This window comes from Vibrio owensii CAIM 1854 = LMG 25443, assembly GCF_000817815.1.
Classification (GTDB): domain Bacteria; phylum Pseudomonadota; class Gammaproteobacteria; order Enterobacterales; family Vibrionaceae; genus Vibrio; species Vibrio owensii.
In genome coordinates this window covers 1-57,671 of record NZ_JPRD01000040.1, presented here as the reverse complement: position 1 = coordinate 57,671, position 57,671 = coordinate 1, and the positions used below count along the sequence as shown (strand labels likewise).

Annotated in this window: 61 protein-coding genes (1 of these 61 running past the window's edge); 26 read left to right on the top strand and 35 right to left on the bottom strand. The window is 45.8% G+C overall.

All coding sequences use genetic code 11. From position 1 onward, the window contains the following. The 8 genes from rseP to rpsB all read right to left on the bottom strand — a co-directional run. Positions 1-357 carry the 5' portion of a sigma E protease regulator RseP gene (gene rseP / locus H735_RS19685; RefSeq protein WP_020195495.1) on the bottom strand. Its footprint begins 1,002 nt before the window's first position, so 357 of the gene's 1,359 nt are visible here — the first part of the coding sequence; the start codon lies at positions 355-357; the stop codon falls past the left edge of the window. Next, positions 357-1,562, bottom strand: a complete 1,206-nt coding sequence (gene ispC, locus H735_RS19680) for a 1-deoxy-D-xylulose-5-phosphate reductoisomerase (RefSeq protein ID WP_020195494.1) — start codon at positions 1,560-1,562, stop codon at positions 357-359. The genes rseP and ispC overlap by 1 nt, the downstream gene beginning before the upstream one ends. A gap of 51 nt (positions 1,563-1,613) precedes the next feature. After that, positions 1,614-2,456, bottom strand: a complete 843-nt coding sequence (locus H735_RS19675) for a phosphatidate cytidylyltransferase (RefSeq protein ID WP_005436782.1) — start codon at positions 2,454-2,456, stop codon at positions 1,614-1,616. Positions 2,457-2,468: 12 nt separating this feature from the next. Further along, positions 2,469-3,224: an isoprenyl transferase gene (locus tag H735_RS19670; RefSeq protein ID WP_005436781.1), complete on the bottom strand. Its 756-nt coding sequence runs from the start codon at positions 3,222-3,224 to the stop codon at positions 2,469-2,471. Positions 3,225-3,320: 96 nt separating this feature from the next. Further along, on the bottom strand, positions 3,321-3,878 hold the full coding sequence (gene frr / locus H735_RS19665) for a ribosome recycling factor (RefSeq protein ID WP_005436779.1): 558 nt from the start codon (positions 3,876-3,878) through the stop codon (positions 3,321-3,323). Positions 3,879-3,976: 98 nt separating this feature from the next. Further along, the gene (pyrH, locus tag H735_RS19660) at positions 3,977-4,708 is read right to left on the bottom strand and encodes a UMP kinase (protein ID WP_005436777.1); all 732 of its coding nucleotides are present in this window, start codon (positions 4,706-4,708) and stop codon (positions 3,977-3,979) included. A 152-nt stretch (positions 4,709-4,860) separates the two neighbouring features. After that, on the bottom strand, positions 4,861-5,706 hold the full coding sequence (tsf, locus tag H735_RS19655; RefSeq protein WP_005436775.1) for a translation elongation factor Ts: 846 nt from the start codon (positions 5,704-5,706) through the stop codon (positions 4,861-4,863). 131 nt (positions 5,707-5,837) lie between these two features. Continuing rightward, positions 5,838-6,566 carry a 30S ribosomal protein S2 gene (gene rpsB, locus H735_RS19650; protein ID WP_005529366.1) on the bottom strand — a complete coding sequence of 243 codons (729 nt, stop codon included), beginning with the start codon at positions 6,564-6,566 and terminating at the stop codon, positions 5,838-5,840. Positions 6,567-6,962: 396 nt separating this feature from the next. On the opposite strand from rpsB, the gene map reads away from it, so the two are divergent. The 3 genes from map to H735_RS19635 all read left to right on the top strand — a co-directional run bounded on the left by map (position 6,963) and on the right by H735_RS19635 (position 11,102). After that, complete coding sequence (map, locus tag H735_RS19645; RefSeq protein ID WP_020195493.1) at positions 6,963-7,841, top strand: type I methionyl aminopeptidase; 879 nt, start codon at positions 6,963-6,965, stop codon at positions 7,839-7,841. Positions 7,842-7,941: 100 nt separating this feature from the next. Beyond that, positions 7,942-10,566, top strand: a complete 2,625-nt coding sequence (gene glnD, locus H735_RS19640; protein ID WP_020195492.1) for a bifunctional uridylyltransferase/uridylyl-removing protein GlnD — start codon at positions 7,942-7,944, stop codon at positions 10,564-10,566. A gap of 152 nt (positions 10,567-10,718) precedes the next feature. Continuing rightward, a complete protein-coding gene (locus H735_RS19635; protein WP_005436760.1) occupies positions 10,719-11,102 on the top strand; it encodes a DUF3461 family protein in 384 nt (127 codons plus the stop codon). A gap of 93 nt (positions 11,103-11,195) precedes the next feature. On the opposite strand, the gene truC is transcribed toward H735_RS19635, so the two are convergent. Together truC and H735_RS19625 are read right to left on the bottom strand one after the other, a co-directional pair. Beyond that, complete coding sequence (gene truC, locus H735_RS19630; RefSeq protein WP_009707425.1) at positions 11,196-11,963, bottom strand: tRNA pseudouridine(65) synthase TruC; 768 nt, start codon at positions 11,961-11,963, stop codon at positions 11,196-11,198. Between the two features lie 5 nt (positions 11,964-11,968). Continuing rightward, complete coding sequence (locus H735_RS19625; RefSeq protein ID WP_005436756.1) at positions 11,969-12,283, bottom strand: YqcC family protein; 315 nt, start codon at positions 12,281-12,283, stop codon at positions 11,969-11,971. Positions 12,284-12,359: 76 nt separating this feature from the next. Between H735_RS19625 and H735_RS19620 the strand changes: the two genes are divergently transcribed. Both H735_RS19620 and H735_RS30355 read left to right on the top strand, forming a co-directional pair. Next, on the top strand, positions 12,360-13,397 hold the full coding sequence (locus H735_RS19620; RefSeq protein WP_020195490.1) for a DUF3549 family protein: 1,038 nt from the start codon (positions 12,360-12,362) through the stop codon (positions 13,395-13,397). 13 nt (positions 13,398-13,410) lie between these two features. Continuing rightward, positions 13,411-13,710 (top strand): DUF3301 domain-containing protein, encoded by a 300-nt coding sequence (locus H735_RS30355; protein WP_009707427.1) that lies wholly within the window; start codon positions 13,411-13,413, stop codon positions 13,708-13,710. Here the strand turns inward: H735_RS30355 and H735_RS19615 are convergent. Then, positions 13,670-14,155 carry a GNAT family N-acetyltransferase gene (locus H735_RS19615; RefSeq protein ID WP_020195489.1) on the bottom strand — a complete coding sequence of 162 codons (486 nt, stop codon included), beginning with the start codon at positions 14,153-14,155 and terminating at the stop codon, positions 13,670-13,672. The two genes, H735_RS30355 and H735_RS19615, sit on opposite strands and share 41 nt — an antisense overlap. A 922-nt stretch (positions 14,156-15,077) precedes the next feature. On the opposite strand from H735_RS19615, the gene H735_RS19610 reads away from it, so the two are divergent. From H735_RS19610 to H735_RS19600, 3 genes are all read left to right on the top strand, one after another. Next, positions 15,078-15,371, top strand: coding sequence for a hypothetical protein (locus tag H735_RS19610; RefSeq protein WP_009707429.1), 294 nt, complete (start codon positions 15,078-15,080; stop codon positions 15,369-15,371). Next, positions 15,368-15,811, top strand: coding sequence for a YaiI/YqxD family protein (locus tag H735_RS19605; RefSeq protein ID WP_020195488.1), 444 nt, complete (start codon positions 15,368-15,370; stop codon positions 15,809-15,811). Before H735_RS19610 ends, H735_RS19605 begins: the two co-directional genes overlap by 4 nt. Before the next feature lie 94 nt (positions 15,812-15,905). Further along, positions 15,906-16,631: a MipA/OmpV family protein gene (locus H735_RS19600; protein ID WP_020195487.1), complete on the top strand. Its 726-nt coding sequence runs from the start codon at positions 15,906-15,908 to the stop codon at positions 16,629-16,631. 52 nt (positions 16,632-16,683) lie between these two features. Here H735_RS19600 and H735_RS19595 read toward each other — a convergent pair whose 3' ends face one another. The 3 genes from H735_RS19595 to H735_RS19590 form a co-directional block, all read right to left on the bottom strand. After that, a complete protein-coding gene (locus H735_RS19595; RefSeq protein WP_009707431.1) occupies positions 16,684-18,270 on the bottom strand; it encodes an AbgT family transporter in 1,587 nt (528 codons plus the stop codon). Positions 18,271-18,498: 228 nt separating this feature from the next. Then, entirely contained in the window at positions 18,499-18,624 is a 126-nt protein-coding gene (ykgO, locus tag H735_RS30345; RefSeq protein WP_009847431.1) for a type B 50S ribosomal protein L36, read from the bottom strand. Between the two features lie 3 nt (positions 18,625-18,627). Beyond that, positions 18,628-18,888 (bottom strand): type B 50S ribosomal protein L31, encoded by a 261-nt coding sequence (locus H735_RS19590; protein WP_009707432.1) that lies wholly within the window; start codon positions 18,886-18,888, stop codon positions 18,628-18,630. Between the two features lie 125 nt (positions 18,889-19,013). On the opposite strand from H735_RS19590, the gene tsaA reads away from it, so the two are divergent. The 5 genes from tsaA (at position 19,014) to H735_RS19565 (ending at position 22,889) form a co-directional block, all read left to right on the top strand. Next, a complete protein-coding gene (gene tsaA / locus H735_RS19585) occupies positions 19,014-19,709 on the top strand; it encodes a tRNA (N6-threonylcarbamoyladenosine(37)-N6)-methyltransferase TrmO (protein WP_020195486.1) in 696 nt (231 codons plus the stop codon). Positions 19,710-19,820: 111 nt separating this feature from the next. After that, positions 19,821-21,536 (top strand): proline--tRNA ligase, encoded by a 1,716-nt coding sequence (locus H735_RS19580; protein ID WP_005436740.1) that lies wholly within the window; start codon positions 19,821-19,823, stop codon positions 21,534-21,536. Positions 21,537-21,709: 173 nt separating this feature from the next. After that, complete coding sequence (locus H735_RS19575; protein WP_020195485.1) at positions 21,710-22,378, top strand: tellurite resistance TerB family protein; 669 nt, start codon at positions 21,710-21,712, stop codon at positions 22,376-22,378. Positions 22,379-22,491: 113 nt separating this feature from the next. Then, complete coding sequence (locus H735_RS19570; RefSeq protein ID WP_005529380.1) at positions 22,492-22,698, top strand: YaeP family protein; 207 nt, start codon at positions 22,492-22,494, stop codon at positions 22,696-22,698. Beyond that, complete coding sequence (locus H735_RS19565) at positions 22,698-22,889, top strand: DUF4250 domain-containing protein (protein ID WP_020195484.1); 192 nt, start codon at positions 22,698-22,700, stop codon at positions 22,887-22,889. The genes H735_RS19570 and H735_RS19565 overlap by 1 nt, the downstream gene beginning before the upstream one ends. A gap of 93 nt (positions 22,890-22,982) precedes the next feature. On the opposite strand, the gene H735_RS19560 is transcribed toward H735_RS19565, so the two are convergent. Continuing rightward, positions 22,983-24,347, bottom strand: a complete 1,365-nt coding sequence (locus tag H735_RS19560) for a sodium-dependent transporter (RefSeq protein WP_005436738.1) — start codon at positions 24,345-24,347, stop codon at positions 22,983-22,985. A gap of 370 nt (positions 24,348-24,717) precedes the next feature. Between H735_RS19560 and H735_RS19555 the strand changes: the two genes are divergently transcribed. Continuing rightward, positions 24,718-27,258 carry an Ig-like domain-containing protein gene (locus tag H735_RS19555; RefSeq protein WP_020195483.1) on the top strand — a complete coding sequence of 847 codons (2,541 nt, stop codon included), beginning with the start codon at positions 24,718-24,720 and terminating at the stop codon, positions 27,256-27,258. Between the two features lie 77 nt (positions 27,259-27,335). Here H735_RS19555 and H735_RS19550 read toward each other — a convergent pair whose 3' ends face one another. Then, positions 27,336-28,079 carry a YggN family protein gene (locus H735_RS19550; protein ID WP_020195482.1) on the bottom strand — a complete coding sequence of 248 codons (744 nt, stop codon included), beginning with the start codon at positions 28,077-28,079 and terminating at the stop codon, positions 27,336-27,338. Positions 28,080-28,138: 59 nt separating this feature from the next. Beyond that, positions 28,139-28,618: a GreA/GreB family elongation factor gene (locus H735_RS19545; RefSeq protein WP_020195481.1), complete on the bottom strand. Its 480-nt coding sequence runs from the start codon at positions 28,616-28,618 to the stop codon at positions 28,139-28,141. A 76-nt stretch (positions 28,619-28,694) separates the two neighbouring features. Between H735_RS19545 and H735_RS19540 the strand changes: the two genes are divergently transcribed. After that, on the top strand, positions 28,695-30,620 hold the full coding sequence (locus tag H735_RS19540) for a RecQ family ATP-dependent DNA helicase (protein WP_020195480.1): 1,926 nt from the start codon (positions 28,695-28,697) through the stop codon (positions 30,618-30,620). On the opposite strand, the gene dinB is transcribed toward H735_RS19540, so the two are convergent. Further along, positions 30,617-31,681: a DNA polymerase IV gene (gene dinB, locus H735_RS19535; protein WP_005436657.1), complete on the bottom strand. Its 1,065-nt coding sequence runs from the start codon at positions 31,679-31,681 to the stop codon at positions 30,617-30,619. The genes H735_RS19540 and dinB overlap by 4 nt on opposite strands. Positions 31,682-31,853: 172 nt before the next feature. Between dinB and H735_RS19530 the strand changes: the two genes are divergently transcribed. Then, positions 31,854-33,068: a diguanylate cyclase gene (locus H735_RS19530; RefSeq protein WP_020195478.1), complete on the top strand. Its 1,215-nt coding sequence runs from the start codon at positions 31,854-31,856 to the stop codon at positions 33,066-33,068. Between the two features lie 72 nt (positions 33,069-33,140). Here H735_RS19530 and nqrM read toward each other — a convergent pair whose 3' ends face one another. From nqrM to bolA, 9 genes are all read right to left on the bottom strand, one after another. After that, on the bottom strand, positions 33,141-33,374 hold the full coding sequence (gene nqrM / locus H735_RS19525) for a (Na+)-NQR maturation NqrM (RefSeq protein ID WP_005436655.1): 234 nt from the start codon (positions 33,372-33,374) through the stop codon (positions 33,141-33,143). 22 nt (positions 33,375-33,396) lie between these two features. Continuing rightward, positions 33,397-34,401, bottom strand: a complete 1,005-nt coding sequence (locus tag H735_RS19520; protein WP_005436654.1) for an FAD:protein FMN transferase — start codon at positions 34,399-34,401, stop codon at positions 33,397-33,399. 155 nt (positions 34,402-34,556) lie between these two features. Beyond that, positions 34,557-35,780, bottom strand: coding sequence for an NADH:ubiquinone reductase (Na(+)-transporting) subunit F (gene nqrF, locus H735_RS19515; RefSeq protein WP_009707442.1), 1,224 nt, complete (start codon positions 35,778-35,780; stop codon positions 34,557-34,559). A 33-nt stretch (positions 35,781-35,813) separates the two neighbouring features. Then, on the bottom strand, positions 35,814-36,410 hold the full coding sequence (gene nqrE, locus H735_RS19510; protein ID WP_005436652.1) for an NADH:ubiquinone reductase (Na(+)-transporting) subunit E: 597 nt from the start codon (positions 36,408-36,410) through the stop codon (positions 35,814-35,816). 7 nt (positions 36,411-36,417) lie between these two features. After that, the gene (locus H735_RS19505; RefSeq protein WP_005436651.1) at positions 36,418-37,050 is read right to left on the bottom strand and encodes an NADH:ubiquinone reductase (Na(+)-transporting) subunit D; all 633 of its coding nucleotides are present in this window, start codon (positions 37,048-37,050) and stop codon (positions 36,418-36,420) included. Further along, positions 37,050-37,835 (bottom strand): Na(+)-translocating NADH-quinone reductase subunit C, encoded by a 786-nt coding sequence (locus H735_RS19500; protein ID WP_009707443.1) that lies wholly within the window; start codon positions 37,833-37,835, stop codon positions 37,050-37,052. The genes H735_RS19505 and H735_RS19500 overlap by 1 nt, the downstream gene beginning before the upstream one ends. After that, the gene (locus H735_RS19495) at positions 37,825-39,066 is read right to left on the bottom strand and encodes an NADH:ubiquinone reductase (Na(+)-transporting) subunit B (RefSeq protein ID WP_005436648.1); all 1,242 of its coding nucleotides are present in this window, start codon (positions 39,064-39,066) and stop codon (positions 37,825-37,827) included. The genes H735_RS19500 and H735_RS19495 overlap by 11 nt, the downstream gene beginning before the upstream one ends. A 3-nt stretch (positions 39,067-39,069) precedes the next feature. Further along, positions 39,070-40,410 (bottom strand): Na(+)-translocating NADH-quinone reductase subunit A, encoded by a 1,341-nt coding sequence (locus tag H735_RS19490; protein ID WP_032803016.1) that lies wholly within the window; start codon positions 40,408-40,410, stop codon positions 39,070-39,072. Between the two features lie 472 nt (positions 40,411-40,882). Further along, positions 40,883-41,191, bottom strand: a complete 309-nt coding sequence (bolA, locus tag H735_RS19485; RefSeq protein ID WP_005436644.1) for a transcriptional regulator BolA — start codon at positions 41,189-41,191, stop codon at positions 40,883-40,885. 206 nt (positions 41,192-41,397) lie between these two features. Between bolA and H735_RS19480 the strand changes: the two genes are divergently transcribed. The 4 genes from H735_RS19480 (at position 41,398) to H735_RS19465 (ending at position 45,136) form a co-directional block, all read left to right on the top strand. After that, positions 41,398-42,555 carry a methyltransferase gene (locus H735_RS19480; RefSeq protein WP_020195477.1) on the top strand — a complete coding sequence of 386 codons (1,158 nt, stop codon included), beginning with the start codon at positions 41,398-41,400 and terminating at the stop codon, positions 42,553-42,555. A gap of 39 nt (positions 42,556-42,594) precedes the next feature. After that, a complete protein-coding gene (locus H735_RS19475) occupies positions 42,595-43,167 on the top strand; it encodes a YajG family lipoprotein (RefSeq protein ID WP_005436640.1) in 573 nt (190 codons plus the stop codon). Further along, positions 43,167-43,712: a peptidylprolyl isomerase gene (locus H735_RS19470; protein WP_020195476.1), complete on the top strand. Its 546-nt coding sequence runs from the start codon at positions 43,167-43,169 to the stop codon at positions 43,710-43,712. The genes H735_RS19475 and H735_RS19470 overlap by 1 nt, the downstream gene beginning before the upstream one ends. A 71-nt stretch (positions 43,713-43,783) precedes the next feature. Further along, the gene (locus tag H735_RS19465) at positions 43,784-45,136 is read left to right on the top strand and encodes an AmpG family muropeptide MFS transporter (RefSeq protein WP_020195475.1); all 1,353 of its coding nucleotides are present in this window, start codon (positions 43,784-43,786) and stop codon (positions 45,134-45,136) included. Between the two features lie 56 nt (positions 45,137-45,192). On the opposite strand, the gene H735_RS19460 is transcribed toward H735_RS19465, so the two are convergent. From H735_RS19460 to H735_RS19445, 4 genes are read right to left on the bottom strand one after another with little or no spacing between them, the layout of a single operon-like run. Continuing rightward, complete coding sequence (locus H735_RS19460; protein ID WP_020195474.1) at positions 45,193-45,852, bottom strand: ChrR family anti-sigma-E factor; 660 nt, start codon at positions 45,850-45,852, stop codon at positions 45,193-45,195. Next, positions 45,849-46,433, bottom strand: a complete 585-nt coding sequence (locus H735_RS19455) for an RNA polymerase sigma factor (RefSeq protein ID WP_005529413.1) — start codon at positions 46,431-46,433, stop codon at positions 45,849-45,851. The genes H735_RS19460 and H735_RS19455 overlap by 4 nt, the downstream gene beginning before the upstream one ends. Before the next feature lie 46 nt (positions 46,434-46,479). Beyond that, on the bottom strand, positions 46,480-47,838 hold the full coding sequence (locus H735_RS19450; RefSeq protein ID WP_020195472.1) for a DUF4397 domain-containing protein: 1,359 nt from the start codon (positions 47,836-47,838) through the stop codon (positions 46,480-46,482). Then, a complete protein-coding gene (locus H735_RS19445; protein ID WP_020195471.1) occupies positions 47,835-48,431 on the bottom strand; it encodes an LON peptidase substrate-binding domain-containing protein in 597 nt (198 codons plus the stop codon). The genes H735_RS19450 and H735_RS19445 overlap by 4 nt, the downstream gene beginning before the upstream one ends. Positions 48,432-48,754: 323 nt before the next feature. Here H735_RS19445 and H735_RS19440 point away from each other — a divergent pair, with 323 nt between their 5' ends. The 4 genes from H735_RS19440 (at position 48,755) to csdA (ending at position 52,381) form a co-directional block, all read left to right on the top strand. Next, complete coding sequence (locus H735_RS19440; RefSeq protein ID WP_012128732.1) at positions 48,755-49,576, top strand: nucleoside-specific channel-forming Tsx family protein; 822 nt, start codon at positions 48,755-48,757, stop codon at positions 49,574-49,576. 107 nt (positions 49,577-49,683) lie between these two features. Beyond that, positions 49,684-50,574 carry a 2-dehydropantoate 2-reductase gene (panE, locus tag H735_RS19435; protein ID WP_020195470.1) on the top strand — a complete coding sequence of 297 codons (891 nt, stop codon included), beginning with the start codon at positions 49,684-49,686 and terminating at the stop codon, positions 50,572-50,574. Next, a complete protein-coding gene (locus H735_RS19430; protein ID WP_005436618.1) occupies positions 50,571-51,170 on the top strand; it encodes a DJ-1 family glyoxalase III in 600 nt (199 codons plus the stop codon). The genes panE and H735_RS19430 overlap by 4 nt, the downstream gene beginning before the upstream one ends. Beyond that, on the top strand, positions 51,170-52,381 hold the full coding sequence (csdA, locus tag H735_RS19425) for a cysteine desulfurase CsdA (protein WP_020195469.1): 1,212 nt from the start codon (positions 51,170-51,172) through the stop codon (positions 52,379-52,381). Before H735_RS19430 ends, csdA begins: the two co-directional genes overlap by 1 nt. A gap of 102 nt (positions 52,382-52,483) precedes the next feature. Here csdA and csdE read toward each other — a convergent pair whose 3' ends face one another. The 4 genes from csdE to H735_RS19405 form a co-directional block, all read right to left on the bottom strand. Next, entirely contained in the window at positions 52,484-52,912 is a 429-nt protein-coding gene (gene csdE, locus H735_RS19420; RefSeq protein WP_020195468.1) for a cysteine desulfurase sulfur acceptor subunit CsdE, read from the bottom strand. 20 nt (positions 52,913-52,932) lie between these two features. Beyond that, the gene (tcdA, locus tag H735_RS19415) at positions 52,933-53,742 is read right to left on the bottom strand and encodes a tRNA cyclic N6-threonylcarbamoyladenosine(37) synthase TcdA (RefSeq protein ID WP_005427322.1); all 810 of its coding nucleotides are present in this window, start codon (positions 53,740-53,742) and stop codon (positions 52,933-52,935) included. 102 nt (positions 53,743-53,844) lie between these two features. Next, entirely contained in the window at positions 53,845-54,957 is a 1,113-nt protein-coding gene (gene mltA, locus H735_RS19410) for a murein transglycosylase A (protein ID WP_020195467.1), read from the bottom strand. Positions 54,958-55,239: 282 nt separating this feature from the next. Beyond that, positions 55,240-55,695, bottom strand: coding sequence for a DUF2850 domain-containing protein (locus H735_RS19405; protein ID WP_005436607.1), 456 nt, complete (start codon positions 55,693-55,695; stop codon positions 55,240-55,242). A gap of 164 nt (positions 55,696-55,859) precedes the next feature. Here H735_RS19405 and argA point away from each other — a divergent pair, with 164 nt between their 5' ends. Then, positions 55,860-57,197, top strand: a complete 1,338-nt coding sequence (gene argA / locus H735_RS19400; protein WP_020195465.1) for an amino-acid N-acetyltransferase — start codon at positions 55,860-55,862, stop codon at positions 57,195-57,197. Positions 57,198-57,450: 253 nt separating this feature from the next. Further along, a complete protein-coding gene (locus H735_RS19395; protein WP_009707458.1) occupies positions 57,451-57,636 on the top strand; it encodes a hypothetical protein in 186 nt (61 codons plus the stop codon). Positions 57,637-57,671: the final 35 nt, after the last annotated feature.

Below are 57,671 nucleotides of genomic sequence, written 5' to 3'. Positions count from 1 at the left end.
AACCAACCAGTAGGCAACAATAGCAAACAGGAAATTAAAGATAGGACCCGCTGCCACAATCGACGTACGTTTCCACAGTGGCTTTTGGTCAAACGCCAAATGCTTTTCGTGCTCAGGCACTTCGTCAACACGGCTGTCCACCATCTTGACGTAACCACCTAGCGGAATCATCGAGATGCTGTACTCAGTTCCGTCTTTGCCTACTTTGCTCCAAATAGACTTACCGAAACCGATAGAAAACTTTTCAACTTTTACACCGCAACGACGCGCAACCCAAAAGTGACCATACTCGTGCACGGCCACCAAGATGCCCAGTGCAACGATAAAAGAAACCAAATTCCACAAAATACCAGTCATTAGCTACGCTCGCGTAAAAATTCTAAGGCGATAGTTCGTGACATTCTATCTAGCTCTATCAAGCTTTCCAAGCTATTCACATTCTCACTTTTATGGCTTGCAGTGATTTTGTTCAAAACTGATTCATTGATGCGAGCGATATCAGTGAAACCAAGACGGTTATTCAAGAAAGCATCAACAGCGACTTCGTTTGCTGCATTCAGAGCGGTTGTAGCATGTTGACCTTCGTAACAAGCATCAATCGCTAGCTTCAAACAAGGGTAGCGTGCAAAATCGGGTTGAAGGAACGTCAACTCACCCACTTGAGTAAAATCGAGTGGTTTCACACCAGCATTCACACGAGATGGGTAAGACATGGTCAGTGCAATCGGCGTTGCCATATCGGGTTCACCCATTTGTGCTAAAACGGAACCGTCTCGGTATTGCACCATTGAGTGAATCACCGACTGAGGGTGAATGATCACTTTCAGCTGTTCGCGAGCCGCATTAAACAGCCATTTTGCTTCAATGTACTCAAGACCTTTGTTCATCATGGTTGCAGAATCAACCGAGATCTTAGGTCCCATCGACCAGTTAGGATGAGCGATTGCCTGTGCAGGAGTAACACTCTCAAGATCAGCGATATCTGTGTAGCGGAATGGACCACCAGAACCAGTAAGCAGGATAGATGAAATGCCGTGCTCTTCTAGGTTACAGCGACCTAGGTTGGTTTGAACTTCTTGAGGTAAACACTGGAAGATCGCGTTGTGTTCGCTGTCTACTGGAAGTAGCTCCGCGCCGTGCTCTTCAACTGCATCGATAAACAGTTGCCCAGACATCACCAGTGCTTCTTTGTTAGCAAGGAGAACACGCTTGCCAGCTTTTACCGCTGCCATGGTTGGAAGCAGACCTGCCGCACCAACGATAGCCGCCATCACGCTGTCGACTTCTTCTAGGGCAGACACATGGCAAAGCGCATCAACACCACCCAACACTTCTGTACGAGGAGACACTGAAGCCAACTCTGACTTAAGCGCCACAGCCGCCGCTTTATCCGCCATTACAGCGTATTTAGGTTGCCATTTACGGCAAAGTGCGACCATCTTTTCAACGTTCGTGCTTGCCGCCAATGCGACGATAGAAAACAGCTCAGGGTTTTGTTCAACCACTTTAAGTGTGCTTGCACCGATTGAGCCTGTTGCACCAAGAATCGTTAACTTTTGCATGATGTAAGACCGTTAGAAAAACTCAGGAGCGACGACGCCGCTCCCGATAAATTAGAATACGTAGTAAAGAAGAGCAAATACTGGGAATGCAGCCGTTAGGCTATCAATACGGTCGAGAATGCCGCCGTGCCCTGGAATGATGTTACTGCTGTCTTTGATGCCAGAAACACGTTTGAACATGCTTTCTACTAGATCACCAAGAACAGAAATCACAACTGTAATCAGTGTGATGATTACCATGTGAATTGGGCTGGTAAATTGAATGTCAAACCAACCTGCGAACAACCATCCAACAATTAATGCTGCAATGATGCCGCCAATCAAACCTTCGATAGTCTTGTTTGGACTAACATGTGGCGCCATTTTACGTTTACCCATGCTTTTACCAGCAAAGTAAGCGCCACTGTCTGCAGCCCATACCAAGAAGCAAACGTACAGCACAAGTTTTGCGCCGTGGTATGGATCTACTGAAATATCAGAAGCTCTAAGGATGATCACACTCCAAAGGAAAGGGATCAAAGTTAGAAAACCAAACACATGACGCAGTGCTTTACTGTTTTGCCACAGATTGGTGGTTTTAGGGTAAGTAATGGCCATCCCACTTGCGATAATCCACCATGCAAAACCGAGCGCTAACACTGTGTAGTGTGGAGTTGCTAGTTGGTTAAGGCTTGCCGCATCTGGCGAGATGAATAGAAAACTGAGTCCGGTTACGACAACGGCTGGTACTAGCGCAGCGATGCGTGAATTGCTTTCTGTAAACTGGGTCCACTCCCAAAAACCTAATAGCGTAATCGCAGTCAAAGCGATAATGAAGCCGATTAGGGGTAATTTAAAAATACCTAAAATTACAAGGGGAGCTAAAATTAGTGCTGTTATTATTCTCTGTTTCAAACTAACTAGTCCTTATTGAGCAGCCATCAATGCCTTTACTTGCTCGCCAGTACAACCAAAGCGACGCTCTCGGTTAATAAACCAAGTCACAGCCTCTACTAAGCTGTCTTCATCAAACTCTGGCCAGTACTCCGGAGTAAAGTACATTTCAGCATACGCCATTTGCCACAGCATAAAGTTACTGATGCGACACTCACCACTTGTACGGATCAAAAGATCCACTTCAGGGAGATCTGCCATCGTTAAATGCTGGGTAATTAACTGCTCATTGATATCCTCTACACGGATTTCACCGTTACGCGCTTTTAACGCCAACGTTTTTGCCGCCTCTGTGATGTCCCATTTACCGCCATAGTTAGCCGCAATGTTAATCACCATGCCCGTATTGCCAGCGGTGAGTGCTTCTGCTTCGATGATTTTGCCTTGCAGTCGCTCACTAAAGCGGCTGGTGTCACCAATAACGCGCAAACGCAGATTGTTTTTATGCAGCTTTTTCACTTCGCTAGAAAGCACGGAAATGAACAGCTCCATCAGGAGACCCACTTCTTCCTCCGGACGACGCCAGTTTTCACTACTGAAAGCGAACAACGTCATGGCTTTAATACCGAGTTTAGAAGCAGCAGCGACGGTCTTACGAACGGCATTAACGCCTTTTTTATGACCGAATACGCGAGGTTTTCCTTTGGACTTAGCCCAACGACCATTACCGTCCATAATGATGGCAATATGTTTAGGGAGGGAATCAGAGAAGGCTTGAGAATTTTGCATAGGGAGTTAATTGAGTTCCATCAGTTGGATAGATTAACACAAAAAAACGCTGCACTGTGAGCACAGCGTTTTCCAACAGTGATGTAGGTGGGAGTATTAAACTTCCATCAACTCTTTTTCTTTAGCAGCAAGAACTTCGTCGATCTTCTTAACTGCTACGTCAGTCAGTTTTTGAATTTCGTCTTGTGCTTTACGATCTTCGTCTTCAGAGATTTCTTTATCTTTTAGAAGACCTTTTAGGTCGCTGTTTGCGTCACGACGGATGTTACGAACAGCAACACGTGCGCCTTCAGCTTCACCACGAACGATCTTAACTAGGTCTTTACGACGCTCTTCCGTTAGCGGTGGAAGTGGAACGCGGATGATTGTGCCAGCAGACATTGGGTTTAGACCAAGGTCAGACATCATGATCGCTTTCTCAACTTTTTGAGTTAGCTCTTTGTCGAATACAGTAATTGCTAGAGTACGTGCGTCTTCAGCAACAACGTTCGCTACTTGGTTAAGAGGAGTCGGCGCACCGTAGTACTCTACAGAGATACCAGATAGTAGGCTTGGGTGTGCGCGGCCAGTACGAACTTTAGAAAGGTTGTTCTTTAGCGCTTCAACGCTTTTGTCCATGCGCTCTTGCGCGTCTTTATTGATTTCGTTAATCACGGTTTCACCTTAAAAATGTCATCTTTCATGAAGAAAGCTTAAAGGGCTTAAGCAAAGCGAAACGCCATCCAATATCTCTTGTTGAATGGCGTTGAGATTTACGCGTCAGCGCAGATCAACGTGCCTTCAGCTTCACCCATTACCACGCGACGTAGTGCGCCTGGCTTATTCATGTTAAATACGCGGATTGGCATTTTGTGGTCACGAGCAAGTGTGAACGCAGCCAAGTCCATTACTTTCAATTCTTTATCCAGAATTTCAGTGTAAGATAGCTTATCATACAGCTCTGCGTCTGGGTTTGCTACTGGGTCAGCAGTAAATACACCATCAACTTTCGTTGCTTTTAGAACTACGTCAGCTTCGATTTCGATACCGCGTAGACACGCTGCTGAATCTGTAGTGAAGAATGGGTTACCAGTACCTGCAGAGAAGATAACTACACGGCCTTGGCGAAGTTCGCGGATAGCGTCTGCCCAGTTGTAATCGTCACACACACCTTTTAGCGGAATTGCAGACATTACGCGAGCGTTTACATAAGCACGGTGAAGTGCGTCACGCATTGCTAGACCGTTCATTACTGTTGCAAGCATACCCATGTGGTCGCCTACTACGCGGTTCATACCCGCTTCTGCAAGACCTGCACCACGGAACAGGTTACCACCGCCGATTACCACACCAACTTGAACACCCAGTTCAACCAGCTCTTTCACTTCTTGAGCCATACGGTCAAGAACCGCTGGATCAATACCAAAACCTTCTTCACCTTGAAGAGCTTCACCACTTAGTTTTAATAGAATACGTTGATATGCTGGTTTAGGGTTCGTAGTCATGGAGTTTACCTTCCAAAGAGAGTTGTCGATTAACAGTCATGAATAGACACAAGGTCACTTATAGCTATTCATCACGGCTAATTTTGCCCGCTCTTTTCGTAAAAAGACCGCAGCCTAGGCTACGGTCTAATATTTACACAAGTCGCTAAGGATTAACCTTTTTGAGCTAGTGCTACTTCTTCAGCGAAGCTCATTTCAGCTGCTTTCTCGATACCTTCACCTACTTCTAGGCGAACGAATGTAGCAACAGAAGCACCTTTCTCTTTTAGCATTTCGCCAACAGATTTCTTAGGTTCCATGATGAAAGCTTGACCAGTTAGAGAGATTTCGCCAGTGAATTTCTTCATGCGGCCGATAACCATCTTCTCAGCGATCTCTTGTGGCTTGCCTTCGTTCATAGCGATTTCAACTTGAACTTCTTTCTCTTTAGCAACTACGTCAGCTGGTACGTCTTCTGGGTTAACGAACTCAGGCTTAGAAGCAGCAACGTGCATTGCAACGTGCTTAAGAGTTTCTGCGTCGCCTTCACCAGCAACAACAACACCGATTTTCTCGCCGTGACGGTAAGAAGCGATTGCAGTACCTTCAACGTAAGCAACGCGACGGATGTTGATGTTTTCGCCGATTTTAGCAACTAGAGCTACGCGCTCTTCTTCGAACTTAGCAACTAGCTCTTCAGCAGTAGCTTTAGTCGCTAGAGCGTCAAGTGCTACTTTGTCTGCGAATGCAGTGAAGTTACCGTCTTTAGCAACGAAGTCAGTTTGGCAGTTAACTTCAAGAAGAACAGCAACGCCGTTTTCTTCTTTGATGATGATTGCGCCTTCAGCTGCAACGTTACCAGCTTTTTTAGCTGCTTTCGCTGCGCCTGATTTACGCATGTTTTCAATTGCTAGTTCGATGTCAGCGTTTGCTTCTACAAGCGCTTTTTTACATTCCATCATGCCAGCGCCAGTGCGCTCGCGAAGTTCTTTAACTAGAGCAGCAGTTACAGTTGCCATTCTCTATTCCTCGTTTGATTCGAAATAAGGTAAAAAACAGGGGCCTACATTGTCGGCCCCCATTGCTAACTATAACTCAGTCTATGCTACAACAAGGTTTCACATAGACTAAGTGTGACACAGAGCCGTTATTATTCAGCTTCTACGAAACCGTCTTTTTCAGCAACTGCTGCAACGTCTTTGTTGCGACCTTCAGACACTGCAGATGCTGCAGCGTTTAGGTATAGTTGAACTGCGCGGATCGCGTCGTCGTTACCTGGGATGATGTAGTCAACGCCGTCTGGGTTAGAGTTAGTATCTACCACAGCGTATACTGGAATACCTAGGTTGTTAGCTTCTTTAATTGCAATGTGCTCGTGATCAGCGTCGATTACGAATAGAGCGTCTGGTAGGCCGCCCATATCTTTGATACCACCAAGAGATTTCTCTAGCTTCTCCATTTCACGAGTACGCATTAGAGCTTCTTTCTTAGTTAGTTTTTCGAAAGTACCGTCTTGTGCTTGTGCTTCGAAATCTTTTAGACGCTTGATAGACTGACGAACTGTTTTGTAGTTCGTTAGCATGCCGCCCAACCAACGGTTGTTAACGTAGTATTGGTTGCTTGCGATTGCAGCTTCTTTAACAGCTTCAGATGCAGCGCGCTTAGTACCTACGAATAGAACTTTACCTTTCTTCTCGCCAACTTTAGCTAGTTCAGCTAGAGCTTCGTTGAACATTGGTACAGTTTTTTCTAGGTTGATGATGTGAACGCGGTTACGAGCACCAAAGATGAATGGCTTCATTTTTGGGTTCCAGTAACGAGTTTGGTGACCGAAGTGAACACCAGCTTTCAGCATATCGCGCATTGATACAGTTGCCATTTTAAAATCCTCTATGGGGTTAGGCCTCCACATCCCCCATAATTCCGACCAAGCTTCTGCTCAGCACCCCGGAACATGTGACGGAATGTGTGTGATTTAAAGATAAAAGTTAATTGGAAGAAGCTTGCTTCGCTACTCTTCTAATGAAAAGTAAAGAGAACAGTCCTCGATTCCGGCGCGCTTTATACCATATTTTAGCCTAAGATGGCTAGTAAAAATTGTTTCTTACAATTCTAATTTCCCTATCACACCTATCCCTACTCTCTTCTAAATTCCATGACTAGACTTCAAGTAAGAATGACTCATATTCTTAACTGGCTTGGGTTAACCGCAAGATGTCTGATAGAATGCGCGCATTCGCACGTTCACGTGCTTACGAATAAGTAGAGAAAGCCAATGTCAATCAAGATTAAAACTGCTGAAGAAATCGAACGCATGCGTATTGCGGGCAAGCTAGCCGCAGACACTCTAGAAATGATCGAACCGCACATCAAGGCGGGTGTGACGACAGAAGAATTAAACAAAATCTGTCACGATTACGCTCTAGAGCGTGGCGCTTACTCTGCACCGCTTGATTACCATGGATTCCCTAAATCAATCTGTACGTCAATCAACCACATCGTTTGTCACGGCATCCCTGCGACAGAAGATGAAAAAGGTGCAAATGGCCAAATGAAGCCAGCTGTACTTAAAGATGGCGACATCATTAACGTTGATATCACGGTTATCGTACCTAACGATGAAAACGCAGATCTAAGCGTTCGTCCACAAGGTTACCACGGTGACACTTCTAAGATGTTCCTAGTTGGTGATGTATCTCCAGCAAACAAACGTCTGTGTATGGTTGCTCAAGAGTCTCTATACATCGGTATGCGTCAAGTTAAGCCTGGTGCAACAGTTGGTGATATCGGTACAGCAATCGAGAAGTACATCAAAGAAAACAACAAGAACAACCCACGTAACAAGTTCTCTATTGTTAAGGACTTCTGTGGTCACGGTATCGGTGATGAGTTCCACGAAGAGCCACAAGTGGTTCACTACAAGAACAAAGACCGCCGCGTACTAAAAGAAGGCATGTGTTTTACTATCGAACCAATGATCAACGCGGGTAAATTCGGTTGTACTGTTGATGCTCAAGATGATTGGACGGTTTACACTGGTGACGGTAAAAACTCAGCACAGTGGGAACACACCATCGTGGTGACCAAAGAAGGTTGTGAAGTACTAACGCTTCGCAGCGATGATACCATTCCACGAATTATGAAAAACGTTTAATCGCCCATCACTTTCCATATCCCCGCCCATGCGGGGATATTTTTTATCTGCAGCAAATTTGTTAGATTGCTAATAGTTTTAGCTTGCACGGATAGCAAATATGACCCTTCAGTCACCTCTTACGTTTACCGATGAACAGATAAACATCGGTGAACTTAAGCAAGAACTCGAAAAATTCAGTTCATACCAAAAAGAAGAATTTCTACAGCACCACCCTGTGACCAACCTTGTTTTGTCACGCGCTGAGTACATGGATTTACTCCTCAATCGTTTATGGCAACACTTCGGATTCAACGACATCCATAATATTTCCTTAGTTGCCGTCGGCGGTTACGGGCGTGGTGAGTTACATCCTCTGTCTGATATCGACATTTTGATTCTGTCGAAGAACAAGCTGCCAAATGCTCTGGAAGCTAAAATCAGTGAGTTCATTACCCTATTGTGGGATTTACGCCTAGAAGTCGGCCACGCAGTGCGCACTGTTGATGAATGTGCAGAGATTGGACGTTCAGACTTAACCGTTGCCACGAACCTGCAAGAAGCGCGTTTGCTTTGCGGAAGTGAAGACACCTTCCAAGCCTTAAAGAAAGTGGTGTTATCTGATTCTTTCTGGCCAAGCGAAACTTTTTACCGTGCCAAGATTCAGGAGCAGCGTGAACGCCACGCGCGCTACCATGACACCACCTACAACCTCGAACCCGACATCAAGTCCACGCCGGGCGGCTTGCGTGACATTCACACTTTAAGCTGGGTGGCACGCCGTCATTTTGGCGCGACATCGTTACTAGAGATGAGTCGCTATGGCTTCCTGACCGATGCGGAATACCGTGAGTTGGTTGAATGTCAGGATTTCTTATGGCGCGTGCGTTTTGCACTGCATATTGAACTCCGTCGTTATGACAACCGTTTAACCTTTGCCCACCAAGCGCAAGTCGCGGAGCACCTTGGGTATGTTGGTGAAGGCAATCGCGGCGTCGAAATGATGATGAAGGAGTTCTACCGCACTCTGCGTCGTGTGGCAGAACTTAATAAGATGCTGCTCAAACTGTTCGACCAAGCCATCATCAACGGCGGGGCCTCACAAGACGCTGAAATCATCGACGAAGATTTCCAACGCCGTGGTTCACTGATCGAGGCTCGCAAACCTGCGCTGTTCCAAGCTCGTCCCGAAACCATTTTGGATATGTTCCTGCACATCGCCAATGATTCGAGCATTGAAGGCGTGAGCCCTCCTACGTTGCGTCAGTTACGTACTGCGCGTCGTCGATTGAACAAGTTCTTGCACACTATTCCAGAAGCGCGTGAAAAGTTTATGGCGCTGTGTCGTCATCCAAATGCGCTGCATAAGGCGTTCAGTCTAATGCACAAGCTTGGCGTACTGGCGGCGTATCTTCCGCAATGGAGCCAAATTGTTGGTCAGATGCAATTCGACCTATTCCATGTATATACTGTGGATGAGCACAGTATTCGTCTGCTCAAGCACATTAATACCTTCAGCTACGCAGAGAACCACAGCAAGCATCCAATTTGCTGCGAAGTTTATCCTCGAATTCAGAAGAAAGAGCTACTGATTCTGGCCGCGATTTTCCATGATATCGGCAAAGGGCGTGGTGGTGACCATTCGGTAATCGGGGAAGGTGAAGCGTACGATTTCTGTATTGAACACGGCTTGTCTAAGCCAGAAGCGAAATTGGTAAGTTGGCTAGTAAGGCATCACTTATTGATGTCCGTGACGGCTCAACGCCGAGATATTTACGATCCGGACGTGATTACCGAGTTTGCCAAGCAAGTGCGTGATGAAGAGTACCTTGAGTACCTTGTGTGTCTGACGGTAGCTGATATCTGCGCGACCAACCCTGAACTTTGGAACAGCTGGAAACGCACCTTGCTCGCGGAATTGTTCTATTCCACCCAACGTGCGCTGCGCCGTGGCCTAGAAAACCCTGTAGATGTACGTGAGCGTATTCGTCATAACCAACAAATGGCCTCAGCCCTATTACGCAAAGAAGGCTTCTCTGCTCGTGAAATTGAAGTGCTGTGGCAACGCTTTAAAGCCGATTACTTCTTGCGTCATACCCACAAGCAAATCGCTTGGCACTGCGAACATTTACTTCGTATGGAAGATCCAAGTAAGCCGTTGGTTCTGATCAGTAAGAAGGCCACTCGTGGCGGTACTGAAGTGTTCGTCTACAGCCCGGACCAACCAGCACTGTTTGCTACCGTCGTTGCTGAGCTTGACCGTCGCAACTTCAACGTACACGACGCGCAAATCATGACCAGTAAAGATGGTTATGTACTCGATACCTTTATGGTACTTGACCAACATGGTAAAGCGATTGAAGAAGGTCGTCACAGCGCAGTGACCAAACACATTACACACGTACTGGAAGATGGTCGTCCGACGAAAATTAAGACGCGCCGTACACCAAATAAACTTCAGCATTTCAACGTTAAAACCAAAGTCGACTTCCTGCCAACCAAGAGCAAAAAGCGCACTTTGATGGAGTTTGTCGCTCTCGATACACCAGGGCTTCTGGCAAAAGTGGGACGTACCTTTGCTGATTTGGGCATTAACCTACATGCGGCAAAAATCACCACCATTGGTGAGCGCGCTGAAGACTTGTTTATTCTGACGAGTGAAGCTGGCGGCAGGCTCAGTGAAGAGCAACAAGACGAGTTGCGTGAAAAGCTGATTGAAAAACTCTCTGACCCAGTTTCGGCTTGAGAGAAAACCAGCGCTTGATCAACAACTAAGGTGGGCAAGAACGATAGCGATCTTGCCCACAAGTTGAGCAATTTGACTAAATATCAGCTATCTAGCTCATAAATGGGCTGCTACAGTTGTATGGACTCCAATTCAATACACAGAGGTAGCCTATGTATCCACACCTCACTGGTTTGGGCATCCATGACCCGAAACAGATTGAACGTTACTCCCTGCGCCAAGAAGCACACAAAGACGTCCTAAAGATCTACTTTCACAAACAGAAAGGCGAGTTTTTCGCTAAGAGCGTGAAGTTCAAATACCCACGCCAAGTTAAAAATGTATTAGTAGATAGCGGCAGTCATAAATACAAAGAAGTAACCGAAATCAACCGTAACCTAACGCTTGTGATCGATGAGCTAAACAAGATCACCAAGCCTGTGAAAGTGGCTGAAGTGGATGTAAAAGAGAAGATTCTCTCTGATCTTCGTCATTTGGAGAAGGTCGTTTCCAGTAAGATCGCCGAGATCGAAGCGGATCTAGAAAAGCTGAAATAAAGCATTAAGACTGAAAAATTAAAAAGGGGGTTGGTACCGATACCAACCCCCTTTCTTTGTTTAATACAGCGAATAGCGGATCAACCTAACCGCTTATTGCACCAACGATGCATCCCACTCAAATCTCGCAAATAACTGCTGCCAAGTTTCATCGATATTGGCTTTCATCACGATTTCTTCATCGGTAAACGGATGCACAAAGCGCAACTCTGATGCATGCAGCAACAGTCGATGAGAATCGAATTCGGTACGGTACAACTTGTTGTGCTTGCCATCACCGTGTGTCGTATCACCAACGATTGGATGACGTAGGTGAGCCATGTGACGACGCAACTGATGCTTACGCCCTGTCTTTGGCTTCATTTCCATCAAACAGTATCGTGTGGTCGGGAACTTACCTGTTGAATAAGGAACTTCCACTTTTGCTAGCGGTTTGTATGCCGTTACTGCTTCTTGTGCTTCTTTCTCTTGCGAAGCAAACTTATCGGCAATCTTATCGAGTTCAACTTTCAGAGCGTAATCCAGTACGCCTTCTTCCTCGATCCAGCCTCGAACGATCGCATGATAGGTTTTCTCCATCTTGTGCTCAGCAAACATAGGCATGACTTGTGAAGCAACTTCACTGGATAAAGCAAACACAAGTACACCTGAGGTTGGGCGATCCAAGCGATGCAGTGGAAACACATGCTGCCCAATTTGATCGCGCAGCGTTTGCATCACGAATTGAGTCTCATGCTTATCCAACCAACTACGGTGCACTAGCATTCCGGCAGGTTTGTTGACCGCAACAAAGTACTCGTCCTGATAAACGATCTCTAATAAAACGGGTTCAACAGATGGTGATGTTTCTTGTTCTGACATTGAGGTTACTTACATAGTTCGTCGATGGTTCGAATAGTCACTAATAGCTCGGCGTAATGCGGCTCTTGTTTCCACGCTTCTGCAAAATACGGTTCAATAGAAAAACCGCGAGGTAAAGGTTGGTTACTTTCCACTAACGCATGCATACGGGCAATAAAGATCCACTGCAACCACTCATGCGGATGAAGTGTATCAATAGCAAATGGTTCCGTGCTTTGCAGTGCTTGTTCTGATGGCATAGTGTGCTGCCACAGCTCATGATGGCGCAATTGTGCTTCAAGTTGTTGAAGTAAGTCGACCAATTGGGTGTTTGTTGCCATTAATTCCGTCTCGAACCTTGAATTAGCCGAGAATGATACCATTTCTTGTGAAAAGAACATTAGGATGTCGTATTTAATGGAAAACATTCAAACCCTCACTCAGCTGTTAAATAACAGCCATTGTGAATATCAAATCTTCGACCTTGGTCGTCGTATCAAAACCATCGATGCACAAGTGTTTGCGGATGTGGAAAAAGGCCAGTGCCCTTACCCATTCCCAATGCAGCGTAAAGCGCACCTCGCAATCGCGTACTGGAATGAGCAAAAGCAGCCTTGGATTTGGTTTCTAAAGTTTGAGCTGGATGAGCGTGGTTTGCTTAAGCAATCCGACATCGGAAACTTCATTAAATACGTCGTTGAAGCGATGGGGACTCGCCTGAGTGAGGAAATGTCGGAAGAGCAACAACAAAAGCTTTCTAACAACCCATACACGTTTAAACCTGCAGAAGAAAAGATGGCTGTCTTCCACAGCCAAGTTCGCGCGAACTTAGACTTACCCACCAGCCAGTATTACGAGCACACTCAGCACTACTTTACCGGTGACCTAGGTTGGGACAACTGGCAAACCGTTGGTCTGCAAGGCATCACTGATATGGCAGCACGCTTAGGCAAAGAACAAAATGCCGTGACTTTGCGTAAAGCCCTTAACCACTTGCCTAATGAACCACTTTACGCCCTACTCGGCGCGCTTGAACATGTCGATCTACAAGAACGCTTGGCAGAGCGCATTGCGGAAAAAGCGAAGCAAGAAATTGAAAGCAACGAACCTGACTTGTTCTTACTCTCTGCTTTGATTCGAGCTCTGGCGGGCGCACCAACCGAGATTTCCTTGCCAATCTTGAAGGCAATTTTACAGAGCCCACGTTTGAGCCACCAAGAAGTGTTGATCGGCATCGCTGGCCGTACTTGGCACCTACTCGCTGACGCAAGCGTCGCTGAGCAATTTTTGCTGCGCCTCGCACAAACTGGGAACCAAGCCCTATTTAATCAATTGTTTGCCGATTTAGTTATGCTACCAGAGCTAAGAATGGTATTGCTACCTTTGCTGCACTCTAGCCCATCGGAAGAGCTAGCGACGGCATTAGTCAAACTGCAGCAAGCAACAAAGGGATAATGAAGGATTAGGGATGATCGGTGACCTACTAGCCATTTTAGGACTGTGCTTTTTTTGTTTTTTGTTTTGGCAACAACGACGTCAGTCAGAGTTGGCAAAAGCGGCTATTTCGCGTAAGTGTGATCAATTAGATTTGCAATTGGTCAGCATTGCATTTGGTGCGCATAAATTGAAAACGCCAGACGGAATCTGGCGCTGGCATACAGTGTATCAATTTGAGTTTTCATCCCTTGGTGATGATTGCTACCAAGGAGAGTTAACGATGATCGGGTTTAGGCCGCTGAACTTTCACCTACCGCCACATCGCTTGTAAATTCCATTTCAAAGTAAGGGCCGTAAAGGTCCTTGCTTTCTCTCTTTTTTGTAAATCCTAGTTTTTCCAGCACTGCCATGGATGCTTTGTGGTGGCTATTCACATTTGCTTTGACTTTGTGTAGCCCAAGCTCACGGCACGCTTTCGGGAAAAACGCCTTTAGCGCTTCTGTCGCTAACCCTTTACCCCAATAAGCTTTATCAAAGATAAACCCTAGCTCTGGTTCATGATCTAGGTTTGAAATGAACACGTGTCCCATATAATCACGGCTGGTACTCTCAAGCACCGCCATACTGTGGACATTCTCATCGTCCAGAATCTTCTCAAACAACTGTTTGGCAGAAGACACGGTATGAGGTCCATTCATCTCTGCGCGATTTTTAGCGCAGCAATTCAACATCACGAACTCTAGTTGCAACGACTCATTGTAGGGTAGAAGAAGCATTCTTCTGGTTACTATGGTCACATCTGTTCCTTGATTACAGCAAACTTAATTTATCCGCATAGCAGAAGCTCAAGAGCTATCGATTGAAAAGCCATCGATTTGTATGCGGCACATAACGCCTTTTAGAGAAGCCGAAAGTTAAACCAACTGATTGGAAAGGATATTGATCTGGATTGTTTTTTATTCAGTGTTATGAGGAATTTATAAATAATGTGATATCGCCTACTTTCAATCATCCAAAAATATGAAAGCGCGATAAATAAGAAAGACCCCGACACAAAAGTATCGGGGCCATAGTCTTACTCGCAGCAGTCCGGCTACTAATTAGTGCTCCATGCATCATCCATAATAGTGGCTGAATCCGTCAGCTTAGTCCTTACGTCGCCGTCCTAGCGGTGTCCTTATCATCCTGATAGCTAACATTCCCCGTTAGCACACATCACTTGTTCCTTGAGCGGTGTCCTTTGCATCGTCCTGATGCTGTCCTTACCTCAATCCAATGAGGGGTCCATTGTCTATCCTTAGTCATCAACATCCTATTGATGAATGTATCCTTACAATGTCCTACGCTCCTTGCTTGATCACTCATCCTGAATAATCAAATCGTCGTCCTGACGATGACCAAATCCTTGGTGCTTTCCTGTTCCATGTCTGCTTCCTGCCGACAAGGTTTAATTTACGCTTTTCCCTTTAAATCACAATCTACCCGAGAAAATCTTTTGTTGAAAAACTTAGTTAACAGCATGTTAAAAGGATATTTTTCATACACTTACAGGCAAAACATTCTGTTTGGCTGATGACGAAATCGTTTTCTCTCACAACCCGTGTGAGAGATCTCGCACAAGGCACTGCCGAAATTGCTATTCGCTAAAATCAACCGCGCAAAGTATGATGATAGAAGTCATTTTAGTAGGGACAAATTATGTTAACTCAAGACGTCACTAAAGAGCTGGAAGCCGTGATGGAGCAACTACAGCAGCAAGGCAAAGAGCCCACTGTGGCACTGGTAAAAGCACGAATGAAAACGCCCGTACCGATGCCTGCATTAATCGCAACCATCAAAAGTTGGAAGAGCGCAAACCGTATCCCTAAAGTGGAAGTAGCGGTGCAAACTCCGAAAGAAGAAGATCGTATTGTTGCGCTGGAGAATACCGTGGCGAAGTTGGTTGCTCGAGTAGAGGAACTGGAAGCAAAACTCAATGAGAAAACATCATGAAGCTGTGGGTAGATGCGGATGCTTGTCCGAAAGTAATCAGAGAGACGATTGTACGCGCCGCTGAGCGCACAGGCGTTGAATGTACATTTGTAGCCAACCATGTGGTCCCTGTACCAAAACGTGCCAATATCCACTCTTTACAAGTCCCTGCTGGCTTTGATATTGCCGACAATGAAATTGTTCGTCGTGTCGAAACCAATGACTTAGTGATCACCTCTGATATCCCATTGGCAGACGAAGTGATCAGCAAAGGTGCTCAAGCACTGAGCTCACGAGGCGAGTTATACACCAAAGACACCATCAAAGCGCGCTTGAATATCCGTGATTTCATGGACACCATGCGCTCAAGTGGCATTCAGACTGGCGGCCCTGCAGCTTTGTCTCAAACGGAGCGCAGAGAGTTTGCTAACCACCTCGATAGAATCCTTGCCAAGCGTTGATTGCGCCTCCCCCTCGCATGAAAATCATTCGTTGATGAAATAGGAATCACAAAACTCCGTTCTTTGTTGTTAGAACAAGAACGGAGTTTTATTTATGAAGCCACGGATTGCCTTTTCTCTCACTTTGCTTTTATCGAGCCCTCTTTCATTGGCTAACAATGAGTCTTTTGGCATTGTTGGCGGCAGCGCCACCTATGGCGAAAGCGTGTTTTCCATCAAAGACACCCCTCAATTTGGCGCAACACCGAATCTGTTTTATTCAGGGCCGATAGGTTTTATCGATGGCAGCTTAGCCAACTGGCAAGCGTTACCCTACGTAGGCGTATCGGCCAATTGGCGTTTTGCAGAAGTCTCCGATACCTTTGCCGATTTGCCAAATGGCATCAACGACCGCGATGGTAATGGCGAGCTTGGTATTACCTTAGGAACGGTTGGCGCAAGACTGACTTATTTGCATGATGTCACTTCGGAACACAATGGCTATGAAGTTCAATTGCATCTCGGTCGGACGTTAGAAACTTGGTTGCCACCTTTTACCCTGACTCCATATCTTGAAGTCGACTATCGTGACAAAAAACTCTCTCACCACCTTTACAGTGTCTCTGCACAAGAGGCCGCAGCATCTGGGTTAAACGAGTTCAAAGCCGACTCTACTTTTGTTTATCAAGCGGGAATTATCGGTTTGTATGAGTTCACACCATCTTGGATTGGTATTTCTAAAGCTGAGTTTGTGCATCACGATAGCGACAGCCCTTTAATTCAACGTGATTTGGGATGGTCGTTTGAAGTCGGCCTAACTTATCGCTTCGCCGGACTTTAAACAAAAAAGCCTGCGATAAACGCAGGCTTTGAGAGCTGAGTGAGGTTGCCAATTAAGGCGTGTAGTACGTTGCCGCACCAGGACCTACTGGTAAACCGAATACGAATACCCATAGGTAGAACAACACACTCCAACCTACGATAAAGCAGATTGAGTATGGCAGCATGGTCGCAATCAACGTACCGATACCTAGGTTCTTCATGTAGCGTGTTGCTACTGCAAGGATAAGACCGAAGTAGCTCATCATTGGAGTGATGATGTTCGTCGTTGAGTCACCGATACGGTAAGCCGCCTGAATCGTTTCTGGCGCGTAACCCACAAGCATTAGCATAGGAACGAAGATAGGTGCTGTTACCGCCCACTGTGCCGATGCAGAGCCGATCATAAGGTTAATGAAGCCACACATTAGGATGAATGCGAAGAACAACATTGGGCCAGTTAGACCGATGCTTTGTAGGAAGTCTGCACCCGCTACTGCGAATACTTGACCAAAGTTAGTCCACTTGAAGAAAGCAACAAACTGAGCGGCGAAGAATACCAATACAATGTACATACCCATTGAAGACATTGACTTCGACATTGCATCAATCACGTCACGATCGTTTTTCATTGTGCCAACCACTCGGCCGTACACAAAACCAGGAATCGCGAAGAACACAAAGATGAATGCTACGATACTCTTCAGGAATGGAGAGCCCGCGACCGTGCCAGCATCAGAACGCAGAACACCGTCAGCAGGAACGATAGTCCATGCCAGTAGCGCTGATACTGCTAGAACAGCGATACCCGCCAGTTTAAGGCCTTTCTTCTCTACGTCAGTCAGTGTACCCATCTTATCTTGAGACAGGTCTTCCGCTGCTTCTTCATCGTTGTATTTGCCAAGTTTCGGCTCAACGATTTTCTCCGTTACAAATGCACCAGTAATCGCGATAAAGAAGGTAGAAACAAACATGAAGTACCAGTTTACTTCTGGGCCTACCGTGTAAGTTGGGTCAATCATCTGTGCAGCTGTTTCAGTGATACCTGAAAGCAGTGGGTCAACCGTACCAATCAGTAGGTTTGCCGAGTAACCACCAGATACACCAGCAAATGCGGCTGCTAGACCAGCAAGCGGATGACGACCTAATGAGTGGAACAGCATTGCAGCTAATGGGATCAACACCACGTAGCCAAGCTCAGATGCCGTGTTTGAAATGATACCTGCGAAAACAACAGTCACAGTAACCATGCGCTGAGAAGCGCCCATTACTAGGCCACGCATTGCAGCAGAAAGTAGTCCAGAATGTTCTGCAATGGCAACACCAAGCATCGCAACCAAAACCGTACCTAACGGTGCGAAGCCAACAAAGTTTTTCACTAGGTTAGTAACAATCAGTTCTAAGCCGTCAGCATTTAGCAGACTGATTACTTGAATCATACCGTCCGCTGCACGACCCGGTGCGCCTTCTGGGCGAGGATCCATGACTGCGACTTCAAAGTAGCCCGCGATACCGGACATCACTAAGATTGCAAGACAGAAAATGGCGAAAAGTGTGATTGGGTGGGGTAAAAGGTTCCCCAAATATTCAACTGTATCTAAGAAGCGCGTGAATAGTGGCTTCTTTGGCGAGTTTTGTTTCATTGAAGCAGATGAACTCATCTGTTCCCTCCTTGTATTTATTCCTGCGCATTTGTGACAAAAATGTCATAAAGCTTGCGCAGGGTACTCGACACAAGGGTTAAGTGAAAGTTCAAAACGTTACAGAATGTAACTTAAAGGCGGATTTATGACCTATTATCGATAAAAATATAGTTATATCACCCGCATATAGATCATAAATCAGCATTATAAGTAACTACATCCCATAAATTATTACGATATTTATGGTTATTTCTGCACCGCCTTGAAGCGCGGGTTCGACTTACAAATAACGTATAAACGCCCTCTTCTTTTTACGATTTGGCAATCAGGGTGTCGGCTTTTTGCGCTCTTTAATGATTTAACAACTTTCATCTCTTAGTCCTTATCTTTATTAAATTGACCAAAGCGACGATTAAAGTTCGCAATACGACCTTCCGCTTGAACCACACGTTGCTTACCGGTGTAAAACGGATGAGAAGCGGATGATACATCGAGAGTGAAATATGGATAAGTTTTGCCATCTTTCCATTCGATAGTGCGATCAGTGTGTAGTGTCGACCCCACAACAAAGTATTCGTCTACGCTTGTGTCGTGAAATACCACGGGACGGTATTCTGGATGGATACCCGGTTTCATATTAATTGTCCTTTCGATTAATTGTTATGTTATAACAATTCAATTAAGAATCATTATCAACAAAAAAGCAAGCGGAATTTTGTGGTACTTTAGCTTCCATCTCCCATGCATAAGACAACGTATCCATGTATTCCATTGAGCCTATTGGGGTTATTCAAAGCCCATACAAAGAGAAATTTGCTGTCCCTCGCCAACCTCGTTTGGTGCCAGCCGCGCGCTCACGCGTCAAACTTCAAGGCACAGCAAATAGCCCAGAAGCCGTGCGCGGATTGGAGCAGTTTTCTCATGTTTGGTTGTTGTTTTTGTTTGATCAGAATTTAGAAGCCGGATGGAAACCAACGGTGCGCCCACCTCGTTTGGGAGGCAATGAGCGTATTGGTGTGTTTGCTTCACGTTCGACCTTTCGCCCGAATGGCATTGGTATGTCAGCGGTAGAAGTTAAAGGTATCAGCAAGCAAGGCGATCAGATCTATTTGGATCTTGGTAACGTAGACTTGGTCGATGGCACGCCAATTGTTGATATCAAACCATACATCCCCTACTCAGATTCTATTGGAGAGGCACAAGGTGGCTATGCGGAAGACGAGCCTGAAAAATCACAGGTCGACTTCTCTTCAGTGGTACTGGCAGCACTCGAAAAGCGTGACGATACTGAGTATGTCAAAACAGTGATCGAGCAGGTTCTGGCGCAAGATCCTCGTCCGGCTTACAAGAAAAACAAGCCTGACAATAAGGAATATGCGGTAAATTTGTTCGATCTGAACGTTAAGTTCACGGTTAGCGATAACTTAATAACAGTTACTGCGATTGAAAGCTTTTGACAAAGGCATTTGGCTGATATTATAAGCGGCTAACAATTTTCCCCTTGTGGGACCTTCATACTCCTGTCCATTCTGGCTTGAGTATCTAACTTTAATAAACGGATAAATTTAATGCGTACCAGTAATTATCTTCTTTCTACTCTGAAGGAGACTCCAAACGACGCAGAAGTAGTGAGCCACCAGCTCATGCTACGCGCGGGTATGATCCGTAAGCTGGCTTCAGGTCTTTACACCTGGCTGCCTACTGGTCTACGTGTGCTGCGTAAAGTCGAAAACATCGTTCGTCAAGAAATCGACAATGCAGGTGCAGTCGAAACTTTGATGCCCGTTGTTCAGCCGTTTGAACTATGGGAAGAGACAGGTCGTTCTGAGAAGATGGGCCCTGAGCTACTCCGCTTTACTGACCGTCATACTCGTCCGTTTGTTCTTAGCCCTACAGCTGAAGAAGTGATCACTAGCCTTGTGCGTAACGAAGTGAGCTCTTACAAACAGCTTCCACTAAACCTGTACCAAATCCAGACTAAATTCCGTGATGAGCGTCGCCCACGTTTCGGCGTAATGCGTGCACGTGAATTCTGCATGATGGATGCATACAGCTTCGACATCGACAAAGAAGGTCTAGAGAAATCTTACCAAGCGATGCACGATGCTTACTGTAAAGCATTTGATCGCATGGGTCTTGAGTACCGTCCAGTACTTGCTGACTCTGGCGCTATCGGTGGTAGTGGTTCTCAAGAGTTCCACGTACTTGCTGAAAGCGGCGAAGACCTAATCGCATTCTCTACTGAGTCTGATTACGCAGCGAACATCGAAAAAGCAGAGGCGGCAGCACCTGCAGGTGAGCGCGCTGAACCAACTCAAGAGATGACGCTGGTTGATACGCCAAACGCGAAAACAATCGCGGAGCTTGTAGAGCAACACGGTCTAGCAATCGAGAAGACAGTAAAAACTCTATTCGTTAAAGCGTCTGATGAAGTAGATGCTGACATCATCGCTCTTATCGTTCGTGGTGACCACGAGCTAAACGAAGTGAAAGCAGAAAACCTACCTCAAGTTGCTTCTCCACTAGAGATGGCAACAGAAGAGGAAATGCGTGCACTTATCGGCGCTGGCGCTGGTTCTCTAGGCCCTGTTGGCCTTGAACTTCCATTCATCGTTGACCGCTCTGTTGCTGTAATGAGCGACTTCGGTGCGGGCGCAAACATCGACGGTAAACACTACTTCGGTATCAACTGGGGTCGTGACGTTGAACTAGGTCAAGTTGAAGATCTACGTAACGTAGTAGAAGGCGATCCAAGCCCATGTGGTCAAGGTACGCTAATGCTTAAACGTGGTATCGAAGTTGGTCACATCTTCCAACTAGGTAACGTTTACTCAGAAGCAATGAACTGTGGTGTTCTTGGTCCTGACGGTAAGAACGTAATCCTAGAGATGGGTTGTTACGGTATCGGTGTATCACGTGTTGTTGCTTCTGCAATCGAGCAAAACCACGACAAATACGGCATCATTTGGCCAGACGCACTAGCGCCTTTCCAAGTGGCTATCGTTCCTATGAACATGCACAAGTCTGAAGAAGTGAAAGAAGCAGCTGAGAAGCTGTACGCTGAACTGACGGCTATGGGTATCGAAGTACTATTCGATGACCGTAAAGAGCGCCCAGGCGTAATGTTCTCTGATATGGAACTTATCGGTATTCCTCACACTATCGTGATCGGTGATCGTTCAATGAAAGAAGGCAACTTCGAGTACAAGAACCGCCGCTCTGGTGAGAAGACAGCCGTTGCAATGGCAGACATCGTTGAGCACGTTAAAGCTCAACTACAATAAGCTGCAATAAGCACACTGTGCTGAATATATAGCGATGAAAAGGGTTGGCTTCGGTCAGCCCTTTTTTACATCTGATTTTCTAAGTGTGTAGACCGTCTCTAATATTTACGTTGTTAATCTTTGGTTCAGATTTATCACCTTACACTGGATTCAATCTAGTAAGGAGGTTACTCATGGATCTAAAAAGTCTTCTTAACCAAGCACTCAAATCAGACCTACTTAAACAAGGTAGCGACGCGCTCAGCAAACAAACGAGCAATATCAAATCATCATCAAGTTCTAGCCAGCTAAAAACGCTTGGCGCAGGTGCGATTGGTGGCGGCCTTATCGGCATGCTAATGGGCTCTAAGAAGAGCAAAAAGATGGCCAAAAAAGTCGGTACAGGCGCACTCAAAGTCGGTGGCGCAGCGGCACTAGGTGCTCTGGCTTACAAAGTCTACAACGATTGGCAAGCAAAACAGGATACACAAGGTGTCAACGAAAGCTTCGATCCTGATGACAACAAACATGCAAAACTGATCCTCAAAGCCATGATTGGTGCAGCGAAAGCGGATGGCCATGTGGATGAAGAAGAAATGGCTCGCATCGAACAAGCACTGACGGAAATGGGCGCAGATGATCATGTAAGACAGTTGGTTCATCAAGAGCTACATAAGCCTCTCGATCCGGCGGAAATTGCACGCTTGGCGACCTCTCCACAACAGGCTTCAGAAATATATCTGGCATCACTGATTGTGGCCGATGAGCAAAACTTTATGGAAAAAGCGTATTTGCAGGAACTTGCGAAGCAACTCAACCTTGCTCCAGAAGTGACGCATCAATTGGAAGCACAGTTGCAGTGATGAATGTTTGCTCAAGTTGCTTGTTAACTTGAGCCAAAACAATTCTCTGCTTTGAGTTTCAAAACGGCTATGTGTATATTTGAGAGCAGTTATCATTTATTAAGGATTTAGCCATGCAAGTATACGGCTGTTGTGAATTAGTTCGTGAGCTTTACGCTCAAATCGGTAGTGGCGATCAAGCATACGTGCCTCAGGCAATCTCGTGTGCCGTAAGAGCACTGAATGACGTTGCGGCAGACGAGTCTCTACCAAAAGACGTGCGTGAAAAAGCGGCGTTTGCTGCGGCAAACCTACTGATCTCTGATTTCGAGGATAAGTAATGAATCTAGCTAACTTCGAATCCATGGATCCAATCATGCTGATGAGCATCGTCAACATGAAGCTACGTGACGACTTCGGTGGTGATCTGGATAAGCTGGTTGCATTCTTTGATATCGACCGCGCAGCACTTGAAGCAAAGCTGGCAACGGCGGGTTTTGACTTTCTGCCTGAAGTAGGTCAGTTCCGTTAACCGCCCATCGCGACGGACAACGTAAACATCGAATAGAAAAAAGGGCTTGATGCATTCATCAAGCCCTTTTCTTTTGTGCTTTGCGTAAGCCGATTAGCCGAACGAGGCCCAAATAACGGTCGCTACCAGAATCGGACAAACAAACTTCACGTATGCCGGCCACAACTTACCGAACCAACCTTGAGTGAACTCAGGACAACCTTGCTCAAGCTCTTTGATTTTTGAGTGACGATTCCATACCCAGCCACCAAATAGACAGAACAATAACGCCGCCATAGGTTGTAGATATTGCGTTGCGATGGTCGCAACCATGCCAAACAGTGCGCCGAAGTTAAATACGATAACCACACTGAACAGCGCAATCAGGCCACCTAATACCCAGCTTGTCGTGCTGCGTTTCGTGTTGAATCGCTCACCCACCAGTGCAACCGGACATTCAAGCATCGAGATAGAAGACGTCAATGCTGCAATCGTCAGTAGTAAGAAGAAAACAATTGAGAACAGTTGACCAAGCAAACCTAAGCTATCAAACATCAGCGGTAGAACTGTAAATACCAGTGTATCTGAACTTAATAGCGAACCATCTTCTGCATAGATTTGAACGCCTTTTTGCATCGCAACGAACATTGCAGGCATCACCACTAGACCAGCAATAAAGGCAACTGCGGTATCGACCATAGTCACGTTCATCGCCATCTTCGGCAAGTTCTCTTTCTTACTTAGGTAAGAGCCATAGATAAGCATCGAACAGCCACCGATGGTCAGAGAGAAGAAGCCTTGGCCCATTGCGGCAAGGATAAGTTTGCGATCCCATACTTTCTCGAAATCAGGCACTAGGTAGTGTTTCAAACCTTCCATCGCACCGTTTTGCGTCATGATGTAGATGAACAGCAAACCGAACAGAACAAACAGTGCTGGCATTAGACGTGTAGACCACTTTTCAATGCCCTGTTTTACGCCGCCCTGTACGATCAAAATGGTTAATACATAAAATGTAATCGTACCAAACAAGTTGCGTTCAACGCTGAAGCCTTTCAACCATTGTGTCGCCGCTTCCATACCCATGATGTCGGTCACTGCACCCAACATAAAGCAGATCAACCAACCGCCTACAATCGAGTAAAACGCCAAAACCGCACTTGGCACACTCAGACCAATCCAACCAACTAGGCCGCCAAGCTTCTTGCCCACAGGGTTGTCTGTTAGAGAACGCATACTGTCTACTGGGTTGGCTTGACCATGACGACCGATCGCCATTTCAACCACCAGCATTGGGAATGCAACGATAAGAATCATCACCAAGTACACCAACAAGAAGGCGCCACCGCCGTTACTTGCTGCTTGGGTAGGAAAGCCCCAAATATTACCTAGACCCACTGCAGCACCTGCTGCCGCTAAGATGAATCCAAGGCGTGAGCCAAAATGCTCACGAGGCTGAGAAGAAGTTTGTTGTGTCATACCACTCACACAAAATATCAATGAACTAGCTGACTAGTACACTATAGCAATATCTTCTACTCAACAAGAGTCATTAGGTTAATTACTCGACAATCAGATCAATTAGCAGACATTCAGTTTGTAAATTTCCACGTACATCTCATATTCACCAAGTATCGTTTTCTGTCTTTTTGATGATTTTATAAATCAGCGTGAAGTGAGCCGAAAAATAATGAGCCGAGTTGTAAAGTCCGAATAGTTCAGCGTGATTTCGTGTTGAAAAGTGAAACATAACGCTTCGAATTTCTCTCCTGATGTCTATTTATCAACTAGTTATCTAACTATATCTGTTCATGTTCTTACGAACATCGAGTAACTCAAGGAGAGAAAAATGAAGTTCACTCTACTGCATGGCGCAGTAATAGCCGCGCTTAGCGTCAGCTATCAAGCTCAAGCCTACAACTGCCAAAACTTATCAACCTGGGATAGCGCAACCGTCTACAACTCTGGCGATCAAGTGCAAACCAAAGGCGCTGCGTATGAGGCTGCTTACTGGACACAAGGTAATGATCCGGTAAACAACTCAGGCCCATGGGAGGCGTGGAAAGGCCTTGGACAATGTGATGGTGGCGGTACAAACCTCCCTCCAACGGTGTCTTTCTCCTCTCCTGCAGATAATGCTCAGATCCCTGAAGGCAGCGTAATCACTTTGTTAGCAAACGCCGCTGACGAAGACGGCCAAGTGGCTCAAGTCGAATTTCTTGCTGGTAACCAGACCGTTGCTGTTGTTACCCAATCCCCTTTCCAAGCTAACTGGACAGCAGTAGAGGGTGTCTCTCAGTTAACGGCAATCGCCACCGACAACGAAGGTGCGGTAACCACAACCAATGTTTCTATCTTCGTTCAACCGCAAACCGAACTACCACCTCCAACCGTTTCTCTAACGAGCCCAACAGGCACGGAAACACCAAGTGTGGGTGACACTATTTCGGTAACGGCCGATGCAGCAGACAGCGATGGTTTAGTCACTCAAGTTGAGTTCTTCATAAACAACCAATCCGTTGCCGTCGATACTGCGGCTCCATATGAATACGTCTGGACGGCGGCAGTCGGTACTCATACCTTCAAAGCGCAAGCAACCGATGATTCAAACCTGACAACTATGAGCCAAGAAGTCTCACTCATCGTCAGCGATTCCAGTTCTGGTGGCTGTGCAGATGCTGTACCTTATGTAGCTGGTAACCGCTATGAAGCAGGTACACTCGTCTCTAATCTCAACCAGAAATACCGCTGTGATGTTGCAGGTTGGTGTTCTTCTGATGCAGCCTGGGCTTATGAGCCGGGTGAAGGTTTGTACTGGCAGGATGCGTGGACTGGGCTAGGTGCATGTTCTACACCGCCTCAAGTCGCTATAACCGCACCAAGCGAAGGACAAGTCTTACTCGCAGGTGACAGCGTTGAAGTCTCGGCGGATGCCAGCGATGCAGACGGTAGCGTGACTCAAGTAGAGTTCTTCGCCAATGACACCAGTTTAGGTGTGGTTGCTCAAGCACCATATTCCGTTCTATGGAATGCAACGCTAGTTGGTGCCAATCAACTAAAAGCCGTTGCCACAGACAACGATAACAATACGTCCGAGTCTGTCGTTAATGTGACTGTGAGTGACCAAGATTTGGTGATTTCATTGACGTCACCGAGTGCAGGTCAAACCGTCGGTTTAGGTAAGAATCTCGTTCTAAGCGCAGATGCAACCTCACTAACCTCTGGCGTGAAACACGTCGACTTTATGGTGAACGGTGCAGTTGTCGCAACCGACACAACGGCACCTTACTCGGCGAACTGGACACCTGCCGCGATTGGTAGCTTTACGGTAAGCGCTCAAGCCACCGATCTTGCAGGTACAACCGCGCTTTCTGATGCGGCATCGATTACCGTTGTTGAACAAACTGAGAAACGTCATAAGTTGATTGGTTACTGGCACAACTTCGTGAACGGTGCAGGCTGTCCTATCCGCCTCGCCGACATGTCTGATGCATGGGATGTGATTGATATTGCCTTTGCAGAAAACGACCGTAACAGCGATGGTACCGTGCACTTCAACCTGTACTCTGGTGACATCTACAGTGATTGTCCTGCGCTAGACCCAACTCAATTCAAGCAAGACATGGCCGCACTGCAAGCTAAAGGTAAGAAGTTCGTTCTGTCTCTTGGAGGCGCAGAAGGCACAATCACGCTAAACACAGACCAAGATGAAGCAAACTTCGTATCGAGCTTGACCGCATTGATTGCCGAATGGGGCTTCGATGGTTTGGATGTGGATCTAGAAAGTGGCTCTAACCTGCTGCATGGTTCGCAAATTCAAGCACGTTTGGGTGGTGCTTTGTTGCAAATCGAGCAGAACATGGGCGGCGATATGTACCTAACCATGGCACCTGAGCACCCTTACGTACAAGGTGGTTACATTGCTTATAGCGGAATTTGGGGCGCGTACATTCCTGTGATTAACGAGACACGCAGCACGCTCGACCTTCTACACGTTCAGCTATACAACAACGGCGGCCTGCCAAACCCATACATGTCTGGCTCGGCTCCAGAGGGATCAGTGGATATGATGGTAGCGCAGTCTAAGATGCTGATTGAAGGTTTTGAATTGGCAGATGGCACCATGTTTGAGCCACTGCGTGATGACCAAGTGGCGATTGGCTTACCATCGGGGCCAAGCTCAGCGAACTCAGGTCAGGCGCCAACACAGAACATCCTAGACGCATTAGATTGCTTAACCAAAGGCACTTCATGTGGCACAGTGAAACCAGCGTTTAACTATCCGAACTACGCTGGTGTGATGACATGGTCGATCAACTGGGATGAGCACGATGGCTTCAACTTCTCGAAACCAGTCGGCGATAAGCTAACTCAGATGAATGCGGAATAACTCGAATAGATACTGAATAGTACCCATGTAAAAAGAGCGCCGATAACAGGCGCTCTTTGTTATTTGTGTTTCGCGAATTAGATCGTGAAGACTTGGTAATCTTTTAATGCTGGGATCTTCTTCAGCAGATCTTGTTCTTCACCTGCCATATCATCCAATGATTCACACAAATCCTCCGCTTGTTTTTCGACGTCTTTCGAATGCTCAGCTAAGCGTTCTTGTACCTTGGCTTGCAGTTCCGTCATGCTTTCAGACAGCGCAGTTAAGTTCAAACCACCGTCTTCTTTCATCTTGGCAGACAAAGCGTCAAATGCGCTGGTTAGGAATTCTTTGTTAAAGATTTCTTGTGCCTTTTCGAAGTCTTTTGACCATGATTCTGTCATCGCGTCAAAACTGTCAGCAGGTAGAATAAAATCACCGTCTTTGTAGTAACGGGCTTCTACATCGGCAAAGAAATCCTTTACCGCCACCTTAACGTTATCAAACGAGTCAGGTGCATCAAGGCTTACTGCGATATCATCGATGATGTCATTTGCTAGGGCTAAGCCATCACTCGCGAGCTGTTTCGCTTGCGGAATATAAGCATTCATCTTCTCGCGGTAACTTTCAATTGCCGCTTTTTGATCATCGTCTAGCTCGATCATTTCACCTTTGATGAACAGGTTATTGTCTTCATCGACGACCGCTTTTTCACCATTAGCATGTACGATTTCTAAGTTCTGACCATCCATACGAACTTCGTTGTTAATATCAACGCGACACTGAGCTGCGTAGCCACTAGCACTAATAGTCAACAAGGAGAGCGTGAGCAGTTTCTTCATTACTTTCTCTTTTTCATGGTTATTCTGTTTAACTATAACAGCCACCTATGGGTGGGATGTCAGCAAATCGTCACGACTTCATAACAAGTTGTTTTATCGCCAATTTTCATCTCCACTTCCTCCCCTTCTTCTTTGCCCATCAAAGCACGACCAAGGGGGGATTTCGGCGTAAGAACAAACACCTCTTTGCCTTGCCATTCGACAGTCAGCCCGCCTGAGCAAGGACCGATAAAAAAGGCTTTTTCAACATCGTTCTCGTCCACTAATTCCACATAAGCACTAACCGCGATACGAGCATCAACAAAATCACGCAACACAAGAGTGCGGTACTGGCGAAGTTCTTCTTCACTCTCTTGCACGCGCATCGCTTGCCCATGTGCGAGGTAAGAAGCCTCTAAAGCTAGCGTATCGTACTTATGCTCAGGCACGGTTTCTTCATCCGTCGCGGCATCAATCGCTCTCTGAGTCGAGGCATGAGCAACTTGGAGTTTATCTCCGAGTTGTTGAATGATTATTTGGACTAAATCGACTTTGTTCATACTTTTAGGGCGCGCGTTTGGCACTCAGGGTGTGTTAATGTAACCCAGTTTATCATCAAACCAAGGTTTCCCTATTATGCAAAGTGACTCGCTTCAGCAAACGCTTCAATCCGTATTCGGGTTTGACTCATTAAGACCCGGCCAACAACCGGTGATTGAAGCTGTAATGAACGGACACTCAGCCGCTGCCATCTTCCCAACTGGCTCAGGGAAATCGCTTTGTTACCAGCTTCCAGCTACTCAGTTACCACACCTGACGTTAGTGATTTCACCGCTTCTTGCATTGATGAAAGACCAACTTAGTTTCTTACAAGGCAGAGGCATTGCTGCGGCATCTATCGACAGTAGCCAAAGCCGTGAAGAAACTCAGCAGGTGATGGCTGGCGTGAAGAATGGGCATATCAAGATTTTGATGATCTCGGTAGAGCGACTCAAGAACGAACGTTTTCGCGAGTTCATTCGTCAAATTCCACTTTCTCTCATGGTGGTCGACGAAGCGCACTGTATCTCGGAGTGGGGTCATAACTTCCGTCCAGACTACCTTAAACTGCCGCAATACCAGCGTGAACTGAATATCCCTCAAACCCTCTTGCTGACCGCAACAGCTACGCCAGCAGTTATCGAGGACATGCAAAGTAAGTTTGATATCGCTGGCGAGAACATTACCGTTACCGGTTTCTATCGCTCTAATCTTGATATTTCGGTACTTCCATGTGAAGAAGAAAACAAGCTAACTCAATTGAGCGACATTATTGCTGCTGCCCCGAAACTGCCAAGCATCGTGTACGTGACTCAACAACAAACCGCAGAGCAAGTTGCCAGCTCACTGATTCGTTTAGGTATCAATGCTCACGCTTATCACGCAGGAATGAAGAGCGACATTCGTGAGAAAATCCAACAGCAATTCATGGACTCGCAAATCGACTGCATTGTCGCCACAATCGCCTTTGGTATGGGTGTAGATAAATCCGATATTCGCCGTGTGATTCACTTCGATTTACCGAAATCAATCGAAAACTACGCACAAGAAATTGGCCGAGCGGGACGTGATGGGCAACGTTCGGAGTGTATTCTTTTGGGGAATACCTCAGGCCTAACGGTATTAGAGAACTTTGTTTACGGCGACACGCCTGAGCCAAGCTCAATCAATTATGTGTTGGAACAAATTCGCGAGAACACGCCTCAGTGGGAAGTGATGGCACTGCGTTTATCTCGCGACAGCAACATTCGTCAACTGCCGCTGAAGACCTTGTTGGTTTACCTAGAGCTGGCAAAAGTGATTGAAGCCAAATACAGCTATTTCGCCGAATATCGCTTCAAGTTTTTGCAAGACCGGTCTTTCATCCTCAATCAGTTCCAAGGCGAACGACGCCAGTTTATTGAAGCTATTTTTGCTTGCTCGACCAAAGCGAAAGTGTGGTGCCAAGTGGATTTGGAAGCGTTGTGGATGAACTATCAATCCGAGCGAAGCCGTGTGGTTGCGGCGCTTGATTACTTCCACCAAAACGGTTGGATTGAATTAGAAAGTAAACAGCTCACGGATGTGTATTCGGTTCTCCCTGCGACTCAAAACCAAGAAGCGACCTCTCAACATTTGGTTGAACTGTTCCAATCCAAAGAGCAAAAAGACATTGAACGAATTCATACGATGTTGAATCTGTTCCAATCATCGGACTGCTTGAGCTATCAATTAGCGCATTACTTTGCTGATCACAATGCACCGACGCAATGCGGTCACTGCTCAGTATGTCGTGGACAAGTCGCATCATTCCCTCAGCCACAGCAAGAACAACCTGAACTGGCACATTTGTCCGCTTGGGTTGATGAGTTTGTTCAGCTTTCACCAACGGCGATCAGTAATGCCGCCGTAGCTCGATTCCTATGTGGCATTAGCACGCCAATCATCACTCAACTTAAAGCCAGTAAACTACGAGGCTATGGTGCAATGGCAAATGTCTCCTTTGAACACGTGCTCAAGCAAGTTGAGTTAGCGCGAGCTTAGAAGAAACTCAATTGCCGTGCTTGTTCTTCAGGCTTGAGCATCACACTCAAGCCTAACAAGCGTATCTCTCGGCCGTTTTGGCGCTTAAGAATGTCTCTTAACAGAACTTTGAAGTCATCCAGTTCCAGTTGAGGGTGAATGTGCTCAATCGTTGTGAGCTGAAAGTCGGCGAACTTGAGCTTGATTCCCTGCTTGATGATCGATTTATCTGGACTGGCTTTTTCTAAGCGTCTCTCCAGTTCAGGGTACAGCTTATCTTCAATCACCTTCCAACATTCATCGTAAGTCGAAATGTTTTCGCTAAAGGTTCGCTCTACCCCAACCGATTTGCGTTCACGTTCCACCACTACTTCACGATCATCAATACCATGGCTGCGCTTCCAAAGCGAAGCGCCTTGACGCCCGAACTGACGCAATAGCTCACGGTAATCACTGTTTTTTATGTCTTCACATAGATAGAAGCCAGCCTGATGGAGTTTCTCTAAACTCACTTTGCCAACACCTGGGATCTTTTCCAAAGGCAATTTATCGACTACCTCTTGGACTTTATCGGGTGGAATCACAAACTGGCCATTGGGTTTGTTCATGTCGGAGGCGACTTTGGCAAGAAACTTAATCGGAGCAATGCCTGCAGATGCAGTAATTCCCAGCTCATTTCGGATATCATTGCGAATCGATTCCGCAATCAAGGTCGCGGAACCACGACATACCGTAGAGTCGGTAACATCGAGATAAGCCTCATCAAGAGAAAGGGGTTCAATAAGCGATGTATATCGTTCAAAGATAGCGCGAATCTGCTGAGAAACTTGTTTATACACGTGCATGCGCCCCGGAACGACGAGGAGGTTCGGACATAGTTGTAATGCTCTTGCGGTTGGCATTGCACTGCGTACACCAAACTTACGTGCTTCATAATTACACGTGCTGATGACACCTCTCTGCTTCTCATGGCCACCTACTGCAAGCGCAATCCCACGGTAATTTGGATTGTCTCGCATTTCTACCGCCGCATAGAAACAATCCATATCCACGTGAATAATTTTTCTTACTCGCTCAATCACGCTCTACACACAAATACACTGTTCAAAAACACAGTATAGCTGCAAATATACGTATTGGAAATACTGTTATCTGGAGTCAATATTGGAAATTTTTGTCGGAGTTTTTAATAGCGATGTATTCATATTTCGTTATTATTGATTCAAATAACACTAAAAAAGTAGGGACACTTCTTTGAGTAATAAAATACTGGTCGTCGAAGACAGTCGCGCCTTTAGAAACTATCTCGTACAGATCTTAACTCAGGCTGGTTATGAGGTACTTGCTGCAGAGAGCTATGCGGACGCTCAATCCATTCTAGCGGCTAAACCAGAGCTGTTGTGTGCGGTATTAGATTACTGCTTACCTGACGCCCAAGAAGGCGAAATCATCGATCTCTCTTTAGCTCATCAACAAAAAGTCATCGTGCTTACGGCAATGTTTCAAGATGATGTTCGTGAAAAAATGCTGGCGAAGGGCGTGTTGGACTACATTCTAAAAGACAGTATGGCTTCCGTCTCGTACCTCCTTCCACTGATCAAACGATTGACCAATAATCAGCGACACAAGTGCTTAGTCGTTGACGATTCAATGACGGTTCGTCGCCACGTTGTTCAATTGTTAGAGCACCAGTACATCCAAACGTTGCAAGCTGAAAATGGCCAACAAGCCATCGAGTTGATCGAGCAAAACCCAGATATCACCCTAGTGCTGACTGACCACGATATGCCAGTAAAAGATGGTATTACCATGATCCGCGAGTTACGTCAGAAATTGGATAAGAACCAACTTGCCATACTGGGCATCTCTGGAAGCGACGATCACACCATGACCGCACGTTTTCTTAAGGCTGGTGCGAATGACTTTCTATATAAGCCTTTCAATCAAGAAGAATTCTTTTGCCGCGTTCATCAAATCTTAGACATGAAAGAAGCAACCACTGAGCTATTTAGAATGGCAAACCAAGATGCTTTAACCGGTTTATGGAACCGCCGCTTTTTGTTTGGACAAGCTTGTGGTGGCTGTGAGAAGCGCAATATCGCTATGTTGGACATCGACTTTTTCAAGAAGGTCAACGATAACTACGGGCATGATGGCGGTGATGCGGCACTGGTGATGGTAGCGAATATCCTAAAGATTTACTTCCCTGAAGACATCATCGCTCGCTTTGGTGGGGAAGAATTCTGTATTCAAGCTTGTGGAAGCTATGATGATTTCGTCACTCGTTTAGAGCAAATGCGCCAAAGGGTAGAGAAAACCCCTATTCCGTATCAGGAAGAAGACATTCAAGTGACCATCAGTGTTGGCGTGTCAAATATACAGGGTAATCTAGATCAACAGATAAAAGTGGCCGATGACCGTTTATATCAAGCGAAAGAAAGTGGTCGAAACCAGACTGTCTATCAATAGCGCCCTGTTTCTCGATTACAAAAAAACAAAACCCAGCGACAAGGCTGGGTTTTCTATTTTGGTTATCGCCGATTAAGCAATGCGATCTTTTTCCCATGCTGCGAGCTTCTCAGCACGCGCAGCTTCACGGGCTTCACGCTTTTTACGTGCATCACATGGTTCTGGGCAGTTACATACTTTCTCGATACCTACTGCACCAAGGCCACCACAGCTACCTTTTACAACCTTCTTTTGGAAGATGTAACCTACTGCCATCGCTGCAATCACCGCAACAAAGACAGCAAAAGTAATTAGAAATGTACTCATAAGGACATGCTCACTTCTGTTGTTATTTCTTCATGAACGGCTTGTATGCTTCCGAAGCCAGCTCTTTAAAACCATCATCCGTTTTCACAACCATGAAAACAGGAATGTTATTCTCGTTCGCGATTTCCATGCCTTTGTCTTCACCTAGCACCATTAGGCCAGTTGCAAGACCATCAGCCGTCATCGACGATTTATCCAGTACCGTTACAGACACCACTTTATGATGGATTGGTTTGCCTGTTTGCGGGTTAATGATGTGAGAGTATCGCACACCATTGCTCTCAAAGTAATTACGATAGTCACCGCTTGTTGCAATTGCCATATCACCCGGCTCAATAATTTCTTGAATTGAGCGCTCATCAACGGTTGGCTTTTCAATTGCAATACGCCACGGAACACCTTCACGGTTAATGCCTTTTAAACGCATTTCACCACCAACTTCTACCATGTAGTTGTGAATACCTTCAGATTGTAGGTAATCCGCAACCACATCAACACCCCAACCTTTTGCGATAGTTGATAGATCAACGTAAAGGTTTGGAATGTCTTTAGACATTTTATTGCCTTCAATAGACAGATGATGGATACCTGTATTCGCTTTGCGAGCCGCTAGCTCTTCGTCTGTCGGAACCACATCTGGACGCGCTTCAGGTCCAAAGCCCCAAAGGTTAACCAAAGGACCAACAGTGACGTCTAGTGCACCTAAAGTAAGACCGTTTAGACGAATCGCTTCTTTCACTACTGTTGCAGTTTGTGGTGATACCTCGAATGGCTCACTCGTTGTGTGTTGATTAAAACGGCTAAGCTCTGAATCTTCACGGTACGTCGACATTTGATCGTTCACTTCTTCAAGTAGACGATCGATTTCTGTCTGAAGCGCTTCAGGCGATGGTAGGCCATCTTGCTGAATGTATTTGATGTTGTAAGTTGTGCCCATAGTTGGGCCACTTAGATGAATTTGATCCGCAGACTTTTCACAGCCAGCCAAAACCAATAGAGAAGCGAATGCAACAAGCCACTTTTTCACTTGTTTACTCCTATTGTCGTTAAATTGATATGGAAAATGGGTTCTCTTGAGACAAACCGATTTCCTATATCAACTGTTGAATATCGTCGTGTTTTCTACAAAAAATAATGGCTAGCTCTTAGAGAGCTAGCCATAGATTCAATCACTTGGAGGAATTAACCACCGAAGTCATCTAGTAGGATGTTTTCATCCTCTACACCTAGATCTTTTAGCATGCCGATTACAGCAGCGTTCATCATAGGTGGACCACACATGTAGTATTCACAGTCTTCTGGCGCTTCGTGATCACGTAGGTAGTTCTCGTAAAGAACGTTGTGAATGAAGCCAGTGTAACCATCCCAGTTATCTTCTGGCATAGGGTCAGACAGTGCACAGTGCCATACGAAGTTATCGTTGTCAGCCGCTAGGCCGTCGAAGTCTTCTACGTAGAACATTTCACGCTTAGAACGTGCACCGTACCAGAATGACATCTTACGCTTAGAGTGCAGACGTTTTAGCTGGTCGAAGATATGAGAACGCATTGGAGCCATACCTGCACCACCACCAACGAATACCATTTCAGCGTCAGTGTCTTTCGCGAAGAACTCACCAAATGGACCAGAAATCGTACACTTGTCGCCTTCTTTCAGAGACCAGATGAACGATGACATGATGCCAGGTGGTACGTCTGGGTTGTTAGGCGGCGGCGTAGCGATACGCACGTTAAGCATGATGATACCGTGCTCTTCTGGGTAGTTAGCCATAGAGTATGCGCGGATCGTGTCTTCGTTTACCTTAGACTCGTAGCGGAACAGGTTAAACTTGTCCCAATCTTCACGGTATTCTTCAGGTACATCGAAATCAGCGTATTTAACGTGGTGAGCTGGCGCTTCAATCTGGATGTAACCACCAGCACGGAAAGGTACTGATTCGCCATCTGGGATTTGTAGCTTAAGCTCTTTGATGAATGTTGCTTTGTTATCGTTAGAGATAACAGTACATTCCCACTTCTTAACGCCGAAGATTTCTTCAGGAAGTTCGATGTCCATGTCAGTTTTCATTGCAACCTGACACGCTAGACGCTCACCTTCACGTGCTTCACCTTTAGTAATGTGGTCAAGCTCGGTAGGTAGGATGTCACCACCACCTGATTTAACTTTTACGCGACACTGACCACAAGAGCCACCGCCACCACAAGCAGAAGATACGAATACGCCAGCACCAGCTAACGCAGATAGTAGCTTACCACCTGGTTGTGTAACGATCGCCAGTGAAGGGTCATCGTTCACAGAAATTGTAATGTCACCTGTTGGTACAAGCTTAGACTTAGCGAAAAGAATCACTAGTACTAGCGCAAGTACGATCAGAGTAAACATCACTACACCAAGAATAATGTCCATTGACTATTCCTTAATTGTTGCGGTTTACCCGACTTACAGTTGAACACCAGAGAAAGACATGAAGCCTAACGCCATTAGACCTACAGTGATGAACGTGATGCCTAGACCACGTAGACCAGGAGGTACGTCTGAATACTTCATCTTCTCACGGATACCTGCAAGAGCAACGATTGCTAGCATCCAGCCCACACCAGAACCGAAGCCGTAAACAACAGATTCAGCAAAGTTGTAGTCACGTTGTACCATGAAAGATACACCACCGAAGATCGCACAGTTTACTGTGATCAGCGGTAGGAAGATGCCTAGCGCGTTGTACAAAGGTGGGAAGAAACGGTCAAGAACCATCTCTAGAATCTGTACAAGTGCCGCAATTACACCGATAAAGGTGATGAAGTTTAGGAAGCTAAGGTCTACGCCCTCAACTAACGCGTTCTCTTTCAAAACTAGGTTGTAAACTAGGTTGTTCACAGGAACCGCGATAGTTAGTACTACCACAACTGCAACACCTAGACCGAAAGAGGTCTTAACTTTCTTAGATACGGCAAGGAAAGTACACATACCTAGGAAGAAAGACAGTGCCATGTTTTCGATGAAAATCGATTTAACTAGCAGACTGATGTAATGTTCCATGACGTCCTTACTCCTTCGCTTCGATTTGTTCAGGTCTGATAATGCGGATAGCCCAGATCATGAAACCGATTAAGAAGAATGCTGATGGTGCAAGTAGCATCAGGCCGTTTGGCTGGTACCAACCACCGTTGCTCACTAGAGGTAGTACTTCTAGGCCAAATAGTTTGCCTGAGCCAAATAGCTCGCGGAAGAAACCAACAGTGATAAGAACGAAACCGTAACCAAGACCGTTACCGATACCATCGATTAGAGATGGGATTGGCGCAGATTTCATCGCGAACGCTTCAGCACGACCCATTACGATACAGTTCGTAATGATCAGACCTACGAATACCGATAGCTGTTTTGAGATATCGTATAGGTATGCTTTAAGCACTTGGTCTACCACGATTACTAGAGATGCGATGATCGCCATTTGAACGATGATACGCACACTGTTAGGAATGTGGTTACGGATTAGAGAAACAGAGAAGTTCGACAGTGCAGTTACGAATGTTACCGCTAGTGTCATTACAAATGCTGTTTCTAGTTTAGTTGTTACTGCAAGAGCAGAACATACACCAAGAACCTGTAGCGCGATTGGGTTGTTATCCAACACCGGCGCCATAATGCTCTTTTTAATGTTTTGTGCGCTAGACATTAGTTCAGACCTCCGTCACGAACTTTTGCTAGGAAAGGACCAAAGCCCATGTCACCTAACCAGAAGTCGAATGTACCTTGAACACCGTTACCAGTTAGTGTCGCACCAGATAGGCCGTCAACGCCGTGTTCAGAACCTTCTGGAGCACCACCTTTAACAATCTTGATTGCTGGTTTGTGGTTCTCGTCGAATAGTTTCTTGCCAACGAATTGAGCACGCCATGCTGGGTTCTCTACTTCACCACCAAGTCCAGGAGTTTCACCCTGCTCGTAGTAAGTGATACCAGACACAGTGTCACCGTCAGTTTCAACCGCAACGAATGCGTACATCATTGACCAAAGACCAGTACCGTGAACAGGGATGATAACTTTAGATACTTCATCACCGCTTTTCACTAGGTAAACGATACCTGTGTTAGCACGACGTAGGATCTTAGCTTTGTCTTCTTCAGCCGTTAGCTTGATAGACTCAGATGGATCTTTCGCTGCTTTACGTTGGTCGTAGTTAGCTGCTGTAGAACCGTCACCCGCAGTCTCAACAAAATCACCTGTTTTGAAGTCAACTAGACGAGGTTCAATGTACTCAGCAAATAGCTCAGGTACTTTTTTACCGTCAGCTTCAATGCCAGCAACTTCTACAATCTTTGATTGCTTATCTAGGACAGCGTTAGCTTTTTGCTTATCACGCAGGCCTACTGCCGCTGTTGATACGATGATTGAACAAACAAGGCTCAACCCGATAACAACACCCAGCGTCTTTTTAATGCTGTCGTTATTACTTGCCATAGCGTGCTAGTCTCCGCTTGATGTTCTTCTCGATAACTACATGGTCGAACAGAGGTGCGAATAGGTTCGCGAATAGAATCGCCAGCATCATACCCTCTGGGTAAGCTGGGTTAACTACGCGGATCATCACACACATTGCACCGATTAGGATGCCGTACCACCACTTACCACCGTTGGTAAATGAAGCGGATACTGGGTCTGTTGCCATGAAGAACATACCGAATGCAAAACCACCTAGAACTAGGTGCCAGTGCCATGGCATGTTGAACATTGGGTTGGTGTCAGAACCGATCACGTTGAACAGTGTCGATACTGCAATCATACCGATCATTACACCAGCAATGATGCGCCATGAAGCGATTCGCATGTAAACGATCATCGCTGCACCGATCATTAGAGCAAGCGTCGATACTTCACCAATTGAACCTGGGATGTTACCGATGAAAGCATCCATCCAAGTGATAGGAGCGCCAGTGATGTTGTTGATCAACGCGCCGCTACCGCCGTGAGCCCATTGGCTAAGAGCAGTTGCACCAGAGAAGCCGTCAGCTGCTGTCCATACTACATCACCCGAGATTTGAGCTGGGTAAGCGAAGAATAGGAAAGCACGACCTGCAAGTGCAGGGTTAAGGAAGTTACGACCTGTACCACCGAAGATCTCTTTAGCTACAACAACACCAAATGTGATACCTAGTGCCGCTTGCCATAGAGGTAGCGTTGGTGGAACGATAAGTGCGAATAGAATAGAAGTTACAAAGAAACCTTCGTTCACTTCGTGCTTACGCACCATACAGAAAAGCACTTCCCAGAAACCACCAACAATAAATACTGTCGCGTAGATTGGCAGGAAGTAAGTCGCACCTAGTAGCATTTTACTGCCAACGCCTGCTTCCGCACCGATGGTGCCGCCAAGCATTTCTGTTAGCCAGTAGTGCCAGTTACCAGAGATAACTGTCGCTAGTTGATCACCAGCGTACATGTGGTTAAGTGCTGCGATAGCTTGGCCACCCGCGTTGTACATACCCCAGAACATTGCTGGGAATACCGCGAACCAAACCATGATCATGATACGTTTTAAGTCAACGCTATCACGGACGTGCGAGCTACGTTTTGTTACTAGACCTGGCGTGTAGAAAAGCGTTGCCGCTGCTTCGTACAGTGCAAACCATTTTTCGTGTTTGCCGCCTGGTTCAAAATGATGCTCGATATCCTCTATGAATTTCTTAAGCATGGATTACCCTTCCTTCACAATGGTATCTAGGCATTCACGAAGTAGCAGACCGTACTCGTATTTACCAGGACATACAAAGGTGCACAATGCTAGATCTTCTTCATCCAGTTCAAGCGCACCCAGTGCTTGAGCACTGTCTGTATCGCCTGCGCATAGATCGCGAAGTAGCAAAGTAGGTTCCATATCAAGTGGCATTACACGCTCGTAGTTGCCAATTGGAACCATTGCACGATCACTACCGTTAGTTGTCGTTGTCATGTTGAACAACTGACCTTTAAAGATGTGACTCAGGAAAGATTTCGTGATTGAGAACTTGTTTTTGCCAGGAACAGCCCAGCCAAACAGTTCTTTCTCACGACCTTCACGCAGGACAGAAACCTGCTGATGGTAACGACCAAGGTAAGCATGTGGACCAGACGCTTGAGTACCAGAAAGTACAGAGCCTGAAATCACACGAACTTCACCTGGCATCAATTCGCTGTCAGTTAGGTCTTCAAGAGAAGCACCTACAACAGTACGAAGAAGACGTGGGTTATTCACTACAGGACCAGCAAGAGATACAACACGATCTGTGTATAGCTCACCAGTAAGGAATAACTTACCGAACGCGATAACGTCTTGGTAGTTGATGCTCCAAGCCACGTTTTGTGCATTTACTGGGTATAGGAAATGCATGTGGGTGCCAGCAAGACCTGCTGGGTGAGGGCCATCGAAGACGTGTTCTTCTACGTTAGACTGAGAAGAGCGTGGCAAGCTAGTGCCAGATTTACATACGTAAACCTTGCCTTCTGTCAGGGCTGAAAGAATGTCTAGACCGGCAACGAATGCTTCTTGTTGTTCATTAATAATCAACTCAGGCTGAGCTGCTAGTGGATTAGTATCCATCGCAGTTACAAAGATAGCCTTAGAATTTGATTCGATTGCTGGAACCTTGCTGAACGGACGAGTACGTAAAGCGGTCCAAAGGCCAGATTCAACCAATTGAGTCTTGATCACTTCGCGATCTAGACCTGCTAGTTGAGCTGCTTCGAACTTATCAAATGTCACCTGCTCTTCGCCTGCCACTTCAATCACTACAGATTGAAGAACACGCTTAGCGCCACGGTTAACTTCGATCACTTTACCGGCTGCTGGAGCTGTGAACTTAACGCCAGGGTTCTTTTTGTCTTCAAAAAGAACTTGCGCTTTTTTCACTTCATCACCAACGCGGACATGCATGGTAGGACGCATGCCAACGTACTCTTCGCCAAGCAAGGCGACTTTTTTGATGGTCTTACCATCATTAATCACCTGGGATGGAGTTCCTGCGATAGGAAGATCCAAGCCCTTCTTTATTGTAATCATACGCACTTGCACTACTTTTATCGGGAAAAAGATTCTTTTGATTGCGTAACTTTTAGACACGACATCAGTGTCCGGTTTCGATGCTGTTTAAAACATCAAAATCGCAACATCCTATTAATCATCTCGTCACAAATATTAGGCGAGATTTATCAGGTGCGGTAGTCTAGCATTTTTTGGGAACTTGATGCCATGACCAATCTTAGGAAAGGTGGGTTTATTTCGGTAGAATCGAGTGTAAAAGGTTAAAGAATAGTCATAACTTTGACCCATCGCACAAATGCCAAATCCCTTGCATCTGTCATGGAAATAAAACATTCACGCTTTGAAACATGCATTAATTTTCATTCATTTGTTGAAACACTGTTAACACATTTTTTAACCTTCATTTGTGCCACATTTTAATCCCGAAAAGATGTAAAACAAAAAAAGATGGCCGAAACCATCTTTTTCAAATCAGCGAGTTAAAGTCGGTTTAACGACCGCCACCCATACACATAGGACTATCTGGCGCGCCATCTTGCTCTAATTTCCACTCTTCATTGGTGTAAGTATGAATCGCCAACGCATGGATGTGATTATCGAGTTCATCTGCAAGCACTGTGTGCACCTGACGATGTCGACCAATAAGGCGCTGACCCGCGAACGCATCACTGACAACAATCACTTTGAAGTGACTCTCAGAACCCGGCGGAACATTGTGCATGTAGCTCTCATTGATCACTTTCAAATAATTAGGTTGCAGCTCACTATGCAGTTTCTTTTCTATGATTTCTTGGATCATATTCAGTCCTCATCGATACTAGTCCGGTAAGTATATACTCTAGTTTGACAAATGAAATCAACGAAACCTCCTTGCTCTAGCTTCTCATAATCCACACAGTTCGCTAAAAGCCTGTGAAAATCAGTAAATTTGACAGCTTTTTGTATCTTGAATCTTCATCATTTGCGACAATAATCACTAATTTCCAAATCCACTTACGTTTAGTTATGAAAACCGAATTAGACCTTCACGATCGTAGCCTCACGCTACATCGTTTCCCAAAGCGCTCCAATGAGACTCTTCAAGCATGGGATGCGGGTGATGAGTACCTTATCAATCACGTAGAAGAATTAGCGCTGCCAGAGAATCAAAACATCGTGGTTATCAATGATAATTTCGGCGCGTTGGCATGCTGGTTTTCAGAGAAACATAATGTCACATTGATGAGTGACTCTTTTATTTCTCATAAAGGTGCCAAACAAAACCTCGAAGATAACCAATGTAAGCACGTTGCCTTTCTCAGTACGATGGATGAGATCCCTGAGAATACAGATTTGGTTTTGATGCAATTGCCGAAAAGCAACCGCCATTTGGTTTGGTTGTTAAGTCAATTACGTAAATCGCTTCCGACCTCTTGCCCTATTATTGCGGTGAACAAAGCCAAAGAGATCCACACTTCTACTCTGAAGCTCTTCGAAAAACACTTAGGTGAAACCACCACCTCCCTTGCATGGAAAAAGCATCGTTTGGTGTTTTCTCATGCAACCGCGCAGCCAATCCATGCCGTAGATCCGATGACAGTTTGGGGCGTAGACGGAGAGAACATTCAACTGAAAAACCTGCCAAATGTTTACTCAGGTGAAAGCTTGGATTTAGGTGCACGCTTTATGTTGCAGCACCTACCTCAAGATCCTGAGTTGAAAAACATTATCGACTTGGGCTGTGGCAATGGTGTGTTGTCCATCAAAATGGGGCAGTTAAACCCAAAAGCTCACCTAACTTGTGTTGATGAGAGCTTTATGGCAGTGGAGTCTGCAAAACAAAACCTTATTGCTAACTTAGGTGAAGGCCGAGATTTTGAATGTATCGCGAACAACTGTTTAGACGACTTCAAACCTGAAAGCACATGTATGGTGATGTGTAACCCACCTTTCCATCAGCAACAGGCCATTACCGACCATATCGCTTGGCAAATGTTCTGTGACTCAAAACAAATTCTGAACCAAGGTGGGAAGTTATTGGTCATAGGTAACCGTCACCTTGGTTACGATGCAAAGCTGAAACGTCTATTCGGCGACAAAAATGTGAAATTAGTCGCTTCTAACAATAAGTTCGTGATTTTACAGGCAACGAAAAATCCTGCTAAATTAGGCGCTAAGCAATAAAGTCCTGACTTTAGCAAAATGTTTAAAAGGAATAATAAGATGAAAAAACTGGTACTAGCGGCTTCGGTTGCCTTGCTTGCTGCATGTTCAGCGCCACAACAGCAACCTCAACTGAACCTGATGCCTGAAACAACGCTAAGCACTAACCCTATCGTGCAAGGTAAAAGCTACAGCCTAACCAGTAAAGATGTGCGCGCCGCACAATACGTTGCGCTAGTCGACAACGGTCGCTCAAACATTTTGCCACTTCACGCGAAACAGAACCTACGTATTTCTCTTGAAGAAGCATTGGAGAAGCAATTCTCTTCTCAAGGTTTCCATTCTGATCTGAACAGCGACAACTCAATCGAACTTGAAGTACAAGAAGCGTTAGTAAACGTGAAGCACTCTGTAATGGAAAACGAGATGGATGCAAAAGTGGTTCTAGAAATCACAGCAGAAACTCCGCAAGGCAAGCTAGTTAAGACCTATACTGGTACTGCTAAACGTTCAGGCACACTAAGCGCTTCAGACTCTGATATTGAGCAAACTCTTAATGATGTTGTTGCTCTTACTTTGAAAGAAATCGCGAATGATCCTGAGCTTCGTCAATACATGCAGGAGCGATTCTAATGCTACGCAAAGCCATTCTTTCTCTCGCGCTATTAAGCTGCAGCGTTTTTGCTGGTCCTAAAGTGGCGTTTGAAACCACGCTAGGTAACTTCACTGTTGAACTCAATGAAGAAAAAGCACCGATTACTGTCGCTAACTTTCTTAAATATGTGGAAGACGGCAGCTACGAAGGTACGATTTTCCATCGTGTGATTCCTGGTTTTATGGCGCAAGGTGGCGGTTTTAACCAAGATATGCAGATGCAAAAGACTTATGCGCCAATCAAAAACGAAGGTAACAACGGTTTGAACAATGACCGTGCAACCATCGCGATGGCACGTACAAACGCTCCTGATTCTGCAACGCGCCAGTTCTTTATTAACCTCGTGGACAATGACTTTTTAAACTATGGCGCTCGTCCACCTGGTTATGCCGTATTTGGCAAAGTCACTGAAGGCTTCGATGTCATTCAAAAAATGGCCGCTCAGCCAACCAAATCTATCGGTCGCATGCGCGATGTCCCAGAGACGCAAATCGTCATCACCAAAGCAACACTACTCAAATAGCCAAAACCATAAGCCCTTTGAATATTCGAAGGGCTTTCTCTTTTAGTGGCTCTATTTTAACGGATTGATTTATGTCTTCATTACCTTCCATCACTTGGTTGGAAACGGTAAAAAGTTACCTCGATAAACGCCTGCTTTGGGTTTTCATGCTTGGCTGTTCCAGCGGCTTTCCATGGGTGCTTATCGGTTCAAATATGTCAGGCTGGCTGAAAGATGCTGGCTTAACACTTTCTGCAATCGGCTACTTTGGTAGTGTATTCGCGGTCTACGCGATCAACTTTCTGTGGGCGCCATTGGTCGATCGCGTCAAATTGCCTGTTTTGCATCGTTTGTTGGGACAGCGACGTAGTTGGATTTTCTTATGCCAAAGTATCGTCTTAGTTGCCACGCTGTTTATTGCCGGCGTAAACCCAGCAGAAAACCTGATGTTAACGTCACTTCTTGCGCTGTGTATTGCTACGGCTTCCGCAACACAAGATATTGCCATTGATGCCTTTCGTATCGATACTTTCCCTAAAACGGAGCAATCGAAGCTTCCGCAAGCTTCAGCTATGGCGGTGATTGGTTGGTGGACAGGTTATTCCTTACCGGGCTACTTAGCTTTCATCAACGCTGACAGTATCGGTTGGAACGGTGTCTACTACGGGATGGCGTTTATTGTCGTTTTACTGATGATTTTTACTCTATTGGTCGGTGAACCGAAAACTCAACGAGAGCAACTTCAATCTGAAGCGGAGCAACGCCATAAAGAGGTAGTTGGTTCTAAAGTAGTGGCTTGGTTTACTGTAACGGTTGTAGAACCCTTCTTAGACTTCTTTAACCGAAATGGCGTTCGTGTTGCCATCACCCTGCTTTTGTTTGTTTTCCTATTCAAGATTGGTGAAGCCTTCTTAGGACGTATGTCGATCGCCTTCTACAAAGAGATTGGTTTTAGCAACGAACAGATTGGTTACTACTCGAAACTGATTGGCTGGGGCGCGACCATGCTGTTCACCTTTGTTGGCAGCATGTTCAACGTTAAGTTTGGTATTGTACGTGGCCTGATGATTGGCGGTATCGCCATGGCGGCAAGTAACTTGATGTTTGCTTGGATTGCGAAGGTGGGCCCGAACGAACACTTGTTCCTAGCAACCATCATTGTCGATAACTTTACGACTGCTTTCTCGACCGTCGCTTTTGTTTCGTTCTTAACGATTTTGACTGGGCAAGCTTTCTCAGCGACTCAATACGCGTTACTAGCTTCACTGGGTAACTTTGGACGAACGACGCTGGCATCATTCAGCGGCGAATTAGTTGATTATCTGAATGACTGGACAACATTCTTTGCGATTACCGCAGTCATGGTCGTTCCAAGTTTGATCATGCTCTATTCTTTACGCCATTACTTTACCGAGCTACTCGAAAAAGCAAGGCAAAGAGACTAAAGAAAAACAGTTGAAAAAAACCACCGACTTCGGTGGTTTTTTTGACCGTTAAATATTTACGGGTACATTCCCTTGCCAAACATATTGAATATTCTGGCGACGCCTTGGGTGAAGATCATTGGCTCTGTCAACACAGTTAGACATAAGCAATCTTCGCCAGGCTTGGTGAATGGGCTATGTTTTACAGATGCATCTCGTACGAGTACATCCCCAACTTCGTAATGCCCGTCCTCATCACTGAAACCACCGTGTAAAACTAGCGTTGATTCCTGACCTTTATGCGTGTGCTGCGGAATTCTTACGTCTTCGCTGATGTACATCAGGTTGACGCGCGCTTCTTCCCCTAAATCAACTTGCGCACTGTAGACTTTACCCCCGTAGCTCTTCCATTCGCCCACCAAGTCTGAAAAACGGCTCAGTGTTTTCGGTAGTTTGAAATCTTTGCCTGCGACCATGACTTTGGCGACATCTCTAATGATGATGCTGTCAGACGTTGGTTCTGCAGTGATGATGTCGTTAAACATGCTATCGAACTCAGAGTCGTAAACAGATGGTATATCGTTCACCGCACTGGCCTGAGCCGCTTCTAGTTGATTGACATAAGCTCGGCATTTAGGGCAAGTTTCTAGGTGAGTGGCAACCACCAGACCAGAAACCGCATCAATACTTCCCGAAGCATATGCCTCTAACAATATTTTGTCTGGATGTTTGTTCATAATTGCTCCGTATGCATCGAATGCCTTAGCTTTTCTACCGCTAGCCTCAAGCGAGACTTTACGGTGCCCAAAGGTATGTCGAACAACTCTGCTACCTGTTGGTGTGGAAGTTCTTGAAGGTACACCGCTTGGAGTACTTCTCTTTGGTTTTTCGGCAGTATGTCTAAAAATTTGACTACCTGTTCTTTGAGCATGTCTTGCTCAGGTGAATAATGGTCAACCAAATCAGGTGGGTAGTAATCTGACGGCCAAATGTCATCAGAATGAATGTGTAAATCCTTACCTTTCTGTTTCCTTAAAAGATCGAAGCAAAGGTTACGGATGATGGTATAGATCCATGTCGACAAGGCACTTTTTGTGCCGTCATATAAATGAGCTTTTTGCCAAACAGTCGCCATGGTTTCTTGCACCATTTCCATTGCAACTTGCTCATTACCAACATGTTTGTAGGCGAACTGCTTAAGCTTTGGTGCATAAAAACGAAATACGAAGGCAAAAGCGTCTTTGTCTCGCGCTTTCACTTTGTCCATATAATCGTTCCATTCGCTTCGCCCGAGCTTTTGTGGGCTTTCACTCATCATAATCAGCCTTAATCATTGGGAGGAGTTTCCCCCTCCCCCTTTCGTCCTAGTCGGTGATGTCATCAACAATAAGATTGAAGCCACCGTTATTGCCATCATCAATGGCGACTACTTGATATACGACGCCGTTCATTACCGTTACAGGTGCAGAATCAATCGCTACTGTATTTGGGTCTCCCGCCACTGTCACAGTGACAAAATAAGAACCTTCGTCAACGTACACGCCTTGCACACTATCTTTATACGCGAAGTTTGCTATTGCTGGATCACTTCCGTCGATTCCTGCGCTGGTTGTGAGATAGATGTCTACCATTTCAGCCACTGGATTCGCTGCTGCGTGCGTAACATTTAACGTTGCGCTGGTTGCGACTGCACGGCGCATGTCTTCGACTACAAGCGGTTCGATTGCGATTGCAGGGTCTACAACGCCAACTGCATAGATGCTGTAATCCATACCGCCTTTCACTTCTAATCCGTCAACATCGATAATTGGATCCGTCGTTGTACCATCAACGAACACATCAATATCGTATGCTTTTGGCGCAAGGTCCAAGTAACCACGAATTTGTTTAAATTCCAGATCCGCAAGCGGAGCAAACGCAGCACCGTCAACATGAACATCAACAACAGGTGCACCATCTACTAAATGACCAACGCGCACTTCTGCTTGGCTTCCCGTATCTTCAAGTATAGAAGAGCCAGAACCATCCAATACCATTAACTTCACCGGAGAAGTGCTGTTGGAATCCCCCGTCTTGATAGCAGCAATCGTCAAGTTAGCATTGGCTGGAAGAGGAATGGTTCCCGAGTCAAACGCTACTGTGTCACCCACAGCTAGTCTCACTTGATAATCGCCTGCAGGAATATTCAGCACATCTGTCGACGCTTTATACGCTAGATTAGTAATCGGTGACGAGTCTGCTAACGCTGCACCGGGTTCAGTGACGTAAAGATCAACAGCTGGCACGCCAGAAGCAGCATGTACCACCTGAACATCTAAACTGTTTGCATCAGCCATGGAAGTCGCGCTTCGAGTCACGATAAGAGGTTCAACAGGGTTTGGTGTTCCAGAAGCGTCACCCACAACAAATGCGGTATAATTAAGATCCGAGTCCAGATCGAGCGTTGTTTTGTCTACGACCGTCGCGACATCTCCGCCTGGCAACTGCACATCAACCTGAACTGAGTTTGCCCCTTCAGGTAGCATCACGTAACCAGAGCCAACACCATAATCGACGCCCGTCAAAGCGGCTTGGTCGTTAATCCATACATTTGCAAGAGGCGCATCAGAAGAGGCATGTACCGCTTGCAAATTCGAATACTCAATCGAGTCACTGTCTGACCCGCACGCAGCAATCCCTAGCACAGCAACCAAAGTTACTGCAGTTTTTGTAAGTCCTTTCATATCCTAGTCTCTCTTTGAAGTGGGGCTTCTATGGCATCATTAAGAAAGTGCAGTGCAGGAAGACAATCTTCTGCTCCAACCAACTGCTCAAACAGCTCACAATCTAGTGGGAGAAGTTCAAGCCATCTTTGGGCGACCCATGATGGATCGTCGTAAAAGCGGTGTTGGTAAAGCGTCCCTAATTGAGGAAATTGTTCGTACACATGAGCGAGTTGATGACTTAAATAGAGGAAGTCGGGATGAGACCTTGGCTCTTGCCAATTATCTAACCACTCTACTTCCGCGTGGCGAAGGCCATCAGAATCAGCCCTCACCCTTTTGACAATAAAACGTCTCTCTCCCGCTACGGTGATGCCAAGAAGCCCATCACTGAGTGTTTCAAAATCAACGATGGTGACCAAGGTTCCGATGGATGACACGTTTCCCACAGCTTTCGGATCGCCGTCATTACCAACGAGACAAACGCCAAAACCTGAATCTTGGAGGCTGCATTCTTTCACCATGCGTTTGTATCTAGGTTCAAAAATACGCAGATTCATTTTGCCTTCTGGTAAAACGACTGAGGTTAATGGGAATAACATGACTTCTTTCATTCAAACGTCCTCTTTGGTTCCTCAACTGATACGAATGGCCTATTAGTCAGATCACTAACGATTTGTGTTGGTTAATCGACTGGCTTAAAAAGTCATAAAAACGATTACGCAAACGACATACGTCACATATTTATTGCAAATCAATGCAACAAACAAAAAGTTCCGTGAAATAAACTTGTTTCGTGACAAGGCTCACGAAAAACCTTCATTTTTGCATCCTTTATCACTTTCATTTGGGATTTTTATCGCTATTATTCCCGCCAATTGGAAAGCGCAGCACAGATTGCGTGTTCTGAATCATTACAAACATAGAGAGTCCCCTTATGCGTAAATCACTTTTAGCTCTTAGCCTTCTAGCGGCTACTTCAGCTCCAGTTATGGCTGCTGACTACTCAGACGGCGATATCCACAAGAACGATTACAAGTGGATGCAGTTCAACCTAATGGGTGCATTCGATGAGAAAGGTGCAGGTCCAGAATCTAGCCACGATTACCTAGAGATGGAATTCGGCGGTCGCTCTGGTATCTTCGACCTATACGGTTACGTTGACGTATTCAACCTAGCTTCTGACCCGGGCAGCGACAAAGCTGGCGCAGAAAAAATCTTCATGAAGTTCGCTCCACGTATGTCTCTGGACGCACTAACTGGTAAAGACCTGTCTTTCGGTCCAGTTCAAGAGCTATACGTTGCAACTCTTATGGAATGGGGTGGTAACTCTGGCGTAAACAACCAAAAAATCGGTCTAGGTTCTGACGTAATGGTTCCTTGGTTGGGTAAAGTAGGCCTAAACCTATACGGTTCATACTACGGCAACAACAAAGATTGGAACGGTTTCCAAATCTCGACTAACTGGTTCAAACCATTCTACTTCTTCGAGAACGGTTCATTCATTTCTTACCAAGGTTACATCGATTACCAATTTGGTATGGAAGACAAAGAAGGCAACAAGTTCAACACTAACACGTCAAACGGCGGTGCTATGTTTAACGGTATTTACTGGCACTCTGATCGTTTCGCAGTTGGTTACGGCCTGAAACTATACAAAGACGTATACGGCTTTGAAGATGGTAAAGCACTACCATGGACTCAAACTGTTGACTCTTCAGGCGTAGCACACTACGTTGCTGTAACTTACAAGTTCTAATAGAACCGATAAGTTCCCCAAAAATGGCGCCTCTTGGTGCCATTTTTATTTGCTTTCCTTTTTTCCCTCATTATCCTTGCAGCAAACCTTTTTAATGAGAGCGTTTGGTGAATATTCTCATCTTAGGTCCAGGAGCCGTTGGCTCACTTTGGGCAACTAAATTCAAACTTGCTGGACACAATGTTTCCTTGTGGGGAAGAAGCTCAAACAGCGAGCAGTCGCTCCAACTTGATGACCATCCAGCAATCAATTTTTCTAATCAGCACATCCCTTCTGTTCAAAGTGCAGATCTGATTGTTGTGACAGTAAAAGCATGGCAAGTGGAAACCGCGATTAAGCCTCTTCTTCCTTATATCAACACTGACACCATCATAATGTTGATGCACAACGGAATGGGAACCGCACAACTCATCGAAACCAAACTTGCTGATAACCCATTAATCGTTGCCACAACAACACACGGTGCTTACAAAGCAAGTAAAGAGCAGGTTCTGCATACTGGTCAGGGAAATACTCAACTAGGTGGCTTTAATACTAAAGGTGCTCAATGTGACTTCTTAGCGGAGGTGATGAATCACGCTTTGCCAGAGGTGAATTGGAACCCAAATATCAACGCCGCACTGTGGACCAAGCTTGCGATCAACTGTGCTATCAACCCCCTGACGGCCATTCATCAATGTAAAAATGGTGAGCTTGCCGCTCCCGAATTTGCCACCGAGTTGGCGAACATCGCTCGCGAGTTGGTAGAGGTAATGAATAAAGAAGGGATAAAGGTCGATTTTGATTCTCTTCACACCACTGTTATGCAAGTGGTGAACGCAACAGCAGCCAACTACTCTTCAATGAGACAAGATGTTTATCACCAGCGTCGCACCGAAATTGATTTTATTACCGGCTATTTGCTGAAAGCTGCTGAAAAGCATCACATTAGTACGCCAGAGAACGCCAAACTCTATCAACGCATCAAACAGATTGAACAAAGCTGGACAGAACAATGAATAAAAAGATCTTAGTACCTATCGCGCCGGGCACAGAAGAAATGGAAGCAGTAACCGTTATCGACTTGATGGTTCGAGCAGGCTATGACGTCACAGTCGCAAGCGCAGATTTCGATGGTGCACTAACTATGAAAGCGTCTCGAGGCGTGACACTTACCGCGGATTGCAAGCTGGTCGATATTGCCGATGACGAGTTTGATGCGATTGTTCTGTCTGGTGGTGTTGGAGGCGCAGAAACCTTCCGTGATAGCACCATCATGATTGAGATCCTGAAACAGCACATGTACGAAGGTAAGCTGGTTGCGGCAATTTGTGCAGCTCCTGCCTTGGTTTTGCAACATCACAACCTTTACCCAGAAGCCTTGATGACATGCCATCCAAGCTTCCAATCTCATATTCCGGAAGACAAATGGCGAGCTAAACGTGTCACCATGGATGTGAATCACAACCTACTGACAAGTCAGGGACCAGGAACCGCACTTGAGTTCGCGATGGAAATCATTATCAAACTTTCTGGTAAAGAGCATGGATGGATGGTCGCAGAGCCGTTAGTTACTATCCCGACACTGCATTATCACGAATTCGGTGACGAATAATGTTTGACGTAAACGCTGTACGCGAACAGTTCCCAGCCCTAAATCAAGACGTAAACCAATCGCCTTTGGTTTACCTTGATAGCTCAGCAACAACGCAAAAACCGCAGTGCGTGATTGATGTGATTAGCCGTTACTACAGTGCACAAAATGCTAACGTGCACCGTGGCAGTCACAGCTTAACAGCCAACGCGACCAGCCAATTTGAAGCGGCTCGTGAAACTGTTGCGAATTTTATTGGGGCGAGCAGTTCAAAAGAAATCATTTGGACTCGAGGCGCAACCGAAGCACTAAATCTCATCGCGCAAACTTATGCTCGTAGCACACTCCAATCGGGTGATGAAATCTTAATCAGTGAAATGGAACATCACGCCAACATCGTGCCTTGGCAAATTGTCGCGGAGCAAACGGGCGCGAAAATCGTTAAAGTTCCGATGACCTCCGATTGCCAATTCGACATCAATGCGTTTGAAGCAGTGTTGTCGGAGCGCTGTAAAATCGTAGCGTGTGCACAAATCACCAATGTGACGGGCTCTCGTCAACCTATCGAGAAAATCATCGCCATGGCACATGCGGTAGGCGCTGTTGTTGTTGTCGATGGTGCACAAGGTATTGTTCATGAACAGTTGAACTTGGCAGAGCTCGATGTCGACTTTTATGTCTTCTCTGGCCACAAGCTGTATGCACCTGCTGGGATTGGCGTACTGTATGGCAAGCTTGAACTGTTAGAAGCGATGCCACCATGGCACGGCGGCGGCAAAATGGTTGAAAGAGTCTCGTTCGAGAAGACTACCTTCTCTGCCTTGCCAGGTAAGTTTGAAGCGGGTACACCGAACGTCGCCGGCGCGATTGCGCTAGCGAAAGCCATCGATTGGTACCAAGGCTTCGATCAAACCGCAGTAGAGGCACATCTGCATTCTCTGCAGAACAAGGCTTACCAAGCACTAAGCCAATTGGATGACATTCAAATCCTCGGTTATCAGCCGAATGCTTCAGTGCTTACTTTTGTAATGGATGGCGTTCACCACCAAGACATTGCAACGCTGCTTGATCAACAAGGTATCGCTGTTCGTGCAGGGCATCACTGTGCTCATCCTCTGATGGATGCGCTTAACGTCAAAGGCACGGTGCGCGTTTCTTTTGGCATCTACAATACGTTAGAAGATGTTGAGAAGCTGATTGCAGCAGTCGAGAAAGCGGTCGATATGCTTTAACAATAAAAATACCACTGTAGATTTATAGAAAAAGGGTTGAAACCGTTGGGCTTCAACCCTTTTTCTTTATTCTGTTCTTTGTGCGATTTTAACTAACGCCAACTACTGAGCCTGCATTTTGATCTGCTCAACAATCGCTTTCAAACCATTGCCACGCGATGGGCTTAGGTGAGCAATTAAACCCAACTTTTCAAAGTAAGCATCAATATCAAACACTTGGATTTGCTCTGCCGTTTTGCCATCGTAAGCCGCCATCACCAAGGCAATTAGACCACGAACGATACGCGCATCAGAATCAGCACAGAAGTGCCATACACCTTCTTGCTCTTTACTTACCAACCATACTAGGCTTTCACAACCAGATACGGTTACTTGCTCTGATTTAAGCTCTTCAGGCATTTGAGGCAGCTTTTTACCCCATTGAATCACCTGACGGTAGCGGTCTTCCCAACCTTTAAATTGCTGCATGGTTGCGGCGATGTCTTCACTGGTGATGTCAGTGCCAAACGGCGAGACAGGAAAATCAGTCATGATGCGCTCTCTTCTCTGAATTACTTCTTATGCTTTTGAATCAGCTTTTCAACGATGCGTGATACCGCAACAAAACCGAACGTTGCAGTTACAACCGTCGCCGCGCCAAAACCACTCGCACAGTCCATACGTTTTGGACCTTCTGCTGTCGATTTCACGCCACATACTGAACCATCGGCTTGTGGGTACTTCAATTGCTCGGTGGAGAACACACAATCGATACCAAACTTACGCGCTGGATTTTTCGGGAAGTTATGATGACGACGCAATGTGTCTTTGATCTTCTTAGCCAGTGGATCTTGGATAGTCTTAGTCAGATCCGCCACCATGATTTGGGTTGGATCGATTTGACCACCAGCACCGCCGGTTGTGATCACTTTGATCTTATTGCTACGACAGTAAGCCAGTAGAGACGCCTTTGCTTTTACGCTATCGATCGCATCCAACACGTAATCGAACTCTTTGCTCAAGTACTCGTGCTGGTTATCTGGCGTGATGAAATCGTCAATCAGATTGACCTTACACTCTGGGTTAATCAGCTTAACGCGCTCTGCCATCACTTCAATTTTGCTTTGACCAACCGTACCAGTCATCGCATGAATTTGACGGTTAATGTTGGTCACACACACGTCATCCATATCGATAAGCGTCAACTCACCAATACCAGTACGTGCGAGCGCTTCTACCGCCCATGAACCGACACCACCAATACCAATCACACACACGTGTGCAGCACGAAGGATTTCTACTTCGCTGTTGCCGTAGAGACGACGAGTGCCACCAAAACGTTGGTTATAGCTGTCAGATGCCGGAGTATCGAGTTCACGCATATTGAAGTTCCAGATGATCGATAGAAAAACAAAGAGTGCGACTTATACGCACTCTTTGAGGAAATGTCTAGATGATGAGAGGTGATTCCTCTCGCTAGGCGGCTATTGTAACTTCTCTGGCGGCAAAGCCCAAGGTGCTTGCGTTGGCGTGTTTTCCAAGCCCAACTTCCACACTCGACCAAAGTGCTTGTAGTGACCCGCTTCTGTACCGGCACGTGGTCCCATACCGTGGTATAGGTCAAGATGGTTCTGCTTCACCGCGCCGCCAGTGTCTAACACAATAAGAAGACGAAGCTGGTGCGCCCCACTCCATGTACCGTCTTTATTAAGCAATGGCACTTCCGCCAAAATTGGCGTGCCCATAGGTAGAATCGAGCGGTCGCCTGCTACCGATGCCATTGGTAATAGTGGAATACCTGCAGAGCCCGTTACTGGCGCATCCGCTTGTGGAGCAAAGAATACATAAGAAGGGTTTTGCTCTAGCAACTCACGAACCGTTGCTTCATCATTCTTCATCACCCAGTCTTTGATGGCTTTGAGTGACATCTCTTCACGTGGCACTTCACCACGCTCAATTAGAATTCGGCCAATACTCACGTACGCTTTATTGTTCTTGCCTGCGTAAGCAAAGTATTCCAGCGTATCGTCATCTTCGAAATGAACAAAGCCACTGCCTTGCACTTCCATCATGAATGGATCAATACGGTTTGGTGCGTAACCCAATACCAGACCTTGTCCCTCAAGCGCACCGTTATAAATTTCCGCACGTGTTGGGCAATCAGAGCTACATTTTGGCTTGCCGTAAACCGGGTACTTATATGTTTCATTCGGTTGATGACGCAATTCCATCACAGGAGAGAAATAGCCTGTGAACAACACGTTGCCCTTCTTATCACCACCACCAAGCTGCGCGGCTTGAATGCCGTAAGCACTGAGCGCAGTCGTGTCACCACTCTGCAATGCCCATTCACTCAACTTCTCGTAAAGTGGCTGATACATTTTTGCCATTGAAGGCGACTTAGTCACAACCTGTTCTGCTTGTTTGTTGAACTCAGTGAAATCTTGTGGCTTGTTGGATTCAACGACATCAGCTTTGTTCAAGATATGCGAAAACTCGCCATCGTAATCTTGCTTAGCAAGTAGGTTTTGTTCTGGCTCAGCCGCACAACCAAATAGCAGACTTAAAGAGACAATAGGAAGGAGTTTTTTAAACACGTGTTTTTTCCATAAAAGAAGATAGCAAAAGGATGGCAAACAAATGCAAACGACGCAATTGAAAAGCTGCGACAAAGTGTATCAGCGATAAGGCGAAGGCTTGGTTTGCTGCCAATTTATCCATTTAAACTGGGTTGAGGATAATAACAGCAATGTAATCAAACGATTGTCCGGACAATGTCTGATGGAAGTGGCAGGAATTTTAAGATACCCGAAAACGCCAGCCCTCTCACACTGAGACCCAGCGAGCAGTTATAGAAAGAATCTTACGAATATGAAGCGCTAGCGAATAGCTAGGTTCGAATGACCTTCTAGGTGAAAAACGGGCAGATAGTGGGCATTTGAATCCAACTTCATTTCAGAATGATGCTGATCGAGGAAGTCAAATCGACGCACTGTAGAGCCGACCTTATAAGAAAGCGTATCACCATCAAATTCGAAATCCGTCGCCACGGTTGACCCTCTCACCGTTACACCACGCTCACTAAGAATAAACTCTTCACGAGCATATGGCGCCACGTCTTGCTCTACCCACTTGCCATAAATCACAGACTTAGAAACTGGTGGATTGATATAGCGTGTGATCAAATCACCATACATCATAAATACAACTATCGTTCCTACGATCGCCGTTAGCATAAGCGAACGTTCGATCCATTTACGAAGTGGCGATTTTGTAGAGATATTTTGCTCTGATTGAGCAGCGATCGCAGCATTCTTATTTACAACTGAAGACATGAGGCTCACGTGTTTGAACTAGACGGGAACATTGTACCCCCATCGACCAAACACAACCAAGCATCACGCTCACGATGTTTGTGCTTTATTCCAAAAAATTACCTTGCTAACCTTTGAATAAAAAGACAATATTAAAGCATAAATAAACACAAGGAATGGCTGTAGTGAAAATTCGTAGTACTGCTCTGGTTAAAGGATTCCGTCAATCCACACCTTATGTGAATGCTCACCGTGGAAAAACCATGGTATTAATGCTAGGAGGTGAAGCGGTTGCCGATAAAAACTTTGGTAACATTATCAATGATATTGCTTTAATGCACAGCCTTGGTATTAAAGTCGTCGTTATTTATGGTGCCAGACCACAGATCAACCAACTACTAGAAAAACAAGACCTTACTACGCCATACCACAAAAACGTTCGAATCACAGATGAAGCTGCGCTTTCGGTAGTTATGCAAGCCGCAGGACAGCTTCAACTGGCCATTACCGCGCGCTTATCCATGAGCCTTAACAACACGCCAATGGCGGGTACCCAGCTTAACGTTGTGAGCGGCAACTTTGTCATTGCTCAGCCACTCGGTGTGGATGACGGTGTCGACTATTGCCACAGCGGACGCATTCGTCGAATCGATACCGATGCAATCCACCGCACCCTCAATCAAGGCTCAATTGTATTACTCGGCCCAATCGCCAGCTCAGTGACAGGGGAATGCTTCAACCTTCCCTCAGAAGAAGTCGCGACTCAGCTAGCGATTAAGCTTGGTGCGGATAAATTGATTGGCTTCTGCTCTGAGCAAGGGGTTATTGATGATAATGGTAACGCCGTCGCGGAATTGTTCCCTATTGAAGCCGAGCATGTCATCACAAAACTCATGGCTGACACCTCACCAGATTCCGACTATAACTCTGGAACATTACGTTTTCTCAAAGGCTCGATTTCGGCTTGCCGTGCTGGTGTGCCAAGAAGCCACCTAATCAGTTACAAAGTTGATGGCGCACTCATCCAAGAATTGTTCTCTTTCGATGGTATCGGTACACAGGTTGTAATGGCCAGTGCCGAGCAGGTACGTGAAGCGGACATCGATGATATTGGCGGTATTTTAGACCTGATTCGCCCATTAGAAGAACAAGGCGTGCTAGTAAGACGCTCTCGCGAACAACTTGAGCAAGAAATCAATAAGTTCACCATCATTGAAAAAGACGGCTTGATCATCGGTTGTGCGGCTTTGTACCCATATATCGAAGAGCAAAAAGCAGAGATGGCTTGTGTGGCGATCCACCCAGACTATCGTGATGGAAACCGTGGGTTATTGCTACTGAACTATATGAAGCATCGTTCAAAATCAGACAACATCAATCAGATCTTTGTGCTGACCACACACAGCCTGCATTGGTTTAGAGAACAAGGCTTCTATGAAGTGAATGTTGATTACCTTCCGGGAGCAAAACAAGGGCTGTATAACTTCCAACGTAAATCGAAGATTCTGGCATTAGATCTCTGAAGAATAACAAAACGTTATTTATTCAGTGTCTATATCATTATGCAAAGCTTTACATTGACATTGGTCGCAATTTAACCTTTTCAATATACACATGGTTGGTTATACTCTGCGCGACAAACGGTTGGTTTTTAATCAACTTACAAATGGATCTAGGTGAATATTGTTCACCCTAAAGTGCAGAGCGAGCTCCATCGCGCTGCATGACGCATCAAGGACAGTTGTTACTCTTAAAATGAATAAGATGAGCACTGTTATGAGAACCATTATTTGCAATTCACTTCAAAGCTTTTGGGATATGGCGGATAACCATTTTCTGGAAGGGCTCGACGTCCATTGCGTATTCCCCGTCAATGACGCCATTAAAGATTTTATCTTGGCTTACCAACAGCAGTACAAAATTCGCAGCGTGTCATTTACCAATGCGTTTACACAAAATTAAAAAAGACCGAGCATCACGCTCTAATGCCGTTCACT

Coding starts and splice junctions, on each gene's coding strand:
- H735_RS19615 (WP_020195489.1), bottom strand. CDS start 14,155: ATGCTTCTTCTACCCTACAATGAGTCGTTGCAACTAGAGTTCGTGATG.
- H735_RS19475 (WP_005436640.1), top strand. CDS start 42,595: ATGAAAAAACTGGTACTAGCGGCTTCGGTTGCCTTGCTTGCTGCATGT.
- rpsB (WP_005529366.1), bottom strand. CDS start 6,566: ATGGCAACTGTATCAATGCGCGATATGCTGAAAGCTGGTGTTCACTTC.
- H735_RS19505 (WP_005436651.1), bottom strand. CDS start 37,050: ATGTCTAGCGCACAAAACATTAAAAAGAGCATTATGGCGCCGGTGTTG.
- H735_RS19620 (WP_020195490.1), top strand. CDS start 12,360: ATGGAAAACATTCAAACCCTCACTCAGCTGTTAAATAACAGCCATTGT.
- H735_RS19405 (WP_005436607.1), bottom strand. CDS start 55,695: ATGTCTTCAGTTGTAAATAAGAATGCTGCGATCGCTGCTCAATCAGAG.
- pyrH (WP_005436777.1), bottom strand. CDS start 4,708: ATGACTACGAACCCTAAACCAGCATATCAACGTATTCTATTAAAACTA.
- nqrM (WP_005436655.1), bottom strand. CDS start 33,374: ATGAGTACATTTCTAATTACTTTTGCTGTCTTTGTTGCGGTGATTGCA.
- nqrF (WP_009707442.1), bottom strand. CDS start 35,780: ATGGACATTATTCTTGGTGTAGTGATGTTTACTCTGATCGTACTTGCG.
- H735_RS19545 (WP_020195481.1), bottom strand. CDS start 28,618: ATGAACAAAGTCGATTTAGTCCAAATAATCATTCAACAACTCGGAGAT.
- nqrE (WP_005436652.1), bottom strand. CDS start 36,410: ATGGAACATTACATCAGTCTGCTAGTTAAATCGATTTTCATCGAAAAC.
- H735_RS19465 (WP_020195475.1), top strand. CDS start 43,784: ATGTCTTCATTACCTTCCATCACTTGGTTGGAAACGGTAAAAAGTTAC.
- glnD (WP_020195492.1), top strand. CDS start 7,942: ATGACCCTTCAGTCACCTCTTACGTTTACCGATGAACAGATAAACATC.
- H735_RS30355 (WP_009707427.1), top strand. CDS start 13,411: ATGATCGGTGACCTACTAGCCATTTTAGGACTGTGCTTTTTTTGTTTT.
- H735_RS19605 (WP_020195488.1), top strand. CDS start 15,368: ATGAAGCTGTGGGTAGATGCGGATGCTTGTCCGAAAGTAATCAGAGAG.
- H735_RS19565 (WP_020195484.1), top strand. CDS start 22,698: ATGAATCTAGCTAACTTCGAATCCATGGATCCAATCATGCTGATGAGC.
- H735_RS19670 (WP_005436781.1), bottom strand. CDS start 3,224: ATGCAAAATTCTCAAGCCTTCTCTGATTCCCTCCCTAAACATATTGCC.
- H735_RS19555 (WP_020195483.1), top strand. CDS start 24,718: ATGAAGTTCACTCTACTGCATGGCGCAGTAATAGCCGCGCTTAGCGTC.
- H735_RS19610 (WP_009707429.1), top strand. CDS start 15,078: ATGTTAACTCAAGACGTCACTAAAGAGCTGGAAGCCGTGATGGAGCAA.
- truC (WP_009707425.1), bottom strand. CDS start 11,963: ATGTCAGAACAAGAAACATCACCATCTGTTGAACCCGTTTTATTAGAG.
- H735_RS19495 (WP_005436648.1), bottom strand. CDS start 39,066: ATGCTTAAGAAATTCATAGAGGATATCGAGCATCATTTTGAACCAGGC.
- H735_RS19490 (WP_032803016.1), bottom strand. CDS start 40,410: ATGATTACAATAAAGAAGGGCTTGGATCTTCCTATCGCAGGAACTCCA.
- H735_RS19455 (WP_005529413.1), bottom strand. CDS start 46,433: ATGATGAGTGAAAGCCCACAAAAGCTCGGGCGAAGCGAATGGAACGAT.
- H735_RS19500 (WP_009707443.1), bottom strand. CDS start 37,835: ATGGCAAGTAATAACGACAGCATTAAAAAGACGCTGGGTGTTGTTATC.
- ispC (WP_020195494.1), bottom strand. CDS start 1,562: ATGCAAAAGTTAACGATTCTTGGTGCAACAGGCTCAATCGGTGCAAGC.
- csdA (WP_020195469.1), top strand. CDS start 51,170: ATGTTTGACGTAAACGCTGTACGCGAACAGTTCCCAGCCCTAAATCAA.
- H735_RS19445 (WP_020195471.1), bottom strand. CDS start 48,431: ATGAAAGAAGTCATGTTATTCCCATTAACCTCAGTCGTTTTACCAGAA.
- H735_RS19600 (WP_020195487.1), top strand. CDS start 15,906: ATGAAGCCACGGATTGCCTTTTCTCTCACTTTGCTTTTATCGAGCCCT.
- H735_RS19590 (WP_009707432.1), bottom strand. CDS start 18,888: ATGAAACCGGGTATCCATCCAGAATACCGTCCCGTGGTATTTCACGAC.
- H735_RS19550 (WP_020195482.1), bottom strand. CDS start 28,079: ATGAAGAAACTGCTCACGCTCTCCTTGTTGACTATTAGTGCTAGTGGC.
- H735_RS19635 (WP_005436760.1), top strand. CDS start 10,719: ATGTATCCACACCTCACTGGTTTGGGCATCCATGACCCGAAACAGATT.
- tsf (WP_005436775.1), bottom strand. CDS start 5,706: ATGGCAACTGTAACTGCTGCTCTAGTTAAAGAACTTCGCGAGCGCACT.
- H735_RS19450 (WP_020195472.1), bottom strand. CDS start 47,838: ATGAAAGGACTTACAAAAACTGCAGTAACTTTGGTTGCTGTGCTAGGG.
- csdE (WP_020195468.1), bottom strand. CDS start 52,912: ATGACTGATTTTCCTGTCTCGCCGTTTGGCACTGACATCACCAGTGAA.
- H735_RS19595 (WP_009707431.1), bottom strand. CDS start 18,270: ATGAGTTCATCTGCTTCAATGAAACAAAACTCGCCAAAGAAGCCACTA.
- tsaA (WP_020195486.1), top strand. CDS start 19,014: ATGTATTCCATTGAGCCTATTGGGGTTATTCAAAGCCCATACAAAGAG.
- H735_RS19560 (WP_005436738.1), bottom strand. CDS start 24,347: ATGACACAACAAACTTCTTCTCAGCCTCGTGAGCATTTTGGCTCACGC.
- tcdA (WP_005427322.1), bottom strand. CDS start 53,742: ATGCGTGAACTCGATACTCCGGCATCTGACAGCTATAACCAACGTTTT.
- H735_RS19575 (WP_020195485.1), top strand. CDS start 21,710: ATGGATCTAAAAAGTCTTCTTAACCAAGCACTCAAATCAGACCTACTT.
- H735_RS19395 (WP_009707458.1), top strand. CDS start 57,451: ATGAGAACCATTATTTGCAATTCACTTCAAAGCTTTTGGGATATGGCG.
- H735_RS19570 (WP_005529380.1), top strand. CDS start 22,492: ATGCAAGTATACGGCTGTTGTGAATTAGTTCGTGAGCTTTACGCTCAA.
- H735_RS19625 (WP_005436756.1), bottom strand. CDS start 12,283: ATGGCAACAAACACCCAATTGGTCGACTTACTTCAACAACTTGAAGCA.
- H735_RS19480 (WP_020195477.1), top strand. CDS start 41,398: ATGAAAACCGAATTAGACCTTCACGATCGTAGCCTCACGCTACATCGT.
- map (WP_020195493.1), top strand. CDS start 6,963: ATGTCAATCAAGATTAAAACTGCTGAAGAAATCGAACGCATGCGTATT.
- H735_RS19430 (WP_005436618.1), top strand. CDS start 50,571: ATGAATAAAAAGATCTTAGTACCTATCGCGCCGGGCACAGAAGAAATG.
- bolA (WP_005436644.1), bottom strand. CDS start 41,191: ATGATCCAAGAAATCATAGAAAAGAAACTGCATAGTGAGCTGCAACCT.
- H735_RS19460 (WP_020195474.1), bottom strand. CDS start 45,852: ATGAACAAACATCCAGACAAAATATTGTTAGAGGCATATGCTTCGGGA.
- H735_RS19540 (WP_020195480.1), top strand. CDS start 28,695: ATGCAAAGTGACTCGCTTCAGCAAACGCTTCAATCCGTATTCGGGTTT.
- H735_RS19440 (WP_012128732.1), top strand. CDS start 48,755: ATGCGTAAATCACTTTTAGCTCTTAGCCTTCTAGCGGCTACTTCAGCT.
- H735_RS19580 (WP_005436740.1), top strand. CDS start 19,821: ATGCGTACCAGTAATTATCTTCTTTCTACTCTGAAGGAGACTCCAAAC.
- H735_RS19470 (WP_020195476.1), top strand. CDS start 43,167: ATGCTACGCAAAGCCATTCTTTCTCTCGCGCTATTAAGCTGCAGCGTT.
- ykgO (WP_009847431.1), bottom strand. CDS start 18,624: ATGAAAGTTGTTAAATCATTAAAGAGCGCAAAAAGCCGACACCCTGAT.